Genomic DNA, 57,512 nt, shown 5'->3' on the forward strand with positions numbered 1-57,512 from the left:
GGTGCGGTCGAGGACGTCGGCGAGGGTGCCGGTGGTGCGGTCGAGGACGTCGGCGAGAGTGCGGGCGAAGTCGGCAAGAGCGCAGGCAAAGCCGCCGGCCGCGCAGTCGAGGGCGCAGGCGAGTCCGCAAGGCGGACCGGCAGGGGTGAAGGTGCCGGGAAGACGGCCGAAGGCGCGGGCAAGTCCGCGCGCAGGGTCGGGAAGGGCGCGGGCAAGTCCGGAAAGCGGACTGGCGGAAGCGCGGTGAGAAGGACCAAGGACACCTGAGGTGGACTGAGGACTATGGGCAAGCCGTCACGACCGCGCCGGGGAGACGTGGAGATCAGCGCCTCGGTAAAGGCGGAGGAGCTGACCTTCAGTGAAGTACCGGAGGTCAGCGTGGATTTTCCAGGCGACGCGGAGCAGGACGCCGCCTCAGGCAGTGACCGCACCAACCTGCCCGACGAGGTGGAGCCCGGAGTCACATACCGGGACATCCACGTCGACTACCGGATTGCGAGTCGTCTGACCGGCCAGGACCGGCCCGACAACCGAGAGGACTGACAGCGCGCTCACCAGGACGGTCCGGGCGGCCGGTGTAGGCCGCCCGGACCGCACCACCGGCTGAGGCACGGCCCCGGTCGGCCGCAGGCGCATTCAGGGAAGTCCGGCTGGCGCCATCCGGCGGTCCCGCTCGGGATGCGTCCCTCCGCCTGCCGCCTCCCTGTCCTCAGCAGCGAGCCGGCCTGCCGGCCGCCCTTCGAGCGGCCAGCACGTTTGCGCGTTCCGCCACGAAAACGCAGCCTGCGGCGTGTCGCCGCCACGGCGCCGGCCCGCGCCATCACAGAGACAGAACGGCTGCGGACCGTGCGTACCGCCGCAAGGAGAGGCGGTTTCCAGCCCGCATTGTTCGGGACGGCCCGGGGGTCAACGCCTCGAACCAGACTGCTCCTGCTCCTCCTCCTCATCTTCGGCGGCGTACTCGCCCTCCTCTTCCTCTTCTCCCTCCTCCTCGTCCTCTTCATCACCCGACTCGGCAAGGTCCGCCAGCTCGGCCCGCTCGTCTTCGTCGAGTTCATCGAGTTCGGCACGCTCGTCTTCGTCGAGTTCATCGAGTTCGGCACGCTCGTCCTCGTCGAGCTCGTCGAGTTCGGCCCACTGCTCCGCTGTGAGGCCGGCCTCCTCCAGCTCCTGTGCGTCGTCGTGGCTGAGGACGACCTCACCGTCTCGGATCTCGCCGCGCCAGCCCTCCAACTCCTCGGCCTCGGGCTGGGCCATCATCATGACTTGGCGGCGGTAGTGCTTGAGGTCCAACCGCAGCCGGCGCCCTTGGGCCCGCCAGAGGTTGGCCGTCTTCTCAAAGAACCCCTTGGGGTAGTACTCCACGACGAGCAGCACGCGGGTGAGGCTCTCGCCCAGCGGGTGGAAGGTCACCACGCCCTTCGTGGTGCCCTTGTCGGCTTCGCTCGTCCATGAGATCCGGTGGTCCTGGATCTGCTCGTTGATCGTGGCCTTCCAACTACGGGTCGACCAGAAGATCTTGGCCGTCCACTTGGACGTGGTGTCGTCCTCCTCCTCGACGCTCAGCACGCCCTTGGCGAAGCTGCCGAAGTCGGGAAAGCGGGTCCACTGGTTGTAGGCGGCGCGCAGCGGAACCCCCACGTCGATGTTCTCGACGATGTTGATGGCCTTGGGACCGCTTCCACCGCCACTGCCACCGCCACCGCCACCGCCGGACATTCTGCCCAGCAGGCCCTTGGCCGCGCCCTCGGCGCCCTTGCCGGCCGCCCCGGCCGCGGCACCGACCGGCCCCTTACCCTGCAGGAGCTTCTTGCCCCCCTCTGCAACCGCTTCCGCCGATCCGCCCGCGCCTGTCGACGTGAGCCGCTCGGCATAGCCGCCGAGTTTCTTCGCCATGTCACTGGCGGTACTCGTGGCCTTGGCGGTGAGGTAGTCCTGGATCGCGTCAGCGAGCTTGGCCGTGCCCTCATTCCTGTCGGCAGCCTCACGCAACCGCGACAGTGGGCCGGTGCTCCTTTCAGCCATGCTGATCACCTTCGTGGTCACTGCTCTTGCGGGTGCCCCGCGAACGGGTGGTTGACCGCCGGCCCGCAGGGGCCTTCGCCTCGCCGGACTCAGACGCCTCCTCCCTCGCGGCCGATTCGGTGCCCGTGCCGCTGTCTGGTTCGGACGGTTCCGCGGCCTCGCCGGACGATTCCTCCACATCAGTGGATCCGCTTTGCAACCGCTCGGTGCGCTCGTTCAGCGAGTCGGCCAGGCTGCCCGCCCAGGCGGTGACCATGCTCCCGGCCACGTCCTTGCCGACGGTGCTGAGCTGCCCGCGGGCCTGGTGCTTCAGCTCGCTGACGGCGGGGAGTTCGTTCAGTTCCTTCATGAGCGTCCGCGGATTGATGTCCAGCTTCTTCGCTGCCATAAAGAGGCCGAGGCCAATGGCGAGCTTCAGCTTCTTGCGCCTGCCGAGAACATAGCCGCCGACAGCGGCGGCCACGATCTTCGTAGATTTGTCGATACGTCCCATGCGAGACCACCTTCACCTGGTCACTGGTCGTCGGTAAGTAAAGTTCTCGGCCTCATGGATCGGTCCGGATGCCCGTCGGCAGCGGCGAATTCACCGGGCGTCGGAAGGACGCAGCGCCCCTGCTTGTGGTCGGGGCAGTCCGCGCCTGCCACAGCGGGAGCTCCGGAGTATTGCGGCGGGCTCCTTGAGGCCGGTCGTGATCAGCGCTGTAGCGTTGCCCTGCACCGGCGCCCGGGCAACGGGTCGTGGCTCCGCCGCGACGACGCCCGCCCTTCCCTCTCCCAGGTGCCGCGTTCAGGGCTGCAGCCGACAAGCGATCACTGCGCCGGGGTCCGACGCTTCAATGTGGCGATTTCACCGCACCTCTGCCCGGCAGCAGAGGGCCGGTATCCCTTCGCGCGACGACTACCCGAAAGTAGGCAAAAAAACACAAAAACGGAGGAACAACGTCAAACTCGACGTTGTGCTCCGCGCCGAGGCCCCGGATTCACGTTGCGATGGACGTCGCGCTTTACCGTTCCTGTTTAAAAACTTGACGAATGTCCGGAGTTCCCCTCGCGCCTTACCCCGTTTCCGTGCCGTCGAATGCACTGCCGGGTGCGCTGGTCGCCGGTGCGGTGCGGAGGCGTGCTTCAGCAGGGACGGTAGCGATCCCGAACATCGACCGCCTGAGCGGCGAGGTCGCGCAGGCCCTCGGCGGCCGCGACGATGGCCTCCGGGTGCAGCCGGTAGTAGGTGTAGCGGCCGCGGGATTCGGGCTGGACGAGTCCCGCCCCGCACAGCAGCCGCAGGTGGTGGCTGACGGCCGTCTGCCGGGCGCCGGTGTGCTCGTGAAGTGGCAGGTGCGCATCTGCTCGGTGGCGAGCAGCCGCACGATCCGGATCCGCAGCGGCCGAACACCCCTACGTCTTCGATCAGATACGCTATTCCAATGAATAGTGGAACAGATGCTCGGGAGGCGGGGCGCGCCGAGCTGTGGGGCGGGTTCGCTCGGGTCGGCAAAGCGCTGGGCAGCGGCACCCGCTTGCAGATGCTGGATCTGCTGGCCCAAGGCGAGCGCTCGGTGGAGTCGCTGGCCGAGACCCTGGGGTTGGGCGTCTCGACCGCTTCGGCGCACCTGCAGACCCTCAAACGCGCGCAGCTGGTGCGCACCCGCCGCGTGAAGAACCACGTCTTCTACGCGCTGGCCGGCGACGACGTCGCCGCGCTGCTCTCGTTGGTGCAGAAGGTCGCCGTCACCCATCTGGCCGAGGTCGAACGGGCCTGGGAGCACTTCTCCGGCCCCGGCCAAGGCGAAATCGAAGAGGTCGACCGCGCCGAACTGCTGGCCCGCCTGGAAAAGGGCAGCGCCCTGGTGCTGGACGTGCGCCCCGAGGCCGAGTTCGCCGCGGGCCACCTGCCCGGGGCGGTGTCGATCCCCGTCGACGAGCTGACCCGCCGCCTGGACGAGCTGCCCGAGGACACCGACATCGTGGCCTACTGCCGCGGCGACTACTGCGTGATGGCGGTCGATGCGGTGCGCGTCCTGCGCTCCCACGGCCGCCGCGCCTACCGCCTCAACGAAGGACTGCTGGAGTGGCGCGCCTCCGGGCGGCCCGTGCAAACCGCATCCGCATGACCAGGGCATCAAACGCCGACCTGCCCCTTGGAAGGAACGCGCACATGGCCGCCACCGCCTCGGAACCCCGCGATACCAATGCCTTTCCCACTGCCCTTCAGCGCCGCACTCTGATCACCGTGGCCGCCGCCCAAGTTCTGGGCGGCGCCGGCCTGGCCGCCGGGGTCACGGTCGGCGCGCTGCTGGCCCAACAGATGCTGGAGACCAGCAGCCTGGCCGGGCTGCCCGCCGCCCTGTTCACCCTGGGCTCGGCCGGTGCGGCGTTCCTGGTGGGCCGGATCTCCCACCGCCGGGGCGGCGAACCGGCCTCGTCTGGGGCTATGCCGCCGGTGCCGCGGGCGGCGCGGGGGTGGTCGCCGCGGCCGCGCTGGACAGCATCGGGCTGTTCTTCGCCGCGCTGCTCGTCTACGGCGCGGGTACGGCCACCAACCTGCAGGCCCGCTACGCCGGCGCCGACCTGGCCCCACCGCACCGGCGGGGGCGTGCGATCAGCACCGTGCTGGTCGCCACCACCCTGGGCGCGGTGGCCGGACCCAACCTCACCGAGGCCACCCAGCCCCTGGGCAGGATCGTCGGAGCACCGGCACTGGCGGGCCCGTTCGTGCTGGCCGCGGCCGCCTACGGCCTGGCCGCCCTGGTCCTGTGGGTGTTCCTGCGGCCCGACCCGCTGCTGCACGCCCGGAACATCGCCCTGACGCCCGCGGGCGCCGGCGCGCCCGAGCCTGCATCGCCGGCCCCGGAGCCCGCGCCCGCGCGCTTCAACCCGGGGGTCGCCCTGGGCGGGGGCGCGATGGTGCTCACTCAGCTCGTGATGCTGGCCATCATGACGATGACCCCCATCCACATGCAGGCCCACGGCCACGGCCTTGGCGCCACCGGGCTGGTCATCGCCGTGCACATCGCCTTCATGTATCTGCCCTCGCCGGTGACCGGGGTCCTGGTGGACCGTGTTGGCCGCAAACCAGTGCTGGTCGCCGCCGGCGTCACCCTGCTTGCGGCCGGCCTGGTGGGGGCGGCCGCACCGGTGGAGTCGGTGTCGGTGCTTGCGACGGCGCTGGCTCTGCTGGGACTGGGCTGGAACTTCGGGCTGGTCGCCGGTACCGCGATGGTCACCGACGCCGCCGATGCGGCTACGCGGGCGCGCACCCAGGGAGCGGTGGATGTGGGTGTGGCCCTGGCCGGTGCGAGCGGCGGAATGCTCAGCGGCATCGTGGTCGCCGCGGCGGGTTTCCCCGTCCTGGCCGTGGGCGGGGGCGTGCTCGCGCTGGCGATCGTGCCCTTCGCCGCCTGGCGCGCCCGCCACCGGGCCGACTGACGCGGCCCGACTCCCGATATCCGCCGACACGTCTTCGACCCGCAGGAGGCCGCCATGCCCACCGGTTCTGACCCGGAACTGGCCGACCAGCAGCGCAAGCACTGGCAGCACACCTACGCCGGCCATCCGCGCATGTACGGCCACGAGCCCTCGGCCCCGGCCGTGCACGCCGCCGCGGTCTTCGCCGAGGCGGGAGCACGCGAGGTGCTGGAATTGGGTGCGGGCCACGGGCGCGACGCCCTTTACTTCGCCCGCACGGGCTTGCGCATAACCGCAACCGACATCAGCCAGAGCGGACTGGACCAGCTCCAGCAGGACGCCGAGGCCCAACAGCTCATCGGCCATCTCGCGACCGTGGCCCACGACGCACGCGACCCGCTGCCACTGGCCGCACAGAGCGTGGACGGTGTGTTCGCGCACATGCTGCTGTGCATGGCGCTCTCCACTGCCGAGATCTCCGCCTTGGCGGGCGAGGTCGCGCGTGTGCTGCGTCCTGGCGGGACGTTCGTCTACACCGTCCGCCACACCGGCGACGCCCACTACGGGGCCGGAACCGCCCACGGCGATGACATCTTCGAGCACGGCGGCTTCGCCGTGCACTTCTTCTCCCGGGAGCTGGTCGAGCGCCTCGCCCAGGGTTGGGACCTCATCGAGGTCCATGCCTTCGAGGAGGGCGGCCTGCCGCGCCGTCTCTGGCGCATCACCCAGCGGCGCCCCCGGTGAGCGGTCCGACGCCGCTGCCCGGGCCCGGATCGGTCGTGGACGGTACCGGGCTGGTCTGCGTGGTGCTGCTGATCCGGTTGCGTGACCGCATCGCCGAGCGGCCGGCGGGTTCCGTCGTGCACGTGATTACCACGGACCCGGCCGCACCGCTGGACCTTCCCGCCTGGTGCCACCTGACCGGCCACACCTACCTCGGCACGGCGGAGGCCCACGGCGACGCCGTGGTGCACGCTGTGCGTGTCAGCGCTGATCCCCGCGCCACCTGCGCCGACCGGCCCTGGCATTCCGCCGATTCGCAGCGGCCCGAACAGCTCTGACGCACGGCGGCCCGCCGACCACGGGCCCGGCGTCGTCCGGCAGAAGAGCCTGTGCGTGCGCGAGGACCGTCTCTTGGAGGCCCTTGCCCTCGAACCACACGGCGCGACCGCTCGGTATCGCGCGGCATGCGCGTGAACAATGCGGGTGGTCCTATGTGACACGGTGCCGTGGGAGGGTGCCGGGCCCGAACGCGCGAAAGGCCCGTCCCGAGGCGACCTCGTCGCGGCGCCCTCGACGGCACGCTCATCGCCTGCGACCGGCTGGCGGCCGATTGCCCCTTCTACTCGGGAAAGCACCGCCACCACGGAATGAATGCCCAGGTCGACGCCACACCGAACGGTGATCCCGTGTGGGTCTCCGGTGCGCTGCCGGGTGCGGTGCACGACACCCGCGCCGCGCGGGTGTGGCGCATCGGGCAGCGGATCGCGGCCGCCGGCCTGCTCGGGCTGGGCGGCAAGGGGTATGCGGGCTATTCGCGCACCCCGTTCAAGGGGCGGAACAAGCCCGAGTGGGGCCAACCGCACCCACGCGCGCCTGCGCAGCCCGGGCGAACGCGCGATGGCCCAGCTCAAGAACTGGCGGATCCTGCGCCGCCTGCGGTGCTGCCCGCACCGCGCCACCGAGATCGCCCGGGCGGTGCTGGTCCTTCAACTACGCGAAACACGATGAAAAGCGCTCACTGGGCGTTAAACAGCCGCGGCGAGGACGGCTCGCTACCCACCGGCCGCGAGATCGCGGCCCGCTTCGATCACAAGGAGCGTTGGGGCCGACTGATCAAACAATGGGGACTGCAGGGACGCTTCGACCGAAGAACGAGCATTTCGTCGACCTCTTTTTCCTCGCATGCGGCGGCATCCTCCTTTCGCTGCGGTGGGTGGATCCATCGGCTTCTGTGCTCAGTGCCCGCTCCACCGGGTCGTAGGTGAACGTCAGCCACCGGTATGTTCAGCGGCAGCCGAAGCGGACCGCCCGGCGGCACGGACGCCGCGGCGCCCCCGCCCGGCGGCATGGGCCGTGCTCCCGGCGGCTCGACGGCGGAGTTGTCCGAGGAGCGGCAAACGCTGCTCGGCTACGTCGCGTCCGAGGCCGGCGACCGCACGGTGGCCCTCGCTGTGGAGGGCGGCGCGACGAGCGCTGCGCCCTACATCATCGGCTCCGACCTCACAGTGGTCGCCATGGGCGGGTTCGGCGGTACCGACGACCCTCCCACCGTCGAGCAGTTGACGGCGTGGCGCGAATCCGGCGAGCTCGGGTTCGTCCTCCTCGGAGGCGGTATGGGCGGCGCCCCGCCGAGCGGAGCACATGTCCCCAGCGGGGCGCAGACTCCCATGGGCGGGGCGGAGCAGGCGCGCGGCGAACGTGAGGAGTGGGTGAAGCAGACCTGCACCCGAGTCGACCCGAAAGCCTGGGGCGGTGCGCAGGACGGTTCACGGCAGCTCTACTCCTGCCGCTGACTCGCCCGCTGCCCCGCGGTGGCGGTCCAAGGGCCCACGGGCGGCGGCAAGTCGACCTTCCTGCAGATGCTCGGCGCCCTGGATCGGCCGACCTCGGGCGAGATCAGGCTGGACGACACCGCCCTATCCGCGGCGGGCGGGCGCAGCCTCGCCCGGATCCGGGCGGAGCGACTCGGGTTCGTCTTCCAGAACTTCAACCTGATCCCGACGCTGTCGGCGGTGGAGAACGTCGAGACGGCGCTGGCCCCCCTGGGTGCGGACGGTGCTGAGCGCCGCAGGCGCGCTGAGGGGGCGCTGGCCGACGTGGGGTTGGCGGAGCGTGTCGCGCACCTTCCCTCCGAACTTTCAGGCGGCCAGCAGCAGCGCGTGGCCATCGCCCGCGCACTTGTCAAGGATCCCGAGGTGCTGCTGGCCGACGAGCCCACCGGCAACCTGGACGAGGCGACCCGCGACGAAGTGATGGACCTGCTGGAGGACCTGTGGCGGGAACGCGGGCTGACCCTCGTCCTGGTCACGCACGACTCGGCGGTGGCCGACCGCGCTGAGCGGCACCTGCACATCCAGCGGGGCCAGGTCTCGGAACAGTCCGGATCGCGGCGCGCGGCGCCGCGCGCGGCCTCCCCGGCCCCGCCGGGAGCCTAGCGGGTGCCGGCGCGGTCTTCAGCGCCGCCCTTCGCCCGCCCCGATCGGCCCTCATACTTCGGTAGGTGATGCTGACGAGCCCGCGTTTCGGTATTCGCCGTCACAGACGGCCATGCGCTGCGTTCGGGAAGTAAGGACCCGGATCGGTGGAAGGGGCGGTATGGCGACGATCGGAGAGGAAGCCGGCCCGTTGCAGAGGGGGATGACGTCGCGTCGCCGCAAGGGCGGACGAGCGCCTTGAGGATCAGCCCCGCGGGCTGGGGTTCGCGTTCTACGGTCGAACGTCGACGACACGGTTCCAGGACCGGGAGTCCGCGGGGGTGGCAGCGCGAGGGGGCCGAGGCCGTGATCGCCGGGCGCGGTGCAGTCGTGGCGGAGTTCTTCGACGCGGGGTGTTCGCGGCAGATGAGCGGGGAGCGACAGCAGTTGACGCCCGCGGGGAGCCCTCCGGGCGGTGACCTGCTATGAATTCTTCCCGCTGGTCCCGCTGGACAACCATCGCCGCCGTGTTCTTGTTGGCCGGCATCGCGGCCGTGGTCAGCTACAGCCACATGTACGAGCTGGCCCAGCACCACGGGGAACCCGCTTGGCGCGCGGCCCTGTTTCCGCTCTCCGTCGACGGGATGATCGTCGCGTCGTCGATGGCGCTACTGGCCGATGCAAGGCACGGTCGGCGCGGCGGCCTGCTGCCGTGGACGCTGCTGATCCTCGGCAGCGTCGCGAGCCTCGCCGCGAACATCGCGGTAACTGACCCCACCGTGTGGTCGCGGGTGATCCACGCCTGGCCGTCCTTCGCGCTCATGGGTGCCTACGAGTTGCTCATGCGCGAGTTCCGCATCGACGCCCGGGGCGTACGCACGGCGAACGCCGACGATGAGCAAACCGTACGCACAGCCGAGGGTGAACGAGCCGATCCGGAGGCGCCTACACAGGCTGAGGAAGACCCTGCGGCCGCGTGCAACGTCGAGGATCGCCCGCGCCTCCATGTGGTCGAGGCAGCCGATCGACCTGGCGCGACCGTCGCCACGGAGATCGCGAGTCCGGAGGATGCGGCGCCCCCGATTCAGGTGGAGGCCTGGCGTTGGGCCTTGGAGAACCGCAGGAAAGACGGTTCCCTCCCCACTGGCCGCGAGATCGCGGCCCACTTCGACCACAAGGACCGTTGGGGCCGGTTGATCAAGCAGTGGGGCCAGCAGGGACGCTTCGACCAGGGAGTGGGCACTTCATCGGCTTCCTTTTCCTCGCATGCGGCGTGATCTGCCTTTCGCTGCGGTGGGTGGATCCCTTCTTCCCATTCGCCTCTCGGGCAACGGCGGGTTGATGTAGCTTCGGATGCTGACTACTCGTCGGGCCTACCTCTCACTCAGCCGAAGCACACCTGCACTGTCCGGACAAGGAACGGCATGGGACGCTGGGATCCGCTCAACGAACTGCAGTTGTCGGTGCTGTCGCGGATCGCTGACGGTGACGACCTCAGCGATCCGGCGCAAGCCGGGTACCGCCGTTCGGCCTACGTGTTGCGTGATCGGGGCCTGGTCACGGCACGCAAGCGCCACGGCAGGTGGCAAGCGCACATCACGGAAGCCGGCCGCTTCTACCTGGAACACGGGCGCCACCCGGACAGATCAACCGGGAAGGCGTCCACGAAACGGACACCTCCCGCTGGCGCAAAGCAGGCGAAGTCTAAGAGCCCCCAGGCCAGTGCCGGGAGCGACGCCGCGAAATCGAGGCCCGCCCGCGGGCAGGTCCCAAGGTAGAGCCGGACGAGGCTCGGCGCCTGGCCGCATGGCTGCCGGAGACGGTGCGAAAGCGTGCCGTCGCGCTACTCATCGACGGCGAGGTCATCCCCCAAGAAGCCTTGCGTTACGACGTCCTCGCCCCAGCATTGGCCTCCACCTCAGCTGACGCCTGAGCTCCACGCGAACCGGCGCCTGCCAAACTGCCCTGGTGGCCGGTCCCCTCGTGGGGGCAGCCTTAGCGGCCAAGCGAAGAATTTGCCGAGCGGCCCTTCATTGAGAGGGCTGCAGGGCAGGACTTTAGCTTTGTTGTATCTCCGGACTTCCCTATGCCGAAGGCTCCCACAAGGCAGTGCGCGGATTCCAGGTCCCAGCGGCGGTCCCGTCCAGCAGTGGGTCGAGGAAGGGCGCTGCTATTGCGAGGGCCCCGTCCAGGGTGGTTGTCGGCAGGAGCGCCACGGCGCGGCGGGCTTCGGCGGCGAAGCCGCGTTCCCACAGTTGGCGGTCGGGCACCGTGAACCGCGGGGGAAGCGTGAGGCCCCGGCGTTGGGCCTCGGATCGCAGGGCGTCGAGTTGGATGTCGGCGGCGACGCCTTGGCTGCCGATGACGGAGAGCATGTCGACGAGATCCTTGAAGCGGGTGGAGGGGCGCTGTTCGGACCCGTGCCGTTCGAGAATGGCGCAGGTCTTGTCCGCGATGTGATCCGCAAGCGGGTAGACCCGGTAGCCGGGGCGGTCCAGGCCGGGGATCGCGACCGCGGGGAGTGGTGGGACGTCGTCCGGGGAGCCGGTCATGCGGATGTCCTCCGCGACCACGTCGACGTGGAAACGCACCCATTCGGTGGTTCCGATACGGGCCGTCGTCGGTATCCGAACACCGTTGGCGCCATCGGAGACCGGGGTCGCGCGGCCCGTTTCGAACGTAAACCAGTCCCCGAGATCGAGAGTGGCGGGTCGCCGGAGGTCGTGTTCTGCCTGGCCGCGGTCACCGGGCCGGTAGACGTCGATGTCCACGGTGCGGCGGACGGCGAGTTCGCGGGCGAGGAGCGCTGTGGCTCCTTTGACGATCCATCCGCTGTCGAGGTGGTAGAGCCGTGCGAGCAGGCGGTCGTAGGCGAACTGGCGCTGCAGTTCGGCCAGTGGCCACGCACCGTTGGGTTTGGCGGCTGCGCGCAGGCGCTCGGTCAGGGCGCGGCGGAACGCGGCCGGAGTGGTGTAAGGGAGGGTCACGGCGGCGGTGTGCTGCCTTCCTGATCGAGCGTTGCGTCGAGCCAGTCGCGTCGTTCCGGGGCACCGACGAGGTCGAGGAGCCAGCGCAGCAGTGCGGCTCCGTCTCTGCGGCGCAGTCCGAAGCGCGCGGCGTGCGGGGCCAGAGCTTCGGCGACGGTGGTCGGGTGTTCGTGGCCGGCTCTGAGCGCGTCGGTAAGGACGTGTCCGACGGCGCCGGGGTCCTCGTTATCGGTGAGCAGGTCGGCGGCGGTGCGGGCAGGTCGAGTGACCGGCAGGCCCCGTAGAACGGTGTGTTCGTCGTCGGTCAGGCGGGCGCGGTGCAGGCGGACGTCGGGGCGTCGGGTCTGGCGGCGGGTTGGCAGGACGAACTCGTGGAGGTCGGCGGGGAGATGTCCCAGCTCGTAGAGGGAAGCCGCTGAACGGTGGGAGACCACGCCGGTATCGGTAGTACGTTCCCAGGCGGGAACGGCGGGTGCGAGTTGCAGCCAGGCAGCGCGCAGGTCGAGGTGGTCTGTGGGCGGGGCGCCGCGCAGGCGGTAGACCCCGTGGGCGACGCGTTGTGCGGTGGTCTCGTCGGTGGCCATGCGCGACAGGGTGCTCCAAGCCATCCCGGTGGATTCGGCCTGGCGTCGGGTGAAGAGCCCCCACTGTTCTTCGGCCAGGTCCGCTAGAGGCGCGATGGCTGGCGGGTGGTGCATGACTGCATTCTATAGCGAATGGGCTCTATATTGCAGACGCTCTAGCAGTATGTCTGCGAAGTATCCGGCTGAGCTATACAACGCAGTTGCGTCCTGGGTCGAGTATGCCCGCTGGAAGTTCCGCCGGCGAGAACACTCCTGCGGCCGCGCTTGTCCGACCCACCGCTCTACCTTGAACCACCGCTGCGGGAGACGCTAGCGAGAGAGCGTGTCTTTCGCAGGTGAGGGGGAGTCATGATCCGGTTTGCGTTGGCAGGGCGGGTATCGACGGAGGACTTGCAGGATCCGGCCACTTCGCGGCAGTGGCAGCGGCGTCGCGCCGAGCATCTGGTCGCGGGGTCCGGCGAGATCGTGGCCGAGTTCTTCGATGTGGGGCAGAGCCGGGCTGTGGCCTGGCCGCGGCGTCCGGAGTCGGCGCGGCTGCTGGCGGCGCTGGAGGACCCGGGCCGGGGAATCGATGCGGTGGTGGTGGGCGAGCCGCAGCGGGTTTCTACGACAACCAGTACGGGCTGACGTTTCCGCTGTTCGTCCACTTCGAAGTGCCGCTGTGGGTGCCCGAGGTCGGCGGCGCTATCGATCCGGACTCCGAAGCCCACACGCTGATCATGTCGGCGTATGCGGCGATGTCCAAGGCCGAGCGGCGCCGTATCCAGATCCGGGTGCATGCCTCCATGGCCGCCCAGGCCGAGCTGGAGGGCAGGTTCTTGGGTGGCCGCCCGCCGTACGGATACCGGTTGATCGATGCCGGGCCGCATCCGCGCCCTGACCTGGCCGCGCTGGGGTCCGAGCCCATCGCCTTGAACCGGATCCGGTCACCGCTCCGGTGGTGCGGCGCATCTTCGCGTTGCGGCTGGCCGGCAATGGAGCCAAGCGGATTGCCAACGTGTTGAACGCCGAGGGAGTGCCCTGCCCGGCGGCGCAGGATCCGGCTCGCAACCGGCACCGAGAATGTCGGCGCTGGGGCCCGGGAACGGTGCTGTCGCTGCTGTCCAACCCGCGCTACACAGGCCATCAGGTCTGGAACAAGCAGTCCAAGTCCGAACGGCTCCTCGACGTCCACAACGTGGGGCTGGGTACGCGGACCGTGTTGCGGTGGAACCCGGACGAGAAATGGGTCTACTCCCAACAGGCGGCCCATCCGGCGATCATGAGCGCAGCCGACTTCCGCGCCGCCCAGACCACTCAGGGCGCAACAGTCCTCGTCGACGTCAACGACGTGGCGCTGGGCTACACCACCAAGCTGCGCTGGAACGACAAGGACCAGTGGGTCGTCTCCGACAACCTCGTGCATGACCCCTTGGTCTCGGACGAGGACTTCGAGCACGTGCAGCGCCTGCTGGAGGTCAAGGGGCGGCGGGCGGTGGTGCGCCGCCCGCGCACGACGGGCCGCGTCTATCCGTTGCGCAGCCGCCTGCACTGCGGCCTGTGCAACCGGCGGATGCAGGGCAGTTGGAACAACGACCAGCCCTACTATCGGTGCACCTTCGCCAGCGAATACGCCATGGCCAACCACGTCGAGCACCCGAAGTCGGTCTACCTGCGCGAAGCCGATGTGCTTCCGGTACTGGACGACTGGTTGGCCAAGCTGTTCGATCCGGTCCGCCGCGAGGCGACGATTCGCCTGCTGGCCGAGTCACAGCAGCAGGACGACCGCGACGATGCGAAGCGTCAAGGAGCCGAAGAGAAGATCGCCGAGTGCGACACCAAGCTCGCCCGCTACCGCGCGGCGTTGGAAGCCGGGACCGACGCGGCGACGGTCGCCGAGTGGATCCGCGAGGTCCAAGCCGACCGGGCGCTGGCTGAGGCGCAACTCGCGGAGCGCAAGGATGCCCCGAACCATCTGGGCGAGGACGAGACCGCCGCCCACCTCGACACCTTAGGAGATGTCTCCACCGTGTTCAGACAGGCCGATCGCAAAGCGATAACCGAGCTCTACGCAGGGCTCGATTTGCGCCTGACCTACCACCCTGTGGAACGCAAAGTGCGAGCTGAGGCGAACCTCAACTCGCATGACATGTAAAAACTGTCGTGTCCGAGGGGGGACTTGAACCCCCATGCCCTTAACGGGCACTAGCACCTCAAGCTAGCGCGTCTACCTATTCCGCCACCCGGACGTAGCGGCCCTGCGCTCGGTGCGCGGGCTGGGTTAACCATAGCAAAGGTCCGGGGCCGCTCGGACATCGTTTTCTGCTCGTGGGGGAGCATGGAAGGGTCAGCGTGGAAGTCCGTGGTGGAGAGGAGGCGGTTCGCGTCATGGTGGGGGTTGGTGACGAGGTGAGCGCTGCCGAGCGCGAGGTCGTGGATCTGTGCCGGGAGCTCATCGCCATCGATACGTCCAACTACGGTGACCACTCCGGGCCCGGTGAGCGGGCGGCCGCGGAGTACGTCGCCGAGAAGCTCGACGAGGTCGGGATCGAGCCGACCGTCTACGAATCGCATCCAGGGCGCAGCAGTGTCGTGGCGCGGGTGCCCGGGGAGGACTCCGGGCGGGCGCCGCTGCTGGTGCACGGGCATCTGGACGTGGTCCCCGCCGACGCCGCCGACTGGACGCACGACCCGTTCGGCGGCGAGATCGTCGACGGGTGCGTCTGGGGGCGGGGCGCCGTCGACATGAAGGACATGGACGCCATGGTCCTCGCCGTGCTGCGCCGGCGCATGCGCGAAGGGCGGCGTCCGCCGCGGGACATCGTGCTCGCGTTCCTCGCCGACGAGGAGGCCGGCGGCACATGGGGCGCCCGGTGGCTGGTGGACCGCCACCCCGAGCTGTTCGCCGACTGCAGCGAGGCGATCAGCGAGGTCGGCGGGTTCAGCGTCACGGTCGCGGAGAACCGGCGGCTGTACCTGGTCGAGACCGCGGAGAAGGGCATCGCCTGGATGCGGCTGATCGCCCGCGGCACCGCCGGGCACGGGTCGATGACCAACGACGACAACGCCGTCACCGAGCTCGCCGACGCCGTCGCCCGCCTGGGCCGGCACCGCTTCCCCATCCACCTGACCAAGACCGTGCGCACCTTCCTGGAGGAGGTCTGCGCCGAGTTCGGCATCGAGTTCGACGAGAACGACGCCGAGGCCACGGTCGCCCGCCTGGGGTCGGTGGCCAGCATGATCGGCGCCACGCTGCGCCACACCGTCAACCCCACGGTGCTCGACGGCGGCTACAAGGCCAACGTCATCCCCGGCGCGGCAACGGCGCAGGTCGACGGGCGATTCCTGCCGGGCCTGGAAGAGGAGTACTTCGCCGAGATCGACCGGCTCCTCGGCCCCAACGTGAGCCGCGAGTTCATCCACCACCTGCCGTCGGTCGAGACCGAGTTCGAAGGCGGGATCGTCTCCGCGATGTCGGAGTCGCTGCTGGCCGAGGACCCCGGAGCCAAGGCCGTGCCCTACTGCCTCTCCGGCGGCACCGACGCCAAGAGCTTCCAGTCGCTGGGTATCCGCAACTACGGCTTCGCGCCGCTGCGCCTGCCTCCGGAGCTCAACTTCGCCGGCATGTTCCACGGTGTCGACGAGCGGGTGCCCGTCGACGGCCTCCGGTTCGGGGTCCGGGTTCTCGACAGGTTCATCGGCATGAGCTGACCCCGTTCGCGACACACCCGCGGCCGGCCGTCCGCGGCCCGCCACCCCGCGACCCCGCACCCCGTTCGCACCGCCTGCTCCGCCCCGCCGCCCGCCGCCCGGCGGCAACCGGGGCGCGCGGTCGCCCCAGGTCCGGGGCGGGCCGGCGCCGCGATGCGCCCTTCGCCCCCTTTGCCGCCCCGGGGAACCGGCACCGGAAAAAACCGCGGCCGGTTCCCCGGGTTTTGCACTTCACATCGCCCTCGGTGATGTTACGGTGACTTTCGGTTCGCAGGTGATCACTCTTTGCGAACCCCTCCGTGCGGCGGGTGACGCCGCATCCCAGCTTCCATCCGGTGTTCGCCGCAGAGCGAAGGGTTGTCCATGGTGCAGGCAGGTCGCATGAGGCGGGGTCGCCCCGCTCTCGCGCGCTGCCGCGCAGCGGGGCGCACCCTGCGCCGGGCAGGTCTGCTGACCGGCCTGGCCGCCGCCGGATGGCTCCTCGGTGGAGCCGCGGCCGCCGCGGACGACCTTCCCGGCCCGGGCCTCGAGCCCGTCGCCGCGGTCGCGTCCGAGGCCGGCGGCATCGCCGGCACCGCACCGCAGGAGACCGGTCACGCCGACGAGCACACCACCAGGCACACCGCCGATGACGCGCCGCCGGAAGCCGCCGCGGGCCCCGCCGACGCCGCCGGACGGGGCGGCGCCGCCGGGACCGGGGTGGCGGCGCTCGATTCGGTGGCCCAGCCCGGCGGCGTGACCGAGGCCGCCGGCGCAGCCGGCGCCGGAGCCCGCGACGTGGTGGAGACCACCGCGCAGGGCACGGGCGAGGTCGTCGCCGGCACCGTGAACGCCGGCCGCGAGGTCGGCGGGTTCGCGGAGGACTCGCTGGGCGAAGGCTCGCTCGCCGATTCCGAGCTCGCGGGAGCGGTCTCCGACGGCCTCGTCGGCGACACCGGCCGCATCCAGGGCCGACTGGAGCAGACCATCCAGGAGGGCCCGCGGACCGGAATCGAGGGAATCGGCGGACTCGACGGCGTCTCCGCGACGCTCGTCCCGCACGGTCCCGCCGGCGACCGGGGCGAGGGCCCCGGCCGCCGCGGCTCCGAGGCCGCCAAGGCCGAGGAGTCCGCGGCCGAGGACGGCGCCTCCCAGGCGCGTCCCGCACAGCACGCCCTGACCCGGGCCGTGCCCGCCGCCGCTGCCGAAGCGGAGCACACCGGAGCGGAGCCGTCCGCGGACTCCGCCGACTCCGGCGCCCCGCTGACCGGAGCGTCCTGGCACGACACCTCCGACTCCACCGGTACGGTGTCGCCCTCGCCGGTCCCCGCCGCGCCCGCCGGCTTCCTGATGAGCCGCGGCCACACGCTTCGGCTCGTCGCCCAGCGTGTCGCGCTGCCGGAGGACCCGGCCGTGGTCGTCCGCTACACAGCCGACGACCCGTCTTTCTCGCCTGACTAGTACGCGCCGCTCCGGCGTGCCTTCCGGGCACGCCTGACCGCGGCGCGCTTTCTCGCGCCCCGCCATCACCGGCGCCCGCTCCGCCAGCCTGCCGACGCGGTCCGACGGTTCCCGCTCGCCCGCTCGGCTGTCCGAAGCGATCCAGTCTCAGCCCGACTTCCCAAGGAATGGCCATATGTCCAGGAAAACCACCACGACCCTCGCCGCCCTCGCGGCGGCCGGACTCCTCTCCGCCGCGCCGCTCGCCCACGCCGACACCACCACCAGCGGGAACGGCTCCGTCCTCGGCGGCAACCAGCTGGGCGCCGACGCCGACGTCCCCGTCAACCTGTGCGGCAACGCCATCGCCGTCCTCGGCACGGCCGGAGCCAAGTGCGAGGGCAGCGGCGCCTCCACCGGGTCCGGCGGCTCCGGTAGCGGAGCGTCGGTCTCGGGGTCTGAGGGCGACACCACGACCAGCGGGAACGGCTCCATCGGCGGCGGCAACCAGGCCGGCGTCGACGCCGACGTCCCGGTGAACGCGTGCGGCAACGCCATCGGCGTCGCCGGCAACGCGGGCGCCGACTGCGAGGGGGAGGGGAAGAAGGAGAGCGAGCCGACCCCGCCCGACGACAAGACCAGCCCGCCGGACGACGAGACCACGCCGCCGGACGACGAGACCACGCCGCCCGACGACAAGACGACCCCGCCCGAGTACGAGACGACTCCTCCGGACCACGGGACCACCCCGCCGGACCACGGGACCACCCCGCCCGAGGGCCCGAGCGCGCCCCCGGTGAGCGACGGCGGCCTGCCGGTCACCGGCGCCGGGCTGCTGCCGCTGCTGGCGGCCGGCGTCGGCGCGGTGCTCGCCGGCCTGGGCGTGCTGGCCCTCGTCCGCCGCAAGGCCGGCCGCTCGTCCTGACCGGCTCGGCTCCCCGGTCCTCGGACCGGGGGGTTGACGCGAGCCCCGCGGTGCGGCCACGCCGCGGGACTCACGTCAGCCTCCTCGAACCAGAGGGAGCTGGTCCGGTGTGCGCCGCCCGCCGGGCGCCCTCCCGGCGCCGGGCGGGGGCACGCCCCGCGCTCCGCGTAGCCCGTACCCCCCAGGTGCGCAGCCGCGGAACGCCTCCGGACACGGAAGCAGGCGCCCCACCCAGGGGCGCGGGCGCCGGGTCCTCGCTACATCCATCTCGTAAAGCTGCACATTCGTCTCGAAAGGAATCCCACATGCACAAGTGGGTTCGCACCACCGCCAAGGCGGCCGTGCTCACGGCCGGCTTCGCGGCCATGGGCGCCGGCGTCTCCTTCGCCGACAGCCACCCCACCACCAGCGGAAACGGCTCCGCGCTGAGCGGCAACCAGCTGGTGGGCAACCTGGACCTGCCGGTGAACGTGTCGGGCAACGCCGTGGGCGCGGTCGGCGGGATCGCCGGAGCCAAGTCCGAGCACGACGGCGCCGCGGTCGTCGACCACGGCGGCAGCGGGCCGCACACCTCGGGCAACGGCTCGCTGCTCAGCGGCAACCAGGCCGTCCTGGACGGCGACGTGCCGGTGAACGTCTCGGGCAACGCGGTCGGCGCGGTGCTGGGCACCGCGGGCGCCGCCTCCCACGGCAGCGGCTCGGCGGTCGTCGAGGGCGACGGCGGCCACCACCACATGGGCGGCGACACGATCAGCTCCAGCGGCAACGGGGCGCTGGCCAGCGCCAACCAGCTCGTGGCCGACCTGGACATCCCCGTGAACGCGTCGGGCAACGCCGTGGGCGCGGTCGCCGGGATCGCCGGAGCGGCCTCGAAGGACACCGGCGCCCTGGTGGTCGAGGACGGCGGGCACCGCCACGGCCACCACGACAACGGCCACGACGGCTACCACGTCCACCAGGCAGCGCCCGGCGAGTCCACCGGCCTGCTGAAGTGGGCCAACCTGGGCCGCCCGCTGCACCTCAGCCCCAACTCGGTCGACGCGGGCCCCGTGCTGCACCAGCGTGCGGGCCACGGCGGCGACGACATCATGACCTCCGGCAACGGCTCGCTGCTCGGCGGCAACCAGCTGGTGGGCGACCTGGACGTGCCGGTGAACGTGTCGGGCAACGCGGTCGGCGCCGTCGGCGGCGTCGCCGGTGCGGCCTCCCACGACGCGGGTGCGGTCGTCGTCGACAAGGGCGGCGACGACATCACGACCTCGGGCAACGGATCGCTGCTCGGCGGCAACCAGGCCGTCCTGGACGGCGACGTGCCGGTGAACGTCTCGGGCAACGCGGTCGGCGCGGTGCTGGGCACCGCGGGCGCGGCGTCCCACGGCGACGGTGCCGCAGTGGTGGAGGGCGTCGGCCACGACGTCCGGCACACCTCTCACGAGACGGTGCCCCAGGCCGCGGGCACGCTGCCCGAGGCCTCCGAGGTCGCCGACAAGGTGACCGAGCAGCTGCCGCTGCGCAACGAGCTGCCCGACCCGTCCGGTGTGCTGCCGCTCAACGCGGAGGTGCCGGGCTCGCAGGCCGTCGAGGCGCAGGTGCCCGCCGAGGTGCCCGAGGCCTCCGATGTCGCTCCCGCCGAGCTGAGCGGCCTGGCCGAGGCCACCGGGCAGGCCACGCAGGCCGAGCCCGTCGACCAGGTCGAGAACCGGGTCGGCACCGACCTGGGCCTCTAGGCCGGTTCGCGGCCCCTCCCGGCGCAGGCCGGGTGGCGGCGGGCCGCGGAGAAGTAGGAGATGGACCGGCGCGCGGCCGGTGCGGTGCTCTCCCGCCAGTAAGGATGTCGTGGTGGACATCGGGAGAGCCGGGACGGCGGCCGCGTCGCTGGAGCGGCGAGTCCTTTCGGGGCTTCCGTGAGGGACCGGCATGCGGCCGGGCGCGCTCTCCCGCCAGTAAGGATGTCGTGGTGGACATCGGGGGAGCCGACCGGCCGCAGCGGCGGCCCTCTCGGAGCTTCCGAGGGGGCTCGCCGCTCGCGTGTGCGCGACGGCACACGTGTGATCTCCGCCGGGCGCCCCGGCCGGGCGCGCAGGCGCCCCGCCGGCGGCGGGGCGCGGCCGGAACCCGGCGGATCCGCCCCGGTGGCGGCGCACCGGGGCGGCCGGTTCCCGGCGCCGGGCGGCGGGAACCGCGGCGGTCGGTCGGCGGGCCGGATCCGGCCACCGCCGTCGCGGTTACCGGTGCGTCGAGCCAAGTGTGGTGTAAATCACATCGGGCGGAGCTGTCGGAGGATCTTCCGACGCAGCGTCACGCGGCGGCTTCCGTCGGGAAACAGGCGTACCCGGGCAAGTTCCCACTTCCCGTACTCGGCCTGTTCGGTCAGCGCCTGACGGGTGGCGCTGCGCGAGGTGCCGCGTGGAAAGCGGATCTCGCGGTATTCGTACTCGAGCATCCTTCTTATTCTGCGACCGCCGACGGTGTTCGTGCCATACCGTTCGTACACGTGAACCACCGGTCCCCACCGGGCAGCGGGCCCGCTCGCGACGGTGCCGGCCGGTACGCGCCGTCTCGGGGGAGCGAATCCCGTCGCCGTCGGTTACCGTCAGTGGCTGGGAATTCCGATAGCTGGCGGACCCGTTGACCGGTCGCACAGACAGCGCAAGGCGAGATGTAGGGGAGCAGCGTGCCACCCAAGAAGGGCAGCGCCGGCGAGAACGGCTCCAAGGACACCGGGCAGCAGGACCGAAACCGGCTGGTCATCGTCGAGTCGCCCGCCAAGGCCAAGACCATCGCCGGCTACCTGGGCCGGGGATACGTCGTGGAGTCCAGCATCGGCCACATCCGCGACCTGCCCACCAAGGCCGCCGAGATCCCGGCCCGCTACAAGAGCGAGCCGTGGGCGCGCCTCGGGGTGAACGTCGACCGCGACTTCGAGCCCCTCTACGTGGTCAACCCGGAGAAGAAACCGCACGTCAAGCGGCTGAAGGAGTTGCTCGCCGAGGCCGACGAGCTCTACCTCGCCACAGATGAGGACCGCGAGGGCGAGGCCATCGCCTGGCACCTGCGCGAGGAGCTCAAGCCCAAGGTGCCCGTGCGCCGCATGGTGTTCAACGAGATCACCAAGGACGCCATCCGCCACGCCGCCGAGAACACCCGCGACCTGAACCTGCGGCTGGTCGACGCCCAGGAGACCCGCCGCGTCCTCGACCGCCTCTACGGCTACGAGGTCTCGCCGGTGCTGTGGAAGAAGGTGATGGTCCCCAAGCTCTCGGCGGGGCGCGTGCAGTCGGTGGCCACACGCCTGGTCGTCGAGCGCGAACGGGAGCGCATCAGCTTCGTCTCCGCCGACTACTGGGGTCTGAAGGCCGTCTTCGACACCGTGGGCCGCGGCGCGGGCGACGACCCCGCCACCTTCACCGCCGCGCTCGCAAGCGTCGACGGAGCCCGGGTGGCGGTGGGCCGCGACTTCACCTCCTCGGGTGAGCTGCGCTCGGGCTCGGGCGTGCTGCACCTGGACGAGGAGGCCGCGCGCGGCCTGGTCCAGCGGCTGTCCGGCAGCGACTTCGCGGTCAGCTCGGTGGAGCGCAAGCCCTACAAGCGCTCGCCCTACGCGCCCTTCCGCACCACCACGCTCCAGCAGGAGGCCTCGCGCAAGCTGAGCCTGTCCTCCAAGCAGACCATGCAGGTGGCGCAGCGGCTGTACGAGAACGGCTTCATCACCTACATGCGCACCGACAGCACCACGCTGTCGGAGAGCGCGATCGCCGCGGCCCGCGACCAGGCCACCCGGCTCTACGGCGCCGACTACGTGCCCGCCAAGCCGCGCGTGTACTCCAGCAAGGTCAAGAACGCCCAGGAGGCCCACGAGGCGATCCGCCCGGCCGGCGACAGCTTCCGCACGCCCGCCGAGACCGGCCTGAGCGGCGCGGAGTTCCGCCTCTACGAGCTGATCTGGAAGCGCACCGTCGCCTCGCAGATGAAGGACGCGGTGGGCGAGTCGGTGACCGTGAAAGTCGTCGGCACCTCCACCGCCGGCGAGTCGGCCGAGTTCAGCGCCACCGGCAAGGTCATCACCTTCCACGGCTTCCTCAAGGCCTACGTCGAGGGGTCCGACGACCCCGAGGCCGAGCTCGACGACCGCGAGCGCCGCCTGCCGCCGCTGGAGGAGGACGACCCGCTCAAGGCCGAGGACATCGCGGCCGAGGGCCACAGCACCCGTCCTCCGGCGCGCTACACCGAGGCCAGCCTGGTCAAGGAGCTGGAGGACCGCGAGATCGGCCGGCCCTCCACCTACGCGTCGATCATCGGCACCATCCTGGACCGCGGCTACGTGTTCCGGAAGGGCTCGGCGCTGGTGCCCTCCTTCCTGGCGTTCGCGGTGGTCCAGCTGCTGGAGCGGCATTTCGGCAACCTGGTCGACTACGACTTCACCGCGCGCATGGAGGACATGCTCGACGGCATCGCCCGCGGCGAGGCCGAGAGCGTGCCGTGGCTGCGCCGGTTCTACTACGGCGCCGAGGAGGAGGCCGGGCTCAAGGAGCTGGTGGGCGACCAGCTCAGCGAGATCGACCCGAAGGAGGTCAGCTCCTTCCCGCTGCAGGGCACCGACATCATGATCCGTGTGGGCCGCTACGGCCCCTACATGGAGCGCGAGAGCGACGGCCAGCGGGTGAACGTGCCCGAGGACCTTGCGCCCGACGAGCTCACGCTGGAGAAGGCCGAGGAGCTGTTCGCCCAGCCCAGCGGCGACCGCGAGCTGGGCACCGACCCCGAGACCGGGCGGCGCATCGTCGCGCGCAACGGCAGGTTCGGCCCCTACGTCACCGAGGTGCTGGAGGACCAGGAGGCCCCGTCGGCCTCGGGCGGCGCCAAGCCGGCCAAGTCCAAGGCCAAGAACGCGCCCAAGCCGCGCACCGCGTCGCTGCTGAAGTCGATGTCTCTGGACACCATCGAGCTGGAGGACGCGCTGAAGCTGCTGTCCCTGCCGCGGGTGGTGGGCGAGATCGACGGTGAGCAGGTCACCGCGCAGAACGGCCGCTTCGGCCCCTACCTGCGCAAGGGCACCGACAGCCGCTCGCTGGAGACCGAGGACCAGATCTTCACGGTCACCGTGGAGAAGGCGCAGGAGCTGTTCGCCCAGCCCAAGCAGCGCGGCCGCCGCGCCGCCGCCTCGGCCCCGCTGCGCGAGCTGGGCAACGACCCCGAGACCGGCAAGCCGATGGTGGTCAAGGACGGCCGCTTCGGCCCCTACGTGACCGACGGCGAGACCAACGCCTCACTGCGCAAGGGCGACGAGGTCGACGCGATCACCGACGCGCGCGCCGGCGAGCTGCTCGCGGAGCGGCGCGCGAAGGCCCCGGCCAAGAAGTCCTCGTCGGGCAAGTCGGCCGCCGGGACCTCCGGCGCGGCCAAGTCCTCGGGCAAGTCCTCGGCCAAGACGGCGGATACGAAGAAGACCGCGGCCAAGAAGAGCACCGCCGGGACCGGCGCGCGTTCGGGCGGGAAGGACGGAACGCCCAAGGGCGGCACGTCGCAGTCCTGACCCGGTCCGGGAGCGACCCGCGCCGCCCCCGCGAGGCGCCGCGCGGCCGCTCCCGGCACGACCGCCGACCGGGGTCGGCCGCTTCCGGCGCGGCACCGCCCCTCGCCGCGCGCCGGAGGAGCCGCAGGCCGCCGCCCGGAGTCCGGTGGGCGGGCCGCACGGTGTGACGGACAATTCACGCCCGCCGTCGCCACCGCCCCCCTCCAGGTCGGCGCCCGCACCCGTATCGGCAGCGGCGCCGGACGCGCCCGTTTGCGCCGGTGCGGGGGTGGCGCCCCGGTTCGCCCGGCGCTAAAGTGCCGCGAACGCTCCTTCAACGCCGCGCGGCGCGAGGCGCGGGGCCCCGGATCCCGCTGTTGCCGAGCGAGCTATCGCCCTTCTCATGTTTCGCACTAGGCTGGCGACTGCGCCCGCAGCACGGCCGGTCCTTTTTCCGTCCCGGACCGATCGGGGCCCAAAGCCCACCTTCCCAGCACCAGAACAGTCGATACCTTCATCGCTATGAGCAGATCTGCCCCCCTAGGAGCACCGGGCGAGACGCGCGGCGTCCTGTCCAGCAGCAAGCCGTTGCGCCGCCTGTGGGCCGCGCTGTCGCTGTCGAGCCTCGGCGACTGGCTCGGCCTGCTCGTCCTCCTCTCCCTGGCCGCCGCACTGACCGCCGACTCCGACCCCCTGATCCGCGCCTACGCCGTCGCCGGCGCGGCCGCGGTCAAGCTCGCGCCCCCGCTGCTGCTGAGCCCGCTGGCCGGCCTGCTGGCCGATCGGTTCGACCGGCGGATGACGATGGCCGCAGCCGACGCCGCCCGCGCCCTCCTCTACCTGTCCATCCCGCTCGCGGGCCGCCTGGACTGGCTGCTCATCGCCGGCTTCCTCGCCGAGCTCGCGGCCCTGGCCTGGACTCCGGCCAAGGACGCCGCGCTCGCCGAGGCGGTGCCCAAGCGCAAGCTGGACCGCGCGATCCGGCTGGGCGTGCTGACGTCCTACGGGGCCGCTCCCGTGGCCGGAGCGCTGTTCGCGGCGCTGGCGTCGCTGAGCTGGCTGCTGGGCGCGCTGCTGCCCGGTGGCGGCGGGCGCCCCGACGGCGCCTTCTTCGCCCCGCAGGCCGACGCGGCGCTGTACACGGCCGGGGTCGCGTTCCTCGCGGCCGCACTGGCCGCCTGGGTGATGCCCAAGCCGCGCAGGAGGCTGGTGGAGGCCTCGCCGGCCCCGGCGCCCACCGGTCCCGGCGCGAACCAGGCCCGGTCCTCGGCGGCTCCGGCCGGCTCCGCGCCGCCGGAGGCGGCCGACAACGAGCGCACGTCGCCGATCGCCGCCGGCCGGTCGGCCGACGACGAGGCCACCGCGCAGCTGCAGTCCACCCAGAGCGCCGCCGACAACGAGCGCACGGCGCCGATCGCCACCGGCACCCCGGCGGCGGACAACGAGGCCACCGCCGAGATGGCGCCCGCGCCGCAGCCCGAGGAGGCCCGCTCCGCCGGCCCGTCCGCGAGCGGCGCGGCCGCCGAACGCTCGGCCGCGGCCCGGCCCGCGGCGGAGCGGCGGTACCGGCCGGAGAACCTGCTGCGCACCGTGTGGCAGGGCGGCCGGTTCGCCGGCACCACCCCGTTCGTGCGGGGCCTGCTGGGCGGCATGGTCAGCGTGTTCCCCGCCGTGGCCGCCGTGGTCGGCGTCGCCCGGCTGCACGTGACGACCCTGGGAGCCGGCAACGCCGGGTTCGGGGTGCTCTTCGCCGCCGTCTTCGCGGGGATGGGCCTGGGCATGGTCGCCGGCCCGCGCATCCTGCACCACCTCAGCCGCCCCCGGCTGTTCTCGGTGAGCATGGTGGTCGCCGCCCTCGCCCTGCTGGCCGCCGGCCTGGTCCCGAACATGGTCATGGCCGCGGTGCTGGTCGCGCTGGTCGGCGGTGCCGCGGGGATCACCTGGGTGACCGGCGTGACCCTGCTCCACCAGGAGCTGGAAGACGACATCCGCACCCGCACGCTGGGCTACCTCGACGCGGTGGCCCGTACCGAGCTGCTCGTCGCGGTGGTCGCGGCTCCGCTGGTCGCCGCGGTCGTCGGCGACCACACCCTCGGCTTCGGCGACCTCGACTACGCGTTCCTGGGCACCGGCGCGGTCCTGCTGATCGCGGGCGTGCTGGTGGTCCTGGCCTCGCTGATCACCTACCGCCGGGTCGACATCGGCGGCGAGGCCCCGCTGGGCAAGGAGCTGTTCGCCGCGCTGCGCGGGGTGCCGCTGCCCAGTGCCGAGGCTGCCCCGGAGGAGAGCCGCCTGCCCGGGACCTTCATCGTCCTGGAGGGCGGCGAGGGCGCCGGCAAGTCGACCCAGACCGGCCGGCTGTCGGTGTGGCTGCGTGAAGAGGGCTTCGAGGTCGTGACCACCCGCGAGCCCGGCTCCACGAAGCTGGGGATGCGGCTGCGCGCCCTGCTGCTGGACCGCGAGCACACCGGGATGTCCGCGCGCGCCGAGGCGCTGCTGTACGCGGCCGACCGCGCCGAGCACGTCTCGTCGGTGATCCTGCCCGCGCTGCGCCGGGGCGCGATCGTCATCAGCGACCGCTATGTCGACTCCACGCTGGCCTACCAGGGCGCCGGACGCGAGCTCGCCCGCGACGAGATCGAGCGCGTCAACGAGTGGGCGACCGAGGACCTGGCTCCGCACCTGACCGTCCTCCTGGACATCCCGCCGGACCAGGGGCTGGCGCGGCTGGGCGGCAGCACCGACCGCATGGAGGCCGAGTCGGAGGAGTTCCACACGCGCGTGCGCCAGGGCTTCCGCGAGCTCGCCGAGCGCGACCCCTCCCGGTACCTGGTGGTCGACGCGCGGGAGTCCGCGGAGGAGATCGCCCGGGAGATCCGGGGCCGCCTGCGTCCGCTGCTGCCCGACCCGGTGCCCCAGGACGCCGAGGCGATCACCGGGATGATGCCCACCATCAAGGAGTAGGTCCGCCGCCCGTGCCCAGCCCGGCACGGGCGGGGGCCGACCGCACGGCCGCCGGAGTCCGCCGCGACTCCGGCGGCCGTGCGCGTGTCCGGGGCGCCGCCGGCGGCGGCCGGATGTCGGCCGGATGTCGGCCGGGCGGTCTATCCTGGGAGACGACCCGGAGGCGGTGCCGCACCGCCCGGGCCCAGTCGGCGATCGAGCGGCAGTGGGGCGCAGCGGTGAGCGAACGAGTGGAAGCCGGCCGATCCGGGGTCTTCGGCGACCTCGTGGGCCAGGACGCCGTGGTCGAGCGGCTCCGGGCTGCCGTCGGCGGCGCCGACGACCTGCTCGCCGGAGGGTCCGGCGAGGGCATGACCCACGCGTGGCTGTTCACCGGGCCGCCGGGGTCCGGCCGCGCCGAGTCCGCGCGCGCCTTCGCCGCGGCGCTGCAGTGCCCCCGCGGCGGCTGCGGCGCCTGCGACTCCTGCCACCAGGTGCTCGCCGGCACCCACGCCGACGTGCTCTACGTGCGCCCGAGCGGGCTGAGCTTCGGCGTCGAGCGGACCCGCGAGCTCGTGCTCCAGGCGGCGTCGCGGCCCACCGGCGGCCGGTTCCGCATCGTGTTGTTCGAGGACGCCGACCGCGCCACCGAGGCCGCCTCGAACGCCCTGCTCAAGGCGGTCGAGGAGCCCTCGCCGCGCACAGTGTGGCTGCTGTGCACGCCCACCGCCGAAGACATGCTGGTCACCATCCGCTCCCGCTGCCGCGAGGTGACCCTGCGCACGCCGCCGACCGGCGCGGTAGCCGACCTGCTGGTCCGGCGCGACGGCGTCGAACCCGGGCGGGCCGCCGAAGCCGCCCGGGCCGCTTCGGGCGACGTCGAGCGCGCCCGCCGGCTGGCCACCGACCCCGAGGCCCGCGAGCGCCGCTCGGAGGTGCTGGGCATACCGGCCCGCCTGGACGGCACCGGCGCGTGCGTGACCGCCGCGGCCCGGCTGTACGAGCTCGCCGAGGCCGAGGCCAAGACCACCACCTCGGACCTGGACGAGCGGGAGCGCAACGACCTCAAGGCCGCCTTCGGCGAGGGCTCCACCGGCAAGGGCGTGGCCAAGGCCGTGCGCGGCGCCGCCGGCGCCCTGAAGGACCTGGAGGAGCGGCAGAAGCGCCGCGCGACCCGCATCAAGCGCGACACCTACGACGTCGCGCTCATGGATCTGGTGGCGTTCTACCGCGACGTGCTGGCCGTCCAACTGGGCGCCGCGGTCGAGCTGTCCACGGCCGGGCACGAGGGCGACGTGCAGCGCCTCGCGCGCTCCTCGGCGCCGGAGTCCACGCTGCGCCGCATCGACGCCATCATGCTCTGCCGCGAGCGCATCGCCGCCAACGTGCACCCCCAGATCGCCATGGAGGCGATGACGGCGGCCCTCTACCAGGGCTGAGGCCGCCGCGGTCCGCGCGCAGCGGGCCGCTCGGCGCGCAGGCCGCGTGCAGGCCGCCCGGCGCCGAGCGGCCTGGCGCGCGACCACCGCGGGCGGCTCCGGGCGGGACTCAGGGCGGCGGCGGGGCCGCACCCGGCTAGGGTGGCGCCGTGGACACCATGCAGGCCGCCGGCGCCTCCCCTTCGGTGCCGTTCTGCCGCGCCTCCCGCCGGCCGTCCGCCCGGCTCGCGGCGCGGACCGCGGCGGCGGTGCTGGCCCTCGCGGTCGCCGCGGCGGGCTGCACCGGCTCGGACGGCGGCTCGGGCGCAGACACCCCTTCCGGCGCCGCCGACGCCCCCGGCGGAGCGCCGGCCCGGTTCTACGGCCAGACGATCGACTGGCGCGACTGCGGTGACGACGGCGCCCGGTGCGGCACCTTCGAGGTCCCCCTGGACTACGCGGAGCCCGGCGGCGAGCGGCTGGAGATCGCGGTCCGGCGGATCCCGGCGACCGGCTCCGACCCGATCGGCTCGCTGGTGGTCAACCCCGGCGGACCCGGCGGTTCCGGGTTCGAGTACGCCGACTCCGCCGCCCGCACCGTCGGCGAGGCGGTCCGCGAGCGCTTCGACATCGTGGGCTTCGACCCGCGCGGCGTGGACCGCAGCTCCCCTATCGCCTGCCTGGACCGGTCGGAGATGGACGACTTCATCGCCGTCGACTTCACCGGCCCCGGCGGCGGGTCCGACCCCGCCGACGTCGGTGAGACCGGGCTGCGGGAGCTCGCCCGGCTCAACCGCGGGTTCGTCGAGGGCTGCCGCGAGGACTCCGGCGACCTGATGATGCACATGGGCACCGACGAGGTCGCCCGCGACGTGGACGTGCTGCGCTCCGCCCTGGGCGACGACGAACTCACGTTCCTCGGCAAGTCCTACGGCACCTACATCGGAGCGCACTACGCCGACCGGTTCCCCGACCGCGTGCGCGCCCTGGTCCTCGACGGCGCGCTGCACCCCTCGGCCGACATCGTGGAACTGGGGATGCGCCAGGCCGAGGGCGCCGAGGTCGCGCTGCGGTCCTTCGTCGAGGCCTGCCTGGAGGTCGCGGACTGCCCGCTGGGCGGGCCCGGCGACGACGTCGAGTCCGCGACCGAGCGGCTGGCCGGCCTGCTCGAACGGGCGGGCCGCGAGCCGCTGCGCAGCGACCTGGACGACGGCCGCCCCGCCAACCGCTCGTGGCTGGAGCTGGGCATCCACTCGGCGCTCTACAGCGAGAGCTCCTGGCCGCGGCTGAGCACGGCCCTGGACGAGGCCTTCGACGGCGACGGCACCCGGCTGCTGCGGATGGCCGGCGACCTCTACAACCGCGGCGACACCGCCGAGTACACCAACTACACGTCCGCGCTGGTCGCGGTGAACTGCTCGGACCGGCAGAGCCCGCGCGACATCGGCGCGTTCGAGGAGGCCGCGGAGCGCGCCGACAAGACCGCCCCGCTGTTCGGCGCGCCGCTCACATGGGGCGGGCTGACCTGCGCCTACTGGCCCGAGGAGGCGGTGGCCGAGCCCGAGCCGCTGGACGCCCCCGGGGCGCCGCCGATCCTGGTCGTGGGCACGACCCGCGACTCGGCGACGCCCTACGCGTGGGCGCGCACGATGGCGGGCGAGCTGGAGTCGGGAGTGCTGCTCACCCGCGAAGGCGACGGCCACACCGCCTACGGCCGCGGCAGCGACTGCGTCGACTCCGCCGTCGACACCTACCTGCTGCGCGTCGAGCCGCCCGAGAAGGGCACCGTGTGCCCGTGAGGTCCGTGCCGCCCGGCCCTGCGCCACGGCGGGCGGGGCGCGGCGGCCCGTGGGCGGGCCCGCGGCCGGCCCGGGGCGGGCGGGTCCGCAACGGTGATTTCGCGTACCGGTGCGCCCGCGCAAGGCGCTACACTGGTGACCGCTCCGCGCAGGCGGGGCAGCGCCGCCTTAGCTCAGTCGGCAGAGCGATTCACTCGTAATGAATAGGTCGTCGGTTCGATTCCGACAGGCGGCTCCGGATCGAGAGGCCCGGGCGCGACCCCACCGGTCGCCCCGGGCCTTTCGCTGTGCGCCCGCCGGCGGGCCCGGGGCGGAGGCGGGTGCGCGGGGCGTGCGGCAGCCCGCCCCCGGTCGCATCCGGTGCAAGTCTCGTTGCATTGGGTAGTTGTCGGGTATGAGCATGCTGCTGATGGTGCTGGCGATGCTGGGCGCGTTGGCCGTGCTCGGCCTGGGGAGCTGGGTGTCGGCGCACGTCCGGCGCGGCCGCCGCGAGATCGAGCCGGGCGGCGACGCGCCGGAGGCCGCCGCCCCGGACGAGGCGCCCGCCGGCGGCTACACCCTGCTGGAGGGCGCCGAGGAGCGCGCCGCGGGGGAGCTCACCGGCGACGCGCTCGCCCGCGTCCGCGGACTGCTCGCCGAGGGCCGCGGCAACGAGGCGGTCGGCGCGGTCCGCGACGCCACCGGCTGCGGCGCGCTCCGGGCCGAGGAGATCGTGGCCGGCCTCCGCCGCTCCGGGCGGTAGCGGCGGGCTGTTCGCGAGGGCGGCCCGTCCGGCGGAGGCGACCGCGGCAGGCGCCGGAGGCGGATGCGCGCGCGTTCGCGCTGGTCCGGAAGGCAAGTTGCGAAGCGGCCGCCGTCGCTGCGCCGGTCCCGCCGCCGGCCGGGCCTTCGCCGGCCGCGCCCGCCTTCCCGGGCGGGATGCCGCTACGGGTTCGGCAGGACGTCGCCGAGGCCGCCGAAGGCCTCCAGATAGCCGTCCAGCAGGGTGCGGGCGGTGGTCACCGAGTCGACCAGGGGATGGGTGGCGAAGGCCCGCAGGGCCGCCGCGCGCGAACCGGTGCGCACCGCCTCCATGATGTCGCGCTCCACCGACTTGACCGCGAGCACCAGGGCCAGCTGGTGGCCTGACAGGGGCGCCGCGGCGAGCGGCTGCGCGCCGCCGCCGTCGACCAGGCAGGGCAGCTCGACCACCGCGTCGCGGTCCAGACCCGCCAGGGCTCCCCGGTTGCGCACGTCGACGATCAGGCGGGCGGGCTCGTCGCGGGCCAGGGCCCGCATCACGGCCAGCGCCACCTCCTCGTAGCCGCCGCCGTCCAGGTCCTGCTCGGCGCGTTCGACGCCCCCGGCAGCACGGCGGTTGTCGGCCATGTAGCCGCGCTCGCGGGCCAGCCGCGCGCGGTCCCACAGCTCGAACGCTTCGCCCGGCCGCGCCGCCGCCTCGCGGTAGAAGCCGTGCTGCTGCTCGACCAGTTCCTCGCCGCGGGTCAGGCCCTGGCGGGCCGAGTCGGCCCCGGCCGCGGCGGCCTCGCGGGCCATGTAGTAGTAGTGCAGGTACTCGTTGGGCAGCGCGCCCAGGCTGCGCAGCCAGTCGGCGCCGAACAGGCTGCCCTCCTCGAAGGACTCCAGCGCCGCGGTGTCGGCCAGCAGGTCGGGCAGCCGGTCGCGGCCGCCGCTCCACAGGCCGCGCAGCCAGCCCAGGTGGTTCAGCCCGGCGTAGTCGGCACGCACCGCCGCCGGGTCCAGCTCCAGTGCGCGCGCGGCCCGCCGGGTCAGGCCGACGGGGGAGTCGCAGATCCCGATCACGCGGTCGCCGAGCACCGCCGACATCTCCTCGGTGACCAGGCCCGCCGGGTTGGTGAAGTTCACGACCCAGGCCTCGGGAGCGTGCTCGGCGATCGCGCGGGCGACCCGCCGCGCGACGGGGAGCGTGCGCAGCCCGTAGCTGATGCCGCCCGCGCCGACGGTCTCCTGGCCGATGACCCCGGCCGACAGGGCTACGCGCTCGTCGGCGACCCGCCCCGGCATCGCGCCGACGCGGATGGCCGAGAACACCATGCCCGCCCCCTCCAGGGCCTCGGGCAGGCTGCCGGCGGTGCGCACGGTCAGCCGCGGCTCGCCGTGCTCGGCGGTGTGGGCGTCGCGCTGCCGGTCCAGAACGGCGCCGACGCCGCGCAACCGGTCATCGTCGGTGTCGAAGAGGACCACCTCGGAGATCACGGCGTCGCCGCGCCGGGACTCGGCGAGCAGTGCCCGGTGCACGAGCGGCACGCGGAACCCGCCGCCGCCGAGAATGGCCAGTCGCACGTGTGCGTCTCCTCTCCGCCCGGCCCGCCCGGTTCGCTTCGTCCCACCGTAGTTTGCGGCGGCGCCCCCGGGGTGTGGGCGGCATCAAGGGTGCCAGTGTCGGTGTCCTTGCATAGCCTGCACTTCTAGGACTCTTGAACAGGCGCTCTCGAACGGGGGCGCCCGACCGCGGGGAAGAGTATGGGCGTGCAGACACGCGTGAACGCCGGCAAGCAGACGGCGAAGGCCGCCGCACGACTGGAATCGGAGCCTCTGGTCGGGCAGCCGCACGACGTTCTGGCCGCCGAGCGCGAGCCCGACAGCCCGGCGGTCGACCTCGCGCTCAGCGGGACCGTGTTCTTCGACATCGTGCTCACCGGGCTGGCCGCTCCACCTGCTGCGGGGACCGAGGTCGGCGCCGAGGGCATGGGCTCGTGCCCGGGCGGGGTGGCCAACCTCGCGGTCGCGGCTTCGCGGCTGGGCCTGCGCACCTCGGTGGCGGCGGCATTCGGCGAGGACGTCTACGGCGACTTCGCCTGGGACACGCTGAGCGTGCAGGAGCGCGTGGACCTGGCGGCGTCGCGGCGCATCCCGGACTGGCACTCGCCGTTCACCGTGTCGCTGGCCTACCGCGGCGACCGCAGCATGGTCACCCACGAGCACCCCTCGCCCACGCCGCACCGGGAGATGGCCCGCGCCCTGCCGCAGGCGCGCGCGGCGTTCGTCAGCCTCAGCATGGACGACGGGGTGCCGCAGTGGGCGCTGGACCAGGCCGCCAAGGGCGCGCGGATCTTCGCCGACGTGGGCTGGGACGACAGCGGGACTTGGAGCGGGTCGGTACTGGAGCAGCTGCGGCGCTGCGACGTGTTCATGCCCAACGCCATCGAGGCGATGTCCTACACCCGCACGGGCAGCCCCGCTTCGGCGCTGTCGGCGCTGGCCGAGTACGTGCCGGTGGCGGTGGTCACCGACGGGCCGCGCGGCTCGCTGGCGGTGGACCAGTGCACCGGCGAGAGCGCCGAGGTCGAGGGGCTGGTGCTGGAGGCCATCGACACCACCGGGGCCGGCGACGTCTTCGGCGCCGCGTTCATCGTCGGGACGCTGGCCAACTGGCCGCTGGAGCAGCGGCTGCGCTTCGCCAACCTCTCGGCCGCCCTGTCGCTGCGCCACACCGGCGGTTCGCTGTCGGCGCCCGGCTGGGCCGACATCGCCTCGTGGTGGGGCCGAACCGCGGCGGGCCACAGCGCCACGGAGCGCAGACTGGCCCGCGACTACCGGTTCCTGGCCGACCTGGTGCCGCTGTCGTGGCTGCCGACCGAGCAGCGCCGCGCCAGCGCCACGATCGGTCTGCGCAACTAGGGCCCGGCGGCCCCCGCCGCCGGGCCGGGCCTCAGACGGCGGCGCAGGGCCAGGTGCCGTCGACGACGGTGCCGTGCCCGGGGCGGCTCTTGTCGAGCCACTCCTGGCGGCTGCGGGCATAGGCGGCCGCCCATTCGATCTGGCGCTGGTGGAGCGCTGCCAGGTCCATCGAGGCGACGTCGGGGCGGCGCGCGGCGATTTCGCACGCCAGGGCGAGGCAGGCCGCGGCGTCGCCCAGGGCGGTGTGAGCGTCGTTCAGGCTGACGCGGTAGAACTCGCACATGGCGGCGAGGTTGCGCTTGCCGCGCCGGTAGGGATCGGATCCGCGGTCGATGACCAGGGGGTCGACGACGGGGGCGACGGTGTCGGCGCCGAGGCGTTCGCTCAACGGCGCCAGTTCGTGGCGGCGGAGCTCGCCGGCCAGCACCATCAGGTCGAAGGGGGCGTTGAAGACGGCCAGGCCCCGCCCGGCGATCAGGTGGGCGCTGAGGGCCTCGGCGATCTCGTCCAGCGCCTTGGCTGCGGGGGCGCCCTCGGCGCGGGCGCGTTCGTTGGTGATGCCGTGGACGGCGATGGCGTCCTCGGGGATCTCGCGGTCTCCGGGGTCGACCAGCCAGGTGCGCTCGGTGCCCGCGGAGTCGACGAAGGCCGCTGAGACGAGGAAGGCTTCGCGGGGGTCGCGGGAGGAGGTCTCGCAGTCGTAGCCGGCGAGCGCGCCGGTGTGCCAGCCGATGTGGTCGCCGCGGGGCGGGGGCTCGGGACGGGGTTCGTGCTCGGTGCAGTAGGTGCGCCACCGCCCGTCCTGCTTGAAGTCGGAGGCCAAGCGGTCTTAGGAAGACAAAACAGGCAGTCAACTCCTTGGCTCACAGAACGACATGGCTACGATCCGACTTCCTGCTCTCTTTGCGTCCCGGACATGCTAGCGGCGGGTGACGACGATTCCGGCCGGACAGGGCGATCCGGGCCCGCAGGAGGTTCGGGAGCGCGGCGCCGCGCCGAGACGCCGCGCGGAGCGCGGGCGCCGCCGGCCGCGTGCCGGCCCCCGGCTCGACCCGCTGAGCGGGGAAGTCGCGCGATCCGCGACATGACCCCCCGGCCTCGGGGGTAGAGAGACCCAACGCGCGGCTCCTCGCGACGGATTCGCGCATGGAGCACCCGGAAGCCGAACGTCGCGGTCGGATGCGGCCGCACGCCGTAGGGAAGGGGAGACCATGAGCCTGGACGAGGCGGGACGCCAACTCGAAGCCGCCATCCACGACGCGCGCGTCGCGTTCGACTGCATCGAACTGGACGATCTGGAGCGGGCGCACACCAACGCCATCACCGCGCGCGCGGCCGTCGACGCCGCGGAGTACGCCATCCGGGTCGAGGCGGAGCGCCGCGAGGGCGAGGGCGAAAAGGAGTCCTCCGGCGGCGGGAGCGCGGAGCCGGGATCCACGGGCGCGTCGGACTCCTCGGAGGAGCTGTCGGGTTAGGCCCTGTCCGCGAAGGCGTGTTCGCCGGTGTCCGCGCCGGTGCGCCTTGCCGCCGCAGGACCAGGGCGCTCCCGCGGTGAACGGCGCGGCGGTCGTCTCGCCGCTGGGCGGCGGCTCCAGACGGCGCCTGTGACCGACCTCGACGGTGGGCTCGGCGCGGGGGGAGGGCTCCACGGACCGTCCGGCTGTGAGTCCAGCTCCTCGCCGGCCGCATCTTCGGGCGCGGCGCCGTTCGTCGGGTTGTGCCGCGCCCCGGCTCAGCGGAGACGATGATCTCCCGCGTGCGCTTCGCGAACGCCGTCGGTTCGGGTGCGAGCGAGATGACGGGGACTCTTCGGCGCGCCCGGAGCCGCCGAAGGGGCGAGCCGCTGCGTTGGCCTCCTTCGCCCGCCCCGGGGAGTGCGGAGCTTCGTCTCACCCCTCTTCCAGCAGGGCTCCGGCAGGGGGTGCGCGTCTCGCGGCCGCGGAGAACCCGGCGGCTCCGGGTGGCACGTCCGGCACCCGACCTCGAACGCATGTACGAACTCGGGTAGGCTTGTGGCATGCCTGACCAGCAATTATCTCCTGACTGGCCGGAGAGCGTGCATCCGCCGGGGTCGGACTCGTTCGAGCAGACGGCCGCCGTCTGGCTGTTCGACCACGTGCCCGCCGACTACCGGCTGCACGGCGTGCTGCGGCGGCATCCGGTGGCCCTGTCGCGGCTGGCGCGCCAGCACGTGGCCTCCTCGCTCGAAGGCGCGCGCCAGGGGTACCGAACCGCGCGGGTCGACCTGCGCGACCACCTGCCCCAGCACGCCGTCGACCAGGTCATGAACGCCTACCGGGAAGAGGGGCGGCGCATGGCGGCCGTGCTGCGCTCGATCGAGGCCGTCGACGAGGCGCTGCGCGCGGCCGCGGGCCGTGCCGAGTAGCCGGGCCGCGCCGGGTTCAGCCGGTGACGCGCACGACTACCGCGCGCCGGTCGCCGGTGTTGATGAGCTGGTGGTCGTCGCCCGAACCCAGTGCCCGAGCACGGTCGCCGGTCAGCTCCTGCACCGCCTGCATCTCGCGGTCGGGGGCGACCGTGACCATGTGCACGCGGCCGCTCGCCAGGTGCAGCACCGAGGCGCGGTGGGGCTCGTCGGGCACCGCGGCGAAGCCGTTGGGCTCCAGCACCAGGACGCTCACGCGCATCCGCCGGGCGGCCGCGCGCCGCGCCGGGCGCGGCGCAGGCTGCCAGCGCCCCCCGCGGCGCGGGCGCAGTCGGAGCAGGGTCAAATCCGAGGCCGCAGCGCGTGCCGCGGCGGCGAGCCGGCCGATGGTCGGGGCGCTGCGGGTCTGCAGGTGCGGATAGGGGGCGGGGTGCCCGGCGAGCACGATGTCGCCGATGCCCTCCGGCGACACGGTCGGCGCCGCCGGGCGCGGGACCGGGGGCGACCCTTCGTGTCCGGTCCTGTTCGCAGAGTGCTCTGCGGTGGTCGCGGAGGCAGCGGTGTCGTAGGTCATGGGTGCGGCTGTCCTTCACGGCGTCGAGCCCTCGGCGCGGCGGCGCCGGGGCTGGCGGAACTCAGGGGGAGCCGGTCGTCCCGGAGGCGGAGTCCTCGCGGCGGCCGCCGCCGCGCGGCGGCGGTTCCGGCGGGACCGGCGGAAAGCGAACGAATGCGAACGAGAACGAAGACGCGCCGTCAGGCGACCGCCTGCGGCGCGACCCGGCTCAGCGGTGGTCGCGGCGGGCCGGACAGCAACACAGGCAGCGCACACCGACCGCACGGCGAGCGCCGGAGTGGGCGCTGCGAGCCATGGAGGATCGATCAGTACGGGTGCGCGGATGCATACCGCTAAGAACACCAAGCCCGCCCCGGGGTGTCAAGTGCACGCCGGTCACTCGGGTGTGTCGTCCGCGTCACGCGCCGCGCCGGGTCCGGCGCTGACGCCCGCCGGGAGACCCGACCCGGAGCCGTCCGGTGCGGGCGGGAGGCGCAGTGCCGGCTTCGGCAGAGTCCGGAATCATGGGATCTGTCCGGGCCAAATTTAGGTAAACGCGTTGCGGTGCCGCCTGAATCGGTGATGGCATAAGAGACCGCTAAAAGACCGGAACCGGCGCAGGGGCCGCGGTTCCGGCGAAGGCCCCGGCGTCCGGCGCCGGTCGCGGCGAAGCGGGACGAGAACGAGTGCGCGCCTGCGGGGCGGGTCGCGCCGGAGGTGATCGTTGGGGGGCGACGGAGCGGTGCGGCCCGGCAGAAGCGGGCAGTCCTCCGCCGCGCCCGCGGGAAGATGGGCCCGGATCGGAGCGAGCGCGCTGGTCAGCGCCGCCGCCGGGGTGATGGCCGCCGGCTTCGTGGACTGGCGCGCCGGTGCGCTGGTGGCCGGCCTGACCGCCCTCACCTACGTCCTGTCGGGCACGGTCGGGCGGCGCGTGCCGCGATCCAGCGGACCGGGCCCGGCGCTGCGGGCCCTGCGCGCCCGCGGCTACCGGCTGGTCCCCGACGGCCCCGCCCGCCATGTGGCGGTCGGGCCTGCAGGCGTGTTCCTGCTGGCGGCCACCGGGCGATCGGCCGCATGGCACGGCCCGCGCGGATGGCGCGTCGGAGGTGCCCCGGCGGACCGGCTCGCCCAGCGCCTGGAGGAGCAGGCCGCCGGCCTGGACCGCGCCGCGGCGGGCGGCGAGGCGGACCCGGACTCCGCGGACGCGCCGGGACCGGCACCCGCGGCCCCCGCCGTAGCGGTCATCCTGGTCGCCGGGCGGCGGCCGGAGTCGGTCGTGGAGCTGGGACGGGTGCTGCTGTCCCGCCCCCGCCCCGCCGTCCGGCACATCCTCGCCCGAGGCGACGTGCTCTCCGCGGAGCAGGTCGAACACGTCGCCGAGCGGATCGGGCGGTATCTCGACTCGGCCTGAGCGGTCGCGATCAGGCCGGGCGGCCGACCGCGTGCGCCGCCACGGCGCCCGGCGCCGCACGCTTCGCCGACCTCACTCGCAGGCCCCCTCCGGCCCCGCCTCAGACCGCGGCCGGGTCCTTCGGAGCCCGCCGGGCCGCGGCAGGCGGCACGGCGGCGTCCCACACCGGATCGGCCCTTCGGCGGCCTATTCGCTCACCTTGATGTGGGAGGTGTCGCCGTGCACCCCGTGCTCTTCCGCGCGCTTGACCGAGGCGATGACCTCCTGCTCGGCGTCGTGGCGGCCCACCCACGTGGCGCCCTCCACCGACTTCCCGGGCTCCAGGTCCTTGTAGACGCTGAAGAAGTGCTCGACCTCCAGGCGCTCGAACTCGTTGACGTGGTGGATGTCACGCAGGTGCTCCATGCGCGGGTCGGTCGCCGGCACGCACAGCACCTTGTCGTCGCCGCCGGCCTCGTCGCGCATGCGGAACATGCCCACCGCGCGGCAGCGGATCAGGCACCCCGGGAAGGTGGGGTGCTTCAGCAGGACGAGCGCGTCCAGCGGGTCGCCGTCCTCGCCGAGCGTGCCCTCGATGAAGCCGTAGTCGGCCGGGTAGCTCGTCGACGTGAACAGCATCCTGTCCAGACGGATACGTCCTGTTTCGTGATCCATCTCATATTTATTACGCTCGCCCTTGGGGATCTCGATCGTGACGTCGAATTCCATGCTGTTCTCGGCTTCCTCTACGGCTAGTGTCGCTAAAACAGTCAAAGGTCGTCGCATGCCAACGGAAGGCAGGTCCAGGGTGCGGCAGGTACGGGCCCGAGCGCTGTCAGCGTTGGCCGTCCTCAACATATTCGTGCTGGTGGCAGGCGTCGTCGCGATCGACATCATCGATTCCCGCCCACCCGCGACGATGCCCTACCCTGTCGCCTTCGCCGAGGACGCGCCCGACGCGGCGCAGCAGAACGCCGCCCAGGTGGATCCGGAGCGGCTCCGGGACAAGCTCGATGATCCCATGTCGGCCTCCGGTATCGCCGATGGGCTCTACGCCTACGTGGCCGACGCCGAGACCGGCGAGCGCCTCTACGGGCGCGAGGCCGACCACGGAGCCGTCCCCGCCTCCACCACCAAGCTAGTCACCGCTGTCGCCGCACTGCACGCCGCGGGCCCCTCCGCGCGGCTGTCGACCGACGTGGTGCGCGACGACAACGGCGGGCTCGTGCTCGTCGGCGGCGGCGACCCCACCCTCACCTCCGACAACGGGTTCGACCACTACCCGCGCCCGGCCAGCCTCGAAGACCTCGCCGCCGAGACCGCCGCCGCGCTGCAGGAGTCCGGGACCGACTCGGTGCACCTCAGCTACGACGACTCCCTCTACCGCGGCTCCGACATGGCGCCGGGCTGGAAGCCGGGCTACGTCGACGAGGGCAGCGTCTCCACGGTGCACGCCCTGATGCTCGACGGCGGCCGCGTCGACCGCTACGACCACTACAGCCAGCGCGTCGGCGACCCGCCCGGCGTCACGGCCGACGCCTTCGCCGAGCAGCTGGAGGCCGCCGGCGTCGAGGTCTCCGGCGAGCCCGCCCCCGCCGAGGCGCCCGAGGGGGCCGAGCCCGTCGCCTCCGTCCAGTCGCCGCCGATCTCGTCGCTGGTGGAGTGGATGCTGCTGGAGAGCGACAACAACATCGCCGAGGCGCTGTTCCACAAGGTCGGCCTCGCCCGCGGCCACGAGGCCTCCTTCGCTGGCGGCGCCGAGGGCGTGGCCGAGGTGATGCGGGAGCTCGGCGTGCAGAACGTGCACACCGAGGACGGCAGCGGGCTGTCGGTGAACAACCACATCACCCCCAAGGCGCTGGTCGAGCTGGTGCGGCTGGCCGCGGAGCGGCCGAAGCTGTACCCGGCGCTGAGCGGCCTGCCCACCGCGCACTTCACCGGCACCCTCACCGACCGCTACTCCTCGGCCAGCGGCTCCCAGGCCGGCGCCGGGCGCATCCGCGCCAAGACCGGCACGCTCAACGGGGTGAGCACGCTCGCGGGCACCGCCTACGACTCCGACGGCCGTCTGCTGGCGTTCGCGTTCATGGCCAACGACCCCGCCGCGCTGGGCAGCACCCTGGACACCTTCGCCGCAGCCATCGCCGAGTGCGGCTGCCGGTAGGCCGCGCCGGGCGCCGCCGGACGCCGACCGCCGCGGCCCCGCGCCGGCAGGCCGGCGCCTGCGGCGCCCGCGGCGGCGGCCCCGGCGGTCCGCATCGGGAACTTCCCTGAGGAAACCCGGAAATACCCGCGCCGCCCGCCCGTTCGGCGGTTTCATGGGTACGGTGAAGACGTGAGTTTGATCGACTGGGACGTAGCCGTCAGCACCGGTGTCCGACTCGTCCGGCCCGGTCCGCAGGTGGACCTCGCCGACGCCCGCCAGGCGGTGGCGCAGCTGCGCGAGCTGTCCGTCACCGCGCAGGGCCACGTGCGGGAGTTCACCGGTATGGAACCCCTTGAGCCTGCGGGACCGGCGGTCGTGGTGGACCGTCCCGGCTGGATCAAGGCCAACGTCGACGGGTTCCGGGTCGTCCTGGAACCCATACTCGACCGACTCGGCGGCGAACGCCTGAACGACGGCAGCGCCGCCCAGCTCACCACCGCGGTGGGCTCGCGCGTCACCGGCGTCCAGCTCGGCGCCGTGCTCTCCTATCTGGCCGGCCGGGTGCTGGGCCAGTACGAGCTCTTCCTGCCGCCCGACCCCGACGGCCGGGCGCCCACCGGGCGGCTCACCCTCGTCGCCCCCAACATCGTCCACACCGAGCGCGAGCTCGACGTGGACCCCCGCGACTTCCGGCTGTGGGTCTGCCTCCACGAGGAGACCCACCGCATGCAGTTCACCTCCTCGCCCTGGCTGCGCGACTACGTGCAGCAGCAGATGCAGGAGATGCTGCTCGCCTCCAACATCGACGCCGGCGACCTGCTCAACCGCCTGCGCTCGGCCGGCGAGGCCGTCGCCGAGGCGATCCGCGGCGGCGACGGCAACCTCATCGAGGTGTTCCAGAGCGAGGAGCAGAGCGAGATCATGGACCGCATCACCGCGGTCATGTCGCTGGCCGAGGGCCACGGCGACTACGTGATGGACGCCGTCGGCCCCGAGGTCGTGCCCACGGTCGCCGAGATCCGCCGCCGCTTCCAGCGCCGCCGCGAGGGCGCCAACCGCGTCGACAGGGTCATCCGCCAGCTGCTGGGGATCGACCTGAAGATGAAGCAGTACGAGGAGGGTGCGGCCTTCGTGCGCTCCGTGGTCTCGCAGGTGGGCATGGCCGACTTCAACCGCGTGTGGGAGTCGCCGGAGACCCTGCCGACCATCAAGGAGATCCGCAACCCCGACTCCTGGATCGACCGCGTCGTGCGCCCCGCCGCGCTTCCGCGGGAATCCGGGCAGAGCCCTGCCGGCCCGCCGCCCGGGGGCGGGTCCGCGGACGGTTCGCCGCGGGAGTGAGGCCCGCCGCGGCGGGAGGCCGGCCGTGACCGGCCCGCCGCCCGCCGTCGCCGCGGTGCGCAGCGCCGTCCGCGGCGCACTGTCGGGGCTGGATGCGGGCTCGCTGGTGCTGGTGGCCTGCAGCGGAGGCGCCGACTCGCTGGCGCTGGCGGGCGCCGCCGCGTTCGCCGCACCGAGGATGGGACTGCGCGCCGGAGGGGTCACCGTCGACCACGGGCTCCAGGAGGGCTCCACCGAGCGGGCCGCCGAGGTCGTCGCGACGATGCGCGGGTTGGGCCTGGACCCGGCCGAGAGCGTCGCCGTGCGGGTGGGGGCCGAGGGCGGGCCCGAAGCGGCCGCTCGCCGCGCCCGCTTCACCGCCCTGGACGAGGCCGCGCGCCGACTGGGCGCCGCCGCCGTGCTGCTCGGCCACACCCGCGACGACCAGGCCGAAACCGTGCTGCTGCGCCTGGCGCGCGGCTCGGGCGGCCGCTCGCTCTCGGGAATGCCGGCGCGCAGCGGGCGCTATCTGCGGCCGCTGCTGGCGGCGCCGCGCGCGCAGGTGCACACCGCCTGCGCGGACATGGGCCTGAAGGCGTGGTCCGACCCGCACAACTCCGACCCCGCCTACGCGCGTTCGCGCGTGCGCACCGACGCGCTGCCCGTTCTGGAGCGAACCCTGGGCCCCGGCATCGCCGAGGCGCTCGCCCGCACCGCCGACCTGCTGCGCGACGACGCCGAGGCGCTGGACGCCTGGACCCGTGCCGCCGAAGCGGAGGTGCGCGAGGGCGCGGGCGCCGACACCGCACTGGACGCCGCCTCCCTTGCGGAGCTGCCGCGCGCGGTGCGCACCCGGCTGCTCCGGCGGGCCGCCGTGGCGGCCGGCGCGCCGGCGGGCTCGCTGTTCGCGGTGCACGTGGCCGAGCTGGACCGGCTGGTCTCCGACTGGCGCGGGCAGGCGCACGTCGACCTGCCCGGCGGGATCCGCGGCGTGCGCCGCCAGGGCCGGATCGCCTTCGACCCGGCCGCGGGCGACGGGGGCCATGGTGACCGACCCTCCTGAGCTGCGCCGACGACCTGACACGCCGCGGAATGATCACTCTCACACCGGCCCCCGGTGCCGCGCGCCCGCGGCCGCGTCCTGCGGACGGCCTCCCGCCCGATCGCCGGACCGCCGCGCCGCCGGCCGCAAGCGCGGCCGCGTGCTCCGGTGCGCCGGCCGCGGGGGCGCCGGAGCACGCCGGCCGCCGGCGCCCGTCTATTCTGGGGGCGTTCTGCCAATCCCGACCTGAGCAGCGAGGTCAGCCAAGCGTGGACGCGAAAGACATGGGCGAGGATCTGGAGAAGGTCCTGGTGACCGAGAGCCAGATCAACGCCAGGCTGGGCGAGATGGCCGCCGAGATCGACGCTGACTACGCCGGGAAGGACCTGCTGCTCGTCGGGGTCCTCAAGGGCGCGGTCATGGTGATGGCCGACCTCGCCCGCGCGCTGCACCATCCCTGCGAGATGGACTGGATGGCGGTGTCCTCCTACGGGGCGGGCACGACGTCCTCGGGTGTCGTGCGGATCCTCAAGGACCTGGAGATCGACATCAAGGACCGCAACGTCCTCATCGTCGAGGACGTCATCGACTCGGGGCTCACCCTCTCCTGGCTGGTGGGGAACCTGAAGTCGCGCGGGCCGGCCTCGGTGGAGATCTGCACGATGGTGCGCAAGCCGCTCGCCTTCGACGTGGAGCTGGACGTACGCTACGTCGGCTTCGACCTGCCCAACGAGTTCATCGTCGGCTACGGGCTGGACTACGCCGAGAAGTACCGCAACCTCCCCCTGATCGGCACCCTGGCGTCGCACGTCTACCGGAGCTGAAAGCCGCCGGCGGGACCGCGCCGCGCGGCCGGAAGAGGGGCCGCCGGGGCGGCGGGCGCCGCGTTCGGGGTGACGGCGAGGGCGGTCGGGAACAACACGCCCCTTCCCACGCGTTGGAGGCATGACGGTTTCCACCGTCCGCGAACGCGGGGGAGCGTGAGTGCACCCGGTGATGAACGGGGTGTACGGTCGATTATCCCGGCGTTGTGGGGAACTGCGGGAGTCTGCGCGAAATCGCAGGCCCAGCGCAGTGCATGAAGGAAAACGTGTCCGATAGGTTCCGCTTCCGGCGGCCACATGGGGCTACTCGGCCAAGCGGTGCGGGTTTGGCAAACGGCGCGTACGCGCCCGCGCCCGGCACCGCCGCCGCGCCGACCCCTGCGGTTTTCGGGGCAAGCCGGCTGGTCAGGAGGGACGGACCCAGCGGGGTTCCGGATAGATGAATCTCAAGCGCTTGTACCGCGGGCCGTGGCTTTGGATCGTGGCCATCGGCCTGCTGATTATCGCCGTTTTCCAGTTCACCGGCCTGGGCTCGGGCACCGAGCCGGAGAAGGTCGACTCCTCCAAGGTCTTCGACCTGATCGCCCAGAACAAGGTGGACAACGCCCGGCTGGTCGACAAGGAACAGCGGATCGAGGTGACCACCACCGGCGGCAAGGTCTATGAGGCCTACTGGGTCGCCGGCCAGGGCGACGAGATCGCGCAGCGGCTCGAAAACCTGGAACAGGACGGCGACAACGCCGACGGCAGCGGGAACCTCCAGTCCTACGACATCGAGGTCCCCCAGGACAGCATGTTCGTGTCGCTGCTGTTCAGCTTCCTGCCGCTGATCATCATCATCGCCATCTTCCTGTTCATCATGAACCAGATGCAGGGCGGCGGCGGCCGCGTGATGAACTTCGGCAAGTCCAAGGCCAAGCTGATCACCAAGGACACGCCCAAGAGCACGTTCGCCGACGTCGCGGGCGCCGACGAGGCCATCGAGGAGCTCGGGGAGATCAAGGACTTCCTGCAGAACCCCTCGAAGTTCCAGTCGATGGGCGCGAAGATCCCCAAGGGCGTGCTGCTCTTCGGCCCTCCCGGCACCGGTAAGACCCTGCTCGCACGCGCCGTCGCGGGCGAGGCCGGCGTCCCGTTCTACTCCATCTCCGGTTCCGACTTCGTCGAGATGTTCGTCGGTGTGGGCGCTTCCCGGGTGCGCGACCTGTTCGAGCAGGCCAAGGCCAACGCGCCGGCCATCATCTTCGTCGACGAGATCGACGCCGTCGGGCGCCACCGCGGCGCCGGCATGGGCGGCGGCCACGACGAGCGCGAGCAGACGCTGAACCAGATGCTCGTCGAGATGGACGGGTTCGACATCAAGGGCGGGGTCATCCTGATCGCCGCCACGAACCGCCCGGACATCCTCGACCCGGCCCTGCTGCGCCCCGGCCGCTTCGACCGCCAGATCGTCGTGGACCGCCCCGACATGGAGGGCCGCAAGGGCATCCTGGAGGTCCACGCCAAGGGCAAGCCGATGGCCGACGACGTCGACCTCGACGTCATCGCCCGCCGCACCTCCGGCATGACCGGCGCCGACCTGCAGAACGTCGTCAACGAGGGCGCCCTGCTGGCGGCCCGTGCCGGGCACAACCTGATCGACCTGGCCACCCTGGAGGAGGCCATCGACCGGGTGATGGCCGGTCCCGAGCGCAAGACCCGCGTCATGTCCGACGCCGAGAAGAAGGTCATCGCCTACCACGAGGGCGGGCACGCCCTGGTCGGCCACGCGCTGCCGCACGCGGACCCGGTACACAAGATCACCATCCTGCCGCGCGGCCGCGCGCTGGGCTACACCATGTCCGTGCCGATGGAGGACAAGTTCCTCACCTCGCGCTCGGAGATGATGGACCAGCTCGCCATGATGCTGGGCGGGCGCGCCGCCGAGGAGATGGTCTTCCACGAGCCCACCACAGGCGCGGCCAACGACATCGACAAGGCCACCAGCCTGGCCCGCAACATGATCACCGAGTACGGCATGAGCGAGCGGCTGGGGGCGCGCAAGTTCGGCAGCGGCAACTCCGAGCCGTTCCTGGGCCGCGAGATGTCGCACTCGCGCGAGTACTCCGAGGAGATCGCCTCGGTGATCGACGAGGAGGTGCGCCGCCTCATCGAGTCGGCCCACGACGAGGCGTGGGAGATCCTGGTCGACTACCGCGCCGTCCTCGACGACCTGGTGCTGCACCTGCTGGACAAGGAGACCCTGTCCAAGGAGGAGGTCCTGGAGATCTTCGCTCCGGTGGCCAAGCGTCCTTCGCGCGGCTCCTACACCGGCTACGGCAAGCGCCAGCCCTCCTCGCGTCCGCCGGTGAAGACGCCCAAGGAGCTGGCGGTGCTGGGCCCGCGCGACCTGGAGGACGTCTCCTCGGGCAACGGCCAGGGCGAGTACTCCGGCGGCGAGCCGTGGAGCGAGTCCGACCGCGGCGGCGAGTCCGCCGAGGGCGGCCCCGCGGGCGGGGTCAACGGCAGCGGGCGGCAGTCGGGCGAGTCCGAGGACGGCAGCGGGGACCAGGTGTGAGTGCCGAGGGCCCCGAGCCTGACACCGACATTCCGCTGGTCGTGCCGGAGCGGCACGCCGTCGACCACGCCCGCATCGAGAAGGCGGTCCGGGAGATCCTCGTCGCCATCGGCGAGGACCCCGACCGCGAGGGCCTGCGCGAGACCCCCGCCCGGGTGGCGCGCGCCTACGAAGAGCAGTTCGCCGGCCTGGGGCAGCAGCCCGAGGACGTGCTGACCACGGTGTTCGAGGCCGGCCACGAGGAGATGGTGCTGGTCCGCGACATCGAGCTGTACTCGACGTGCGAGCACCACCTGGTGCCCTTCTACGGCAGCGCGCACGTGGGCTACATCCCCAACAGCAAGGGCCAGATCACCGGGCTGTCCAAGATCGCCCGGCTCGTGGACGTCTACGCGCGCCGCCCGCAGGTGCAGGAGCGGCTGACCACCCAGGTCGCCGACGGCATCATGACCCAGCTGGAGCCGCGGGGGGTGATCGTGGTGATCGAGGCCGAGCACCTGTGCATGACGATGCGCGGGGTGCGCAAGCCCGGAGCCAAGACCGTGACGTCGGCGGTGCGGGGCGACTTCCGCAACCGCGACCGCACCCGCGCCGAGGCGATGAGCCTGATCCTCGGGCACCACTGAGCTCCGCGGGCGCCGCGCCTCCGCTCTCCCTCCGACACTCCGGCAGCAGAGCGCCGACCTGCCGCGCCGGACTGCGCCGGCGTGCGCCGCCCTGCACCCTCCTAACCCCCGACCCGGCTTTCGGCCCAGAGCGCAACCGGTCGACCCGCGGCGGTGGCGCCCGGCATGATCGATCAAAGGGCGGGTCGCAGCGGAAGCCGGGGTTCTCGTAGGCTGATCGCACGATCCCCGTCAGCCGCGGCGGCCCACGTACGGGAGGGGAAGAGAAGATCACGGCTATCGAAGCGAACGGGTCCGAGCAGTGGGAGGGCGCCGGAGCCGGTTCTGCCCCGCTGCCCTCGGGCCGGGACCTCCCCGGGCTTCCGATCCGGCGGAGATGCCTGGTGATGGGCGTCGTGAACGTGACCCCGGACTCCTTCTCCGACGGAGGGCGCTGGTTCGACACGGCGAAGGCCGTCGAGCACGGTGTCCGCCTCGCCGAGGAGGGCGCCGACATCGTCGACGTCGGCGGCGAGTCCACCCGGCCGGGCGCCCAGCGCGTCTCCCGCGACGAGGAGCTGCGCCGCATCGGGCCGGTCGTCCGCGAGCTGGCGCGGCAGGGCATCGCCGTCAGCGTCGACACCATGCGCGCCGAGGTCGCCGCCCACGCGGTCGAGGCCGGGGCGCGGCTGGTCAACGACGTCAGCGGCGGGCTCGCCGATCCCGCCATGGCCCGGCTGGTCGCCAAGACCGGCGTCGCCTACGTGCTGATGCACTGGCGCGGGCACAGCCACCGGATGCAGGACCGCGCCCGCTACGACGACGTGGTCCAGGAGGTCCACGACGAGCTGCGCGACCGCCTGTCGGCGATGGCCGACGACGGAGTCGACCCCGGCCAGATCGTCCTCGACCCCGGACTGGGGTTCTCCAAGCTGCCCGACCGCGCCCACAACTGGGCGCTGCTCGCCCATCTCGACCGATTCAACGACTTGGGGCGTCCACTCTTGATCGCAGGCTCCCGCAAACGCTTCCTGGGCCGACTGCTCAGCGACGCCGACGGCAACGCGCGCGACTTCACCGCATGCGACGACGCGACGATCGCGCTGACCACCCTCTCCGCCGCCCAGGGGGCATGGTGCGTTCGCGTGCACGACGTGCGGCCCAACGCCGACGCGGTGCGGGTCGCCGCGGCATGGCGCACCGGCGGGGCGCTCCTGGACGAAGGGCGCGGCGACCTCATCGGCCGGAGCGGCGTGTGAGGTCCCGCCAGGAGGTCATGGAGCGCGTCGCCGAGGCCAACGCGCAGTTCTACGGCGCCATCGAGAACGGCGACATCGACCTGATGCGCCGCGTGTGGGCCGAGGAGGACGAGGCCCCCGACCTGGTCTGCGTCAACCCGGGCTGGCCGCTGCTGCGCGGCCGCGCCGAGATCATGCGCGCCTGGGCGCTGATCATGGCGAACGTGCCCTACATCCAGTACGTGCTCACCGAGACCCACATCGGCGTCAGCGGCGAGGTGGCCATGGTCACCTGCGAGGAGAACGTGCTCACCGCCGAGGACGACACGCCGGGCTTCGTCGCGGGCGGGCAGGTCGTGACCACGAACATGTTCGTGCGGACCCCGGAGGGCTGGCGGCTGTGGTCGCACCACGCCTCGCCGGTCCTCCTCGACGAGAGCGACGAGGACGGCGAGCAGGACGGGGACGGGGACATCGTGTGAGCGAGGAGCTGGACCGCCTCCGGCTGAGCGGCCTGCGTGCCCGCGGCTTCCACGGCGTGCTGGAGCACGAGCGCCGCGAGGGCCAGGACTTCGTCGTGGACGTCGAGCTCGGCCTGGACCTGGGCGAGGCGGGGCGCAGCGACGCCCTCGCCGACACCGTGCACTACGGTGAGCTGGCCGAGGCCCTGGTGGCCGTCGTGCGGGGCGAGCCGCTCGACCTGATCGAGGCGCTGGCCGAGCGCCTGGCGCGGGTGTGCCTGGCCGAGCCGAGAGTGCGCCGTGCCGAGGTGACCGTGCACAAGCCGCAGGCGCCCATCCCGCACGCCTTCGACGACGTGGCGGTCACGATCGTGCGCAGGAACGAGAAGGAGGCGGGCGGAGACCCGCGGGAACAAGCGTGAGCCGCGCGGGGCTGTCGGCGACGGCCGGTCGAGGGGGTGGACGATGAGCGGACTGGCGGCGCCGCGCCGGGTGGTGCTGTCCCTGGGCAGCAACGTGGGCAACCGGATGACCGCCCTGCAGAGCGCCGTGGACGCGCTGTTCGACGCGCCGGGTCTGGAACCGGTGGCACTGTCGCCGGTCTACGAGACCGCCCCGGTGGGCGGCCCGGAGCAGGAGCCGTTCCTCAACGCCGTCGTCACCGCCGACACCACCATGCCCGCCGACGTGCTGCTGGAGCGAGCGCAGTCGGTCGAGGAGGCGCTGGGCCGCGTGCGCGGCGTGCGGTGGGGGCCGCGGACCCTGGACGTCGACATCATCGCGGTCGGCGGCGAGCGCAGCGACGACCCGCGGCTCACGCTGCCGCACCCGCGCGCCCACGAGCGGGCGTTCGTGCTGCGGCCCTGGTCCGACGTCGACCCCGGCGCCGAGATCGCCGGCCGCGGAGCGGTGCTCGACCTGCTCGCGGCGGTCGGGGGCCAGGAGCTGAACCGCCGCGACGACCTGGAGCTGCGGGTGTGAGCGCCGCCGGGCGGGGGCGTGGACCGGTCATCGGGGATCAGGGGCATCGGCGTCTTTGAGGTTGTGAGGACTGTGTACGACGACAACGAGGACGGGCCCGAGGACCACCGGAGCGGCGGCGGCTCCGGCGACGGGGGCGACAACGGCGAGGGCCGGATCCGGCCGACGGGCTGGCAGACGCCGTCGGCGGTCGCGGTCGTCTCGGCGGTGGCGGCCTTCCTGGTGATCGACGAGGTCTACGGCGCGATCCCGATGCTGCCGTGGAGCGCCATCCCCACGCTGCTGCTGCTCGCCGCCGCCGAGGCCATCACGGCGGTGCACACCCGGCGGCGGATCCGCCGGGTGCCGGGCACCGAGCCGATCGAGCCGCTGAGCACCGCCAGGCTGGTGGCCCTGGCCAAGGCGAGCGCGGTGTTCGCGTCGATCGCCGTGGGCGCCTTCGCCGGGATGCTGGTCTCCCTGCTCGACCGCCTCGGCGCGGTCGACGTCCGCACCGACGCCCTGACGGCCGGGGGCACCCTGCTGTCGGCCGCGGTCCTCCTCGCGGCGGCGCTGTACCTGGAGTACGCCTGCCGCGTCCCGGACGACTCGGCGGGGCAGGAGTCGTCCTAGAGGGAGCCGGGGGAGTCGGGCCGCGCCTCCCGCGGTGAGCACGCCGGCGTAGCCGAGCGCCGACCTGGGGCCGCGATCGCGAACAGCAGTGCCGCGCCGGAGCCGACCGTGTTCTCGACGTGCCCGCTCGCCAGGAGTCCGAGCCGGGTCCTGCCCGGCCCTTCGTCGACGTGTTCTCTCCCCTGCGCCGGGAGGGTCGGCAACGGCCGAGGCGCACGACTCCACTCGTCCATCGGGCGCCGAGCGGCGGTCAGGGGACGTGCCATGGCGAATCCCCTCCTCTCGGGCATGCTGCGCGTGCACCCGCTCGGAGCAGTGCGGCACGCCGGAAACCGCCGCTTGGGGGTGCTGTCGGGCGGTTCGTCCTGCCCTGTGCGCGGCGCCGCCGCGGAGTGGCATCGGGATGATTGACTGGAATCGTGGACTTTGCCGCGTCTGAGCCAGTCTCCGAGCAAACCGCCTCCAGCCCGCGGGAGGACAGCGGGCCGCCGACCGAACAGGACACGTCCGCGACCTCCCAGCCGGTCGGCCGCGAGGCGCGCGCCGCGCGCATCGAGGCTGCCTTTGCCGCGCCGGAGGGCAGCTCGTGGACCCGTGTGTCGACGTCCCTGACCTGGTATCGCAGGTTGGTGATGCTCGCCGTGCTCGTCCCGGTGCTGCTGCTGGGCGGGGCGGCGCTGTGGGCCGTCGGCTGGGTGTGGGCGCTCGCCTGGGCCGTTCTGGTGGCCGCCGGCGGCGCCGCGGGGTGGTGGGCCGCCCGCGCCATCCGCGCCACCTGGGGCTACGCCGAAGGCGAGACCGACCTGTACCTGACCTACGGCCTGGTCACCCGCCAGCTGGTGGTGATCCCGTACGGGCGCATGCAGGTCGTCGACGTCACCTCCGACCTGTTGGAACAGACGCTGGGTATGGCCACGGTGCAGGTACGCACGGCGGCGACGACCGCCGACTCCCGCATCCCGGGCCTGCGCCTGGACGACGCCGTGCAGCTGCGCGACCGACTGGCCGCGCGCAGCGAGACCTTCTCGACGGGGCTGTGATCCGTGAGCGACGCCGACCACCCCGCGTCCGGTCCGCCCGCCGGCGGCAGGCCCGCCGACGGCCGCCGCAGGCCGGACTCCGGTTCCCCGGGCGCCCGCCCGCGACCGTCCGAGTCCGCCGACCCGGCGCACCCCGCCGCCGAGTGGTTCGGTCCCGAGCCCGCCGAACCCCGGAACGATCCGGATGCCGCTGAGGAAGCCGGCGAAGCCGCGGTGTCCTCGGAGGCCGCGCAAGACGAGCGTGACGCGCGGAGCGACGATGCGCCCGATGCCGGCCCCGAAGCCGAAAGCGGAGCCGGTGCCGCGGCGGGTGCGGGCCGTGGGGATCGGTCGGTGGTGTCGGCCGAGGGGTGGTTCATGGCTGAGGCCGGTCCGGGTCGCGAGGGCGTTCGCGGAGCGGGCTTTGGTGACCGTGAGCCCTTCGCCGGTGGGGAGTCGGAGGGCGAGGGTCCCGGTGGTGCGGCTGCAGGTTCCGGCAGCGGTGGGGAGCCGGAAGCGCAGGGGGACGAGCACCAGAACACCGGACAGGGGACCGGCCGCGGCGACGGCCGGGGCTCGCAAGGTGCCGGTGCCGCGGCGGGTGCGGGCCGTGGGGATCGGTCGGTGGTGTCGGCCGAGGGGTGGTTCATGGCTGAGGCCGCGGAGGCCGGTCCGGGTCGCGAGGGCGGCCGCGGAGCGGGCTTTGGTGACCGTGAGCCCTTCGCCGGTGGGGAGTCGGAGGGCGAGGGTCCCGGTGGTGCGGCTGCAGGTTCCGGCAGCGGTGGGGAGCCGGAGGCGCAGGGGGACGAACACCAGAACACCGGACAGGGGACCGGCCGCGGCACCGGCCGGGACCGTTCCGCGCGGCAGCCGCCCGCGGAAGCTGTCGGCGGTGAAAACGACGAGGCCGCAGCCGCGCCCGCCGAGACAACGCGCCGGGACGAGTCCGACGCTCGTGAAGCGGCGGTGCGCGGATGGGCGGGCGAACCGGGTGCGCCCTCGGCGCACGGCGAGCCGGACCCGGACGAGGGCGCCGAGGACTGGGTCTTCGAACGTCCCGCCGCGCGCGGCCTGTCCGAACTCCGCCCCGTGACCGCGCCGACGGACACCCACCGCCACGAGCAGGTGGCGCCTCCCCCGATCGCGGACCGTCCCTACTACGCGCCGCGCGGCGCCGATGACCTCGATTCGGACCAGAGCCCGTCCGCGCGTGCGTCATCCCGCTCCGACGGCGCGGCCGACGTGCCCCACGGCGAATCCGAGGACCCGGCTACCGGCTCGGCCGGTCCGGCTGAAGAGGCCGCAGTGGAGCAGCCGGGCGCGGAACGATCGGCCGATGACGGCCCGCGGCTTCCGTGGGCCGCAGTCGGCGACCAGGCGAGGGATCACGCCACGTCTTCCGATGACGGCCCGCTCCACGCCGCGGGTGCGGACGGCGATGCCGCCGGTGGCGAGTCGGGGCCGACGCGTGCGGCATCTGATGCCGGGCCGGGGCATCGCGGCGCCCGTGGCGCGGTAGGTGATCAGCCGAAGGACATCGGCGCGGCATCCGGGGCGGGTTCACCTGCCGCCGCAGAGTCGGACAGCGCCGCGCGTACCGGGGGCGACGCCGCCGGCGGCTCGGAGGAGGCCCCCGGGCCGCCGAGTGTCACGCGCGGATCGTTCGGCGGCGGCCCGGACCGGTGCACCGGCGACGGCCCGCTGGGCGGTATCGCCGAGCCCGCTACGCATGCGGGCGCTGCCCAGCGGTCGAACGCGCCCGGCGGCGCTGACGAGGGCGAAGGCGATCTCCTCGGGACGGGTACCGGCGGAGAGGCCCAGCGCCTCGATGGCGACGGCGGTGCCCCAGGACGCTGGGAGGACGCAGCCGCCCGCACCGCTGGCGGCGGTGCGCCCGGCGCCGACGTGGTCGGCACGGACGCGTCCGGCGTCCCCGTCGCCGAGTCGGACAGCCAGCACCCCGCCGGACAGGCGAAGCGCCGACCAGGCCCCAGGATCGTGCCCGCGCACCCGTCGCCGCCCAGCGGAGCCGCGGCGCAGCCGCCGGCCGGCGCGGCCCCGCAGCAATGGGCGCGTCCGCCCGCCGGCGATCCCGGCCGCCCCGAGCAGTCGGCTTCGCACACGTCGGTTCAGGGTGCGTCGGGCGTGTCGCACTACGGCGCCGGACCAGCGCAGTCCGCGCCGCCCCCGCCCGCTTACGGGCCCGGCACGACGCAGTACGGTCCGGGGTCCGGCTTCACGCAGAGTGCATCGTCGGGTCAGGCCGGCCCTGGGGGTTCGCCGGATGCTGCTTCGCCCGGTCGTTGGGGGCCGGTCGCTCCGCCTGGGCACAGCGGTATGGCGCCGGACGCGCCGGGCGCGGGCGGCACGAGCGTCGGCGGGCCGCCGGGTGCGGCCCCGCCCGGTTATGGGGGGCCGGTCGGTCCGCCTGGGCACGGCGGTAGGGCGCCGGACGTGTCGTCCGGTCAGGCCGGTCCCGGGGGTTCGCCGGATGCTGCTTCGCCCGGTCGTTGGGGGCCGCTCGGCCCACCCGGACACGGCGGTATGGCGCCGAACGCGCCCCGTCCCGCCGACGGGCCCGTGCGCTTCCTTCCGCCGACGGTCGCGGGCCATCCCGCTCACCCCGGCCAGGCAGCGCCGCAGACCGGGGCGGTCCAGGCGGGGCCGAGCGAGCCCGACATCGCCCATGGCGCCCACCGCACGCACTGGGCCTCCGTGCCCCTCCAGGTCCTCCTGGTCACTCTCGTCTTCCTGGCCCTGCCGGGAGCACTGCTGGTCCAGTTCGGCCTCGTCTGGGTCCTGCTGATGACGCTGGCGGTCGCCTGCGGCGCCGTCGCGTTCGCGCTGCTGGCCTGGTGGAACTCCTCCTTCGGGCTCCGCGACGACCACCTGGTCGTCCACTCCGGCCTGCTCCGCCGCTCGTCGCGCGAGATCCCGCTGAGCCGCCTGCAGGCCGTGGACGTCGTGCGTCCGCTGCCCATGCAGGTCCTGGGCCTGGCCGAACTGCGCGTGGAGCTCGCCGGAGGCGACTCCAGCGAGATCAGGCTGCGGTACCTGTCGTGGGGGCGGGCGGAACGGCTGCGGGCCGCGCTGCTCGCCCACGCCGCGGGGCTCGCGGGCAGCACGCCGAAGGCGCCGGAATGGCCGTTCTTCCGGCTGCCGTTCGGGCTGCTTCTGGGCGCCCTCGCCTTCCGGCTGCCCGTGCTGGGCAGCGTGGTCCTGTTCGTGCTCCTCATCGCCGCCGGCGGTGCGGTCGTCAGCAGCACCGGCCTGTTCGAAGCAGGGGTCCTCGGCGGCGCCGTGCCGCTGCTCCTGGGTCTGATGCGCGGGTTCCTCGGCCCATTGATGCGCTACACCGACTTCTACAGCTCCCTGTCACCCGACGGGCTGCGGCTGCGCTACGGGATCTTCCAGGCGCGCATGCAGACCGTGCCGCCGGGACGGGTGCAGGCGGTGCGCATCGTCGAGCCGCTGCTGTGGCGCGCGATGGGCGTCGTGCGGGTGGAGGCCAACGTGGCCGGCTACGTCGGCGAGCGGCAGATGGACTCCTCGACCCTGCTCCCCGTCGTCCCGCGGCGGATCGCCTACCTGCTGGTCCGTGAGCTCTTCGCCGGCGCTGACGTCTCCCGAACGGCCCTGCACCCGGCCGCGGGCGGGCGGGCCCGCGACGGCGATCTCGGCGTCGACGAGCAGTTGTTCGTCGCACGCCGCGGCCGGGTGTGCCGCGTCACCGAGATCGTGCCGCATACGCGGACCCAGAGCATCCGGATGACCGCCGGCCCGGTGAGCCGCCGGCGTGGAGTGGCCACGGTCGAGGCCGACACGCCGCCCGGACCGATCCGGGCGCACGCGAGCGGCCGTGAGATCGCGGAGGCGCGCCGGATCGTCGACGGCATGGCCGCCTTCGGGCACGCGGCCCGCCACTCGAACGCGGGGCCCGAGCGCTGGGCAACCCGTAGCGAGCCGCCGCCTTCGGCGCGCTGACCGACCGGTCCGCCCCGGGCGCGGTGAAATACAGGCGCCTGTGGCGTGTGTCACATGGCCGGCCGGTGGTCGCCGCGAAGGCCTGTCTGGCCCGGAGGTTCGTAGGGGAATGTCCGGACAATACGTGCCACGCTAAGTGCCTGAATGATTGCCGCCAGTTATTCGCTTTCGCCGAGTTGATGAAAAGACGGGACGCGGGTGCGAGTGTGTGGCTAGATTGGTGTCTCGAACGCGATGTGTAATCGTGTTCTCACGCACAGTCGACAATCCCGGGTGGCCCTGTCCGCCCGGCCTGGATAAGGGGAAATCCACGTGCTGAAGAAGACCCTGGTCGCCAGTGCCCTGACCGCCGCCGCGGCCGGCGCGATCCTCGCGAGCGCGCCGAGCGCTTCCGCCGACGACGACATCATGACCTCGGGCAACGGCTCGATCCTGGGCGGGAACCAGATCGTCGCCGACCTGAACGTCCCGGTCAACGTCTGCGGCAACGGAATCGGCATCCTCGGCAACGGCGGCGGTGCCTGCCACAAGTCCGGCGCGATGGTCTGGGAGTAACACTGCGCCGCGTGCTTCCGCCAAGCGGGGGCACCCACCGAGCACCGCGAGCCGGCGTCGTCCACGGGCGGCGCCGGCTTCGCGCTGTTCGGGGCTCCGATGTCGCCCTCCGCCCTGTCGCGGAGAGGGGGTGACGGTCCGGATGGGATGAACCACGCAATCCAGGCGACTGTGGCCGAGTAGGAGTGGATGGCGGCCGTCGAGAGGGCGACGAAACCGCTCTGATGCATGCCCCTGCACCCCGGCGCGCCGCAGTGGGTCTTCTGGTTAGAGAACTTATACCACTTTGACCGATTTGCCCCCCGGATTGCATGCCCCCTGCTTCCGCGAGGGCGACGACATGCGCCAAATACACTCTCCGAGGCTTCTCGGCGCTGGTTCTGGCGGTTTCGTTGCCATTCGGGTGCATGCGGTGGGCGTCAATACTGACATAGCGGGCAAATCGACCGCCACTCTTTCGGATTGCGGAATGATGGCGGGGTGGCGGTGCCTCTCCGCTGTTCGAGCGCGGATCGTGCTTCCCGTGCCAGCAGGGGGTGCCGATATGACCGGAACGTCAAACTCCAGTGCCTTCGGCGCCTGCACCCCCGTGCGCGGCCGTCGCTGCCGCGTCGGGCGCGTGACTGGCGGGTACCGGGACCGATGTCCTGAGGTTGGGCCCTCCGCTGCTTTTTGGTGCCGCGCCGCCTGCGTGGCCGGCGGGCGCGGGGTCCGATGCTCACGCGCTGAACCGTCGCATGCGTGACCGACGGGAACCCGGTGCGATGTGCGCGGGCTGGACCTTCCACGGCTGTTGCTGCCTCGTCGGGCGCGTGACCGATGGGCACCGGGTGCGATGTGCGCGGGCTGGACCTTCCACGGCTGTTGCTGCCTCGTCGGGGGCGTCACCGGCGGGTACCGGGACCGATGTCCTGAGGCTGGGTCCTCCGCTGCTTTTCCCGCCTCGTCGCCTGCGTGGCTGGCGGGTGCCGGGACCGATGCTCGCGCGCTGCACCCTCCGCGGCCGTTGGTGCCTCGTCGGGCGCGTGACCGGTGGGCACCGGGTGCGATGTGCGCGGGTTGACCCTGCGCTGTCGTTGCTGCTTCGTCGGGGGCGTCACCGGTGGGCACCGGGTGTGGTGTGCGCGGGCTGGACCTTCCACGGCCGTTGCTGCTTCGTCGCCCGCGTGACCGCGGGCACGGGGGCCGGTCTTCGCAGGCCGGGCCGGGAACGGCCGATGCTGCTCCGTTGGGCGGTTCCGGTCCGAACCGGTTCCGGTGGTGGGTGTCGTGTGGTGATTCTGTGTGACCGCAACGGGGGCAGAAGTTTTGTCGCCGAAACTCCCGATAGCTCGTGCGCGGAACCGGGGCTGCTGGGGAGCGAGGAGTGTGGCCTGGGTCTCATTCGGCCTCTGGTGTGGTGGTACACGTGCGAGGCACCCCGCCCCATGTCCGGACAAGTCCGTTCACTAAGAGTGCGGTACCAGCCTCTTTCCGTTATGGATGCAGGTGAACGTGTGTGTGAGTGAGGGTGCCGACGGCTACATCCCTGCCAGGCGCCCGAGGATGCAGGGCGCCCGGACGCAAACGACCAGGACGACCGGCCGCCCCCGACCGGTCTCCCAAGAAGGGAAGCCACGTGCTGAAGAAGTCCCTCGCCGCCGCTGCAGTCGCCGCCGCCTCCGGCGCGGTCCTGTTCGGCGCCACCCCCGCCTACGCCGCCGCCTACCCCTACTCGGACGTCATCCCCGCAGGCAACGGCGGCTCCGTCTCCGGTGGCAACGGGTCCTGGGTCGACTCCGAGAACACGACGAACGGCTGCGGCAACTCCTCGTCCACCCTCGGCACCTCCGGAGCGGGCTGCCAGAACAACGGAGTCATGATCAACACCGACTGAGCCGCGGGCAGCGGTCGCGCTCGACTCGGCGGGTCGGTGCACCGCATCGTCCGTCCCCCACCCCCGCGCGCGGCGTCCCGTGCCCCTGGCGCCCGCGCGGGGCGATCGGCGCCTCATCCCAGGCGCCCGCCCCTCTACCGCCCTCACCACCCTCCCTGCGCAACCCGCACACCGCCCCTCGCTCCCTGGGCTCTACCTCACCACCTCCCGCCTCCACACCCACACCCCCAAACCCCCACACCCCGCGCCCGCACCCTTCACCTCCGCACCCACCCACCCCCACACCCCCACCCCCACACCCCCACCCCCACCCCCGCACGGGTGGCATGGACACCCATGCCCTCGGCTGAAAGTAAGCTGGCCGCGCAGATGTCCGGTACCCGGGTGGACTGGAACGAGGTGCGATGCAGCAGGCGGAGAACACGCAGCGGCCGGCTCGGCTGAGCGTCGGCGTCGTCGGCGCCGGCCGGGTCGGAT

49 protein-coding genes, 2 tRNA genes and 2 pseudogenes (1 of these 53 running past the window's edge) are annotated in these 57,512 nt (G+C 72.8%); 44 read left to right on the plus strand and 9 right to left on the minus strand.

The window, feature by feature from the left end:
• Positions 1 to 267: pseudogene (locus tag ABEA15_RS04120) on the plus strand (hypothetical protein); the annotation flags it as partial.
• Positions 268 to 315: 48 nt separating this feature from the next.
• Positions 316 to 543, plus strand: coding sequence for a hypothetical protein (locus ABEA15_RS04125; protein WP_345555556.1), 228 nt, complete (start codon positions 316 to 318; stop codon positions 541 to 543).
• A 363-nt stretch (positions 544 to 906) separates the two neighbouring features.
• On the opposite strand, the gene ABEA15_RS04130 is transcribed toward ABEA15_RS04125, so the two are convergent.
• On the minus strand, positions 907 to 2,025 hold the full coding sequence (locus ABEA15_RS04130) for an SRPBCC family protein (RefSeq protein ID WP_345555557.1): 1,119 nt from the start codon (positions 2,023 to 2,025) through the stop codon (positions 907 to 909).
• On the minus strand, positions 2,018 to 2,518 hold the full coding sequence (locus tag ABEA15_RS04135) for a hypothetical protein (protein WP_345555558.1): 501 nt from the start codon (positions 2,516 to 2,518) through the stop codon (positions 2,018 to 2,020). The genes ABEA15_RS04130 and ABEA15_RS04135 overlap by 8 nt, the downstream gene beginning before the upstream one ends.
• A gap of 539 nt (positions 2,519 to 3,057) precedes the next feature.
• Here ABEA15_RS04135 and ABEA15_RS25615 point away from each other — a divergent pair.
• The 9 genes and pseudogenes from ABEA15_RS25615 to ABEA15_RS04180 all read left to right on the plus strand — a co-directional run bounded on the left by ABEA15_RS25615 (position 3,058) and on the right by ABEA15_RS04180 (position 9,844).
• Entirely contained in the window at positions 3,058 to 3,453 is a 396-nt protein-coding gene (locus ABEA15_RS25615) for a hypothetical protein (RefSeq protein ID WP_425579357.1), read from the plus strand.
• On the plus strand, positions 3,450 to 4,136 hold the full coding sequence (locus ABEA15_RS04145) for an ArsR/SmtB family transcription factor (RefSeq protein ID WP_345555559.1): 687 nt from the start codon (positions 3,450 to 3,452) through the stop codon (positions 4,134 to 4,136). The genes ABEA15_RS25615 and ABEA15_RS04145 overlap by 4 nt, the downstream gene beginning before the upstream one ends.
• Before the next feature lie 349 nt (positions 4,137 to 4,485).
• Entirely contained in the window at positions 4,486 to 5,451 is a 966-nt protein-coding gene (locus ABEA15_RS04150; RefSeq protein WP_345555560.1) for an MFS transporter, read from the plus strand.
• Between the two features lie 54 nt (positions 5,452 to 5,505).
• Entirely contained in the window at positions 5,506 to 6,174 is a 669-nt protein-coding gene (locus tag ABEA15_RS04155; RefSeq protein ID WP_345555561.1) for a class I SAM-dependent methyltransferase, read from the plus strand.
• Complete coding sequence (locus ABEA15_RS04160; RefSeq protein WP_345555562.1) at positions 6,171 to 6,491, plus strand: sulfurtransferase TusA family protein; 321 nt, start codon at positions 6,171 to 6,173, stop codon at positions 6,489 to 6,491. The genes ABEA15_RS04155 and ABEA15_RS04160 overlap by 4 nt, the downstream gene beginning before the upstream one ends.
• Before the next feature lie 231 nt (positions 6,492 to 6,722).
• A pseudogene (locus ABEA15_RS04165) lies at positions 6,723 to 7,161 on the plus strand (transposase family protein); the annotation flags it as partial.
• A gap of 272 nt (positions 7,162 to 7,433) precedes the next feature.
• A complete protein-coding gene (locus ABEA15_RS04170; protein ID WP_345555563.1) occupies positions 7,434 to 7,946 on the plus strand; it encodes a mannosyltransferase YkcB-related protein in 513 nt (170 codons plus the stop codon).
• A gap of 18 nt (positions 7,947 to 7,964) precedes the next feature.
• Entirely contained in the window at positions 7,965 to 8,588 is a 624-nt protein-coding gene (locus ABEA15_RS04175; protein WP_345555564.1) for an ABC transporter ATP-binding protein, read from the plus strand.
• Between the two features lie 464 nt (positions 8,589 to 9,052).
• Complete coding sequence (locus ABEA15_RS04180) at positions 9,053 to 9,844, plus strand: DUF2637 domain-containing protein (protein ID WP_345555565.1); 792 nt, start codon at positions 9,053 to 9,055, stop codon at positions 9,842 to 9,844.
• An 807-nt stretch (positions 9,845 to 10,651) separates the two neighbouring features.
• On the opposite strand, the gene ABEA15_RS04185 is transcribed toward ABEA15_RS04180, so the two are convergent.
• Both ABEA15_RS04185 and ABEA15_RS04190 read right to left on the minus strand, forming a co-directional pair.
• Positions 10,652 to 11,554, minus strand: coding sequence for a nucleotidyl transferase AbiEii/AbiGii toxin family protein (locus ABEA15_RS04185; protein ID WP_345555566.1), 903 nt, complete (start codon positions 11,552 to 11,554; stop codon positions 10,652 to 10,654).
• Positions 11,551 to 12,252 carry a type IV toxin-antitoxin system AbiEi family antitoxin domain-containing protein gene (locus tag ABEA15_RS04190; RefSeq protein WP_345555567.1) on the minus strand — a complete coding sequence of 234 codons (702 nt, stop codon included), beginning with the start codon at positions 12,250 to 12,252 and terminating at the stop codon, positions 11,551 to 11,553. Before ABEA15_RS04190 ends, ABEA15_RS04185 begins: the two co-directional genes overlap by 4 nt.
• A gap of 234 nt (positions 12,253 to 12,486) precedes the next feature.
• On the opposite strand from ABEA15_RS04190, the gene ABEA15_RS04195 reads away from it, so the two are divergent.
• From ABEA15_RS04195 to ABEA15_RS04205, 3 genes are read left to right on the plus strand one after another with little or no spacing between them, the layout of a single operon-like run.
• Positions 12,487 to 12,765: a recombinase family protein gene (locus tag ABEA15_RS04195; RefSeq protein ID WP_345555568.1), complete on the plus strand. Its 279-nt coding sequence runs from the start codon at positions 12,487 to 12,489 to the stop codon at positions 12,763 to 12,765.
• A 38-nt stretch (positions 12,766 to 12,803) separates the two neighbouring features.
• Positions 12,804 to 13,142: a hypothetical protein gene (locus ABEA15_RS04200; RefSeq protein WP_345555569.1), complete on the plus strand. Its 339-nt coding sequence runs from the start codon at positions 12,804 to 12,806 to the stop codon at positions 13,140 to 13,142.
• A complete protein-coding gene (locus ABEA15_RS04205; protein WP_345555570.1) occupies positions 13,076 to 14,272 on the plus strand; it encodes a recombinase family protein in 1,197 nt (398 codons plus the stop codon). The genes ABEA15_RS04200 and ABEA15_RS04205 overlap by 67 nt, the downstream gene beginning before the upstream one ends.
• Positions 14,273 to 14,281: 9 nt before the next feature.
• On the opposite strand, the gene ABEA15_RS04210 is transcribed toward ABEA15_RS04205, so the two are convergent.
• Positions 14,282 to 14,366, minus strand: a tRNA-Leu gene (locus tag ABEA15_RS04210).
• 139 nt (positions 14,367 to 14,505) lie between these two features.
• On the opposite strand from ABEA15_RS04210, the gene ABEA15_RS04215 reads away from it, so the two are divergent.
• The 4 genes from ABEA15_RS04215 to ABEA15_RS04230 all read left to right on the plus strand — a co-directional run bounded on the left by ABEA15_RS04215 (position 14,506) and on the right by ABEA15_RS04230 (position 19,899).
• Positions 14,506 to 15,828 carry a M20/M25/M40 family metallo-hydrolase gene (locus tag ABEA15_RS04215; protein ID WP_344140827.1) on the plus strand — a complete coding sequence of 441 codons (1,323 nt, stop codon included), beginning with the start codon at positions 14,506 to 14,508 and terminating at the stop codon, positions 15,826 to 15,828.
• A 363-nt stretch (positions 15,829 to 16,191) separates the two neighbouring features.
• The gene (locus ABEA15_RS04220; RefSeq protein WP_345555571.1) at positions 16,192 to 17,268 is read left to right on the plus strand and encodes a hypothetical protein; all 1,077 of its coding nucleotides are present in this window, start codon (positions 16,192 to 16,194) and stop codon (positions 17,266 to 17,268) included.
• A 175-nt stretch (positions 17,269 to 17,443) separates the two neighbouring features.
• Positions 17,444 to 18,172, plus strand: coding sequence for a chaplin family protein (locus tag ABEA15_RS04225; protein WP_345555572.1), 729 nt, complete (start codon positions 17,444 to 17,446; stop codon positions 18,170 to 18,172).
• A 305-nt stretch (positions 18,173 to 18,477) separates the two neighbouring features.
• Positions 18,478 to 19,899 (plus strand): hypothetical protein, encoded by a 1,422-nt coding sequence (locus ABEA15_RS04230; protein ID WP_345555573.1) that lies wholly within the window; start codon positions 18,478 to 18,480, stop codon positions 19,897 to 19,899.
• Positions 19,900 to 20,429: 530 nt separating this feature from the next.
• On the opposite strand, the gene ABEA15_RS04235 is transcribed toward ABEA15_RS04230, so the two are convergent.
• Positions 20,430 to 20,615 (minus strand): DUF5703 family protein, encoded by a 186-nt coding sequence (locus ABEA15_RS04235; RefSeq protein WP_311543013.1) that lies wholly within the window; start codon positions 20,613 to 20,615, stop codon positions 20,430 to 20,432.
• Between the two features lie 231 nt (positions 20,616 to 20,846).
• Here ABEA15_RS04235 and topA point away from each other — a divergent pair, with 231 nt between their 5' ends.
• From topA to ABEA15_RS04265, 6 genes are all read left to right on the plus strand, one after another.
• Positions 20,847 to 23,705 carry a type I DNA topoisomerase gene (topA, locus tag ABEA15_RS04240; RefSeq protein WP_345555574.1) on the plus strand — a complete coding sequence of 953 codons (2,859 nt, stop codon included), beginning with the start codon at positions 20,847 to 20,849 and terminating at the stop codon, positions 23,703 to 23,705.
• A gap of 501 nt (positions 23,706 to 24,206) precedes the next feature.
• Positions 24,207 to 26,648, plus strand: a complete 2,442-nt coding sequence (tmk, locus tag ABEA15_RS04245) for a dTMP kinase (RefSeq protein WP_345555575.1) — start codon at positions 24,207 to 24,209, stop codon at positions 26,646 to 26,648.
• A gap of 218 nt (positions 26,649 to 26,866) precedes the next feature.
• Positions 26,867 to 28,066 (plus strand): DNA polymerase III subunit delta', encoded by a 1,200-nt coding sequence (locus ABEA15_RS04250; protein WP_345555576.1) that lies wholly within the window; start codon positions 26,867 to 26,869, stop codon positions 28,064 to 28,066.
• Between the two features lie 158 nt (positions 28,067 to 28,224).
• Positions 28,225 to 29,844 (plus strand): alpha/beta hydrolase, encoded by a 1,620-nt coding sequence (locus ABEA15_RS04255; protein ID WP_345555639.1) that lies wholly within the window; start codon positions 28,225 to 28,227, stop codon positions 29,842 to 29,844.
• Positions 29,845 to 30,006: 162 nt separating this feature from the next.
• Positions 30,007 to 30,079: transfer RNA gene (locus ABEA15_RS04260), tRNA-Thr, on the plus strand.
• Positions 30,080 to 30,238: 159 nt separating this feature from the next.
• Positions 30,239 to 30,586: a hypothetical protein gene (locus ABEA15_RS04265; protein WP_344140816.1), complete on the plus strand. Its 348-nt coding sequence runs from the start codon at positions 30,239 to 30,241 to the stop codon at positions 30,584 to 30,586.
• 182 nt (positions 30,587 to 30,768) lie between these two features.
• Here the strand turns inward: ABEA15_RS04265 and ABEA15_RS04270 are convergent, their stop codons facing one another.
• Positions 30,769 to 32,148: a family 4 glycosyl hydrolase gene (locus ABEA15_RS04270; RefSeq protein ID WP_345555577.1), complete on the minus strand. Its 1,380-nt coding sequence runs from the start codon at positions 32,146 to 32,148 to the stop codon at positions 30,769 to 30,771.
• Between the two features lie 186 nt (positions 32,149 to 32,334).
• Here ABEA15_RS04270 and ABEA15_RS04275 point away from each other — a divergent pair, with 186 nt between their 5' ends.
• The 3 genes from ABEA15_RS04275 to ABEA15_RS04290 all read left to right on the plus strand — a co-directional run bounded on the left by ABEA15_RS04275 (position 32,335) and on the right by ABEA15_RS04290 (position 35,872).
• Positions 32,335 to 33,486, plus strand: a complete 1,152-nt coding sequence (locus ABEA15_RS04275; protein ID WP_344140812.1) for a carbohydrate kinase family protein — start codon at positions 32,335 to 32,337, stop codon at positions 33,484 to 33,486.
• Positions 33,487 to 34,697: 1,211 nt separating this feature from the next.
• Positions 34,698 to 34,961 (plus strand): hypothetical protein, encoded by a 264-nt coding sequence (locus ABEA15_RS04285; RefSeq protein WP_345555580.1) that lies wholly within the window; start codon positions 34,698 to 34,700, stop codon positions 34,959 to 34,961.
• A 542-nt stretch (positions 34,962 to 35,503) separates the two neighbouring features.
• Positions 35,504 to 35,872 (plus strand): hypothetical protein, encoded by a 369-nt coding sequence (locus ABEA15_RS04290; protein ID WP_344140807.1) that lies wholly within the window; start codon positions 35,504 to 35,506, stop codon positions 35,870 to 35,872.
• Between the two features lie 16 nt (positions 35,873 to 35,888).
• Here ABEA15_RS04290 and ABEA15_RS04295 read toward each other — a convergent pair whose 3' ends face one another.
• Entirely contained in the window at positions 35,889 to 36,446 is a 558-nt protein-coding gene (locus tag ABEA15_RS04295) for a hypothetical protein (RefSeq protein ID WP_345555581.1), read from the minus strand.
• Between the two features lie 703 nt (positions 36,447 to 37,149).
• Here ABEA15_RS04295 and ABEA15_RS04300 point away from each other — a divergent pair.
• Positions 37,150 to 37,836 (plus strand): hypothetical protein, encoded by a 687-nt coding sequence (locus ABEA15_RS04300; RefSeq protein WP_345555582.1) that lies wholly within the window; start codon positions 37,150 to 37,152, stop codon positions 37,834 to 37,836.
• Positions 37,837 to 38,022: 186 nt separating this feature from the next.
• Here ABEA15_RS04300 and ABEA15_RS04305 read toward each other — a convergent pair whose 3' ends face one another.
• Positions 38,023 to 38,544, minus strand: coding sequence for an inorganic diphosphatase (locus tag ABEA15_RS04305; RefSeq protein WP_344140802.1), 522 nt, complete (start codon positions 38,542 to 38,544; stop codon positions 38,023 to 38,025).
• A 139-nt stretch (positions 38,545 to 38,683) separates the two neighbouring features.
• Between ABEA15_RS04305 and dacB the strand changes: the two genes are divergently transcribed.
• The 16 genes from dacB to ABEA15_RS04385 all read left to right on the plus strand — a co-directional run.
• Positions 38,684 to 39,979 (plus strand): D-alanyl-D-alanine carboxypeptidase/D-alanyl-D-alanine endopeptidase, encoded by a 1,296-nt coding sequence (dacB, locus tag ABEA15_RS04310; protein WP_345555583.1) that lies wholly within the window; start codon positions 38,684 to 38,686, stop codon positions 39,977 to 39,979.
• A gap of 177 nt (positions 39,980 to 40,156) precedes the next feature.
• Positions 40,157 to 41,302 (plus strand): zinc-dependent metalloprotease, encoded by a 1,146-nt coding sequence (locus ABEA15_RS04315; protein WP_344141467.1) that lies wholly within the window; start codon positions 40,157 to 40,159, stop codon positions 41,300 to 41,302.
• Between the two features lie 25 nt (positions 41,303 to 41,327).
• Positions 41,328 to 42,344 (plus strand): tRNA lysidine(34) synthetase TilS, encoded by a 1,017-nt coding sequence (gene tilS, locus ABEA15_RS04320; RefSeq protein ID WP_345555584.1) that lies wholly within the window; start codon positions 41,328 to 41,330, stop codon positions 42,342 to 42,344.
• Positions 42,345 to 42,592: 248 nt separating this feature from the next.
• Positions 42,593 to 43,147 (plus strand): hypoxanthine phosphoribosyltransferase, encoded by a 555-nt coding sequence (hpt, locus tag ABEA15_RS04325; RefSeq protein ID WP_345555586.1) that lies wholly within the window; start codon positions 42,593 to 42,595, stop codon positions 43,145 to 43,147.
• Between the two features lie 439 nt (positions 43,148 to 43,586).
• Positions 43,587 to 45,704 (plus strand): ATP-dependent zinc metalloprotease FtsH, encoded by a 2,118-nt coding sequence (gene ftsH, locus ABEA15_RS04330; protein ID WP_344140796.1) that lies wholly within the window; start codon positions 43,587 to 43,589, stop codon positions 45,702 to 45,704.
• Between the two features lie 29 nt (positions 45,705 to 45,733).
• Positions 45,734 to 46,330, plus strand: a complete 597-nt coding sequence (gene folE, locus ABEA15_RS04335) for a GTP cyclohydrolase I FolE (RefSeq protein WP_344141466.1) — start codon at positions 45,734 to 45,736, stop codon at positions 46,328 to 46,330.
• Between the two features lie 386 nt (positions 46,331 to 46,716).
• Positions 46,717 to 47,568: a dihydropteroate synthase gene (gene folP, locus ABEA15_RS04340; protein WP_344140795.1), complete on the plus strand. Its 852-nt coding sequence runs from the start codon at positions 46,717 to 46,719 to the stop codon at positions 47,566 to 47,568.
• Positions 47,565 to 48,029 carry a nuclear transport factor 2 family protein gene (locus ABEA15_RS04345; RefSeq protein WP_344140794.1) on the plus strand — a complete coding sequence of 155 codons (465 nt, stop codon included), beginning with the start codon at positions 47,565 to 47,567 and terminating at the stop codon, positions 48,027 to 48,029. Before folP ends, ABEA15_RS04345 begins: the two co-directional genes overlap by 4 nt.
• Entirely contained in the window at positions 48,026 to 48,430 is a 405-nt protein-coding gene (gene folB, locus ABEA15_RS04350; protein WP_344140793.1) for a dihydroneopterin aldolase, read from the plus strand. The genes ABEA15_RS04345 and folB overlap by 4 nt, the downstream gene beginning before the upstream one ends.
• A gap of 43 nt (positions 48,431 to 48,473) precedes the next feature.
• Positions 48,474 to 48,989: a 2-amino-4-hydroxy-6-hydroxymethyldihydropteridine diphosphokinase gene (folK, locus tag ABEA15_RS04355; protein ID WP_345555587.1), complete on the plus strand. Its 516-nt coding sequence runs from the start codon at positions 48,474 to 48,476 to the stop codon at positions 48,987 to 48,989.
• A gap of 72 nt (positions 48,990 to 49,061) precedes the next feature.
• Positions 49,062 to 49,601 (plus strand): DUF3180 domain-containing protein, encoded by a 540-nt coding sequence (locus ABEA15_RS04360; protein ID WP_345555588.1) that lies wholly within the window; start codon positions 49,062 to 49,064, stop codon positions 49,599 to 49,601.
• A 596-nt stretch (positions 49,602 to 50,197) separates the two neighbouring features.
• Entirely contained in the window at positions 50,198 to 50,641 is a 444-nt protein-coding gene (locus tag ABEA15_RS04365) for a PH domain-containing protein (RefSeq protein ID WP_345555589.1), read from the plus strand.
• A gap of 2,523 nt (positions 50,642 to 53,164) precedes the next feature.
• Positions 53,165 to 54,604: a PH domain-containing protein gene (locus tag ABEA15_RS04370; protein ID WP_345555590.1), complete on the plus strand. Its 1,440-nt coding sequence runs from the start codon at positions 53,165 to 53,167 to the stop codon at positions 54,602 to 54,604.
• Between the two features lie 312 nt (positions 54,605 to 54,916).
• Positions 54,917 to 55,159 (plus strand): DUF320 domain-containing protein, encoded by a 243-nt coding sequence (locus ABEA15_RS04375; protein WP_344140789.1) that lies wholly within the window; start codon positions 54,917 to 54,919, stop codon positions 55,157 to 55,159.
• 1,618 nt (positions 55,160 to 56,777) lie between these two features.
• Positions 56,778 to 57,035, plus strand: coding sequence for a DUF320 domain-containing protein (locus ABEA15_RS04380; protein ID WP_344140788.1), 258 nt, complete (start codon positions 56,778 to 56,780; stop codon positions 57,033 to 57,035).
• Between the two features lie 404 nt (positions 57,036 to 57,439).
• Positions 57,440 to 57,512: the beginning of a Rossmann-like and DUF2520 domain-containing protein gene (locus tag ABEA15_RS04385; RefSeq protein ID WP_345555591.1), read on the plus strand. It continues 818 nt past the right edge of the window; 73 of the gene's 891 nt are visible here — the first part of the coding sequence; its start codon is at positions 57,440 to 57,442; its stop codon lies beyond the right edge, outside the window.

This window comes from Streptomonospora halophila, assembly GCF_039542725.1.
GTDB classification, from domain to species: Bacteria; Actinomycetota; Actinomycetes; order Streptosporangiales; family Streptosporangiaceae; genus Streptomonospora; species Streptomonospora halophila.

Excerpts from the sequence above, each read along its gene's own strand:
- ABEA15_RS04130 (WP_345555557.1), bottom strand. The coding sequence starts at position 2,025 with ATGGCTGAAAGGAGCACCGGCCCACTGTCGCGGTTGCGTGAGGCTGCC.
- ABEA15_RS04135 (WP_345555558.1), bottom strand. The coding sequence starts at position 2,518 with ATGGGACGTATCGACAAATCTACGAAGATCGTGGCCGCCGCTGTCGGC.
- ABEA15_RS25615 (WP_425579357.1), top strand. The coding sequence starts at position 3,058 with ATGTCCGGAGTTCCCCTCGCGCCTTACCCCGTTTCCGTGCCGTCGAAT.
- ABEA15_RS04145 (WP_345555559.1), top strand. The coding sequence starts at position 3,450 with ATGAATAGTGGAACAGATGCTCGGGAGGCGGGGCGCGCCGAGCTGTGG.
- ABEA15_RS04155 (WP_345555561.1), top strand. The coding sequence starts at position 5,506 with ATGCCCACCGGTTCTGACCCGGAACTGGCCGACCAGCAGCGCAAGCAC.
- ABEA15_RS04170 (WP_345555563.1), top strand. The coding sequence starts at position 7,434 with ATGTTCAGCGGCAGCCGAAGCGGACCGCCCGGCGGCACGGACGCCGCG.
- ABEA15_RS04180 (WP_345555565.1), top strand. The coding sequence starts at position 9,053 with ATGAATTCTTCCCGCTGGTCCCGCTGGACAACCATCGCCGCCGTGTTC.
- ABEA15_RS04190 (WP_345555567.1), bottom strand. The coding sequence starts at position 12,252 with ATGCACCACCCGCCAGCCATCGCGCCTCTAGCGGACCTGGCCGAAGAA.
- ABEA15_RS04195 (WP_345555568.1), top strand. The coding sequence starts at position 12,487 with ATGATCCGGTTTGCGTTGGCAGGGCGGGTATCGACGGAGGACTTGCAG.
- ABEA15_RS04215 (WP_344140827.1), top strand. The coding sequence starts at position 14,506 with ATGGTGGGGGTTGGTGACGAGGTGAGCGCTGCCGAGCGCGAGGTCGTG.
- ABEA15_RS04220 (WP_345555571.1), top strand. The coding sequence starts at position 16,192 with ATGGTGCAGGCAGGTCGCATGAGGCGGGGTCGCCCCGCTCTCGCGCGC.
- ABEA15_RS04225 (WP_345555572.1), top strand. The coding sequence starts at position 17,444 with ATGTCCAGGAAAACCACCACGACCCTCGCCGCCCTCGCGGCGGCCGGA.
- ABEA15_RS04230 (WP_345555573.1), top strand. The coding sequence starts at position 18,478 with ATGCACAAGTGGGTTCGCACCACCGCCAAGGCGGCCGTGCTCACGGCC.
- ABEA15_RS04235 (WP_311543013.1), bottom strand. The coding sequence starts at position 20,615 with ATGCTCGAGTACGAATACCGCGAGATCCGCTTTCCACGCGGCACCTCG.
- tmk (WP_345555575.1), top strand. The coding sequence starts at position 24,207 with ATGAGCAGATCTGCCCCCCTAGGAGCACCGGGCGAGACGCGCGGCGTC.
- ABEA15_RS04255 (WP_345555639.1), top strand. The coding sequence starts at position 28,225 with ATGCAGGCCGCCGGCGCCTCCCCTTCGGTGCCGTTCTGCCGCGCCTCC.
- ABEA15_RS04265 (WP_344140816.1), top strand. The coding sequence starts at position 30,239 with ATGAGCATGCTGCTGATGGTGCTGGCGATGCTGGGCGCGTTGGCCGTG.
- ABEA15_RS04285 (WP_345555580.1), top strand. The coding sequence starts at position 34,698 with ATGAGCCTGGACGAGGCGGGACGCCAACTCGAAGCCGCCATCCACGAC.
- ABEA15_RS04290 (WP_344140807.1), top strand. The coding sequence starts at position 35,504 with ATGCCTGACCAGCAATTATCTCCTGACTGGCCGGAGAGCGTGCATCCG.
- ABEA15_RS04295 (WP_345555581.1), bottom strand. The coding sequence starts at position 36,446 with ATGACCTACGACACCGCTGCCTCCGCGACCACCGCAGAGCACTCTGCG.
- ABEA15_RS04305 (WP_344140802.1), bottom strand. The coding sequence starts at position 38,544 with ATGGAATTCGACGTCACGATCGAGATCCCCAAGGGCGAGCGTAATAAA.
- ftsH (WP_344140796.1), top strand. The coding sequence starts at position 43,587 with ATGAATCTCAAGCGCTTGTACCGCGGGCCGTGGCTTTGGATCGTGGCC.
- folP (WP_344140795.1), top strand. The coding sequence starts at position 46,717 with ATGGGCGTCGTGAACGTGACCCCGGACTCCTTCTCCGACGGAGGGCGC.
- folK (WP_345555587.1), top strand. The coding sequence starts at position 48,474 with ATGAGCGGACTGGCGGCGCCGCGCCGGGTGGTGCTGTCCCTGGGCAGC.
- ABEA15_RS04370 (WP_345555590.1), top strand. The coding sequence starts at position 53,165 with ATGGCGCCGAACGCGCCCCGTCCCGCCGACGGGCCCGTGCGCTTCCTT.